This window comes from Gordonia metallireducens, assembly GCF_021245825.1.
Lineage (GTDB): Bacteria > Actinomycetota > Actinomycetes > Mycobacteriales > Mycobacteriaceae > Gordonia > Gordonia namibiensis.
Map to the genome: position 1 here is coordinate 56,265 of NZ_JAJQJP010000031.1, position 56,680 is coordinate 112,944.

General features: G+C 68.7%; 56 protein-coding genes (2 of these 56 only partly in view). 35 read left to right on the plus strand and 21 right to left on the minus strand.

The annotated features are described in order from the left end of the window. The 3 genes in view from urtC to urtE are tightly spaced (at most 5 nt apart) and all read left to right on the plus strand, a layout consistent with a single transcriptional unit that may run on beyond the window. Positions 1-1,090, plus strand: the 3' portion of a protein-coding gene (gene urtC / locus LQD00_RS12810) for an urea ABC transporter permease subunit UrtC (RefSeq protein WP_119032883.1). It extends 23 nt beyond the left edge of the window; only the last 1,090 of its 1,113 coding nucleotides appear in the window; its start codon lies off the left edge, out of view; it ends in the stop codon at positions 1,088-1,090. Then, positions 1,087-1,953 (plus strand): urea ABC transporter ATP-binding protein UrtD, encoded by an 867-nt coding sequence (gene urtD / locus LQD00_RS12815; protein ID WP_119032882.1) that lies wholly within the window; start codon positions 1,087-1,089, stop codon positions 1,951-1,953. The genes urtC and urtD overlap by 4 nt, the downstream gene beginning before the upstream one ends. A gap of 5 nt (positions 1,954-1,958) precedes the next feature. Continuing rightward, positions 1,959-2,651, plus strand: coding sequence for an urea ABC transporter ATP-binding subunit UrtE (urtE, locus tag LQD00_RS12820; protein WP_006865581.1), 693 nt, complete (start codon positions 1,959-1,961; stop codon positions 2,649-2,651). Between the two features lie 27 nt (positions 2,652-2,678). Here urtE and LQD00_RS12825 read toward each other — a convergent pair whose 3' ends face one another. Continuing rightward, on the minus strand, positions 2,679-3,881 hold the full coding sequence (locus LQD00_RS12825) for an RtcB family protein (protein ID WP_232717596.1): 1,203 nt from the start codon (positions 3,879-3,881) through the stop codon (positions 2,679-2,681). Between the two features lie 10 nt (positions 3,882-3,891). Next, positions 3,892-4,635 carry a guanylate cyclase gene (locus LQD00_RS12830; protein ID WP_119032880.1) on the minus strand — a complete coding sequence of 248 codons (744 nt, stop codon included), beginning with the start codon at positions 4,633-4,635 and terminating at the stop codon, positions 3,892-3,894. A gap of 64 nt (positions 4,636-4,699) precedes the next feature. Here LQD00_RS12830 and LQD00_RS12835 point away from each other — a divergent pair, with 64 nt between their 5' ends. After that, positions 4,700-4,879: a hypothetical protein gene (locus tag LQD00_RS12835; protein WP_119033820.1), complete on the plus strand. Its 180-nt coding sequence runs from the start codon at positions 4,700-4,702 to the stop codon at positions 4,877-4,879. 67 nt (positions 4,880-4,946) lie between these two features. Then, positions 4,947-5,369, plus strand: coding sequence for a hypothetical protein (locus LQD00_RS12840; protein ID WP_035751115.1), 423 nt, complete (start codon positions 4,947-4,949; stop codon positions 5,367-5,369). A gap of 124 nt (positions 5,370-5,493) precedes the next feature. Here the strand turns inward: LQD00_RS12840 and LQD00_RS12845 are convergent, their stop codons facing one another. Beyond that, positions 5,494-5,829: a transglycosylase family protein gene (locus tag LQD00_RS12845; protein ID WP_119033819.1), complete on the minus strand. Its 336-nt coding sequence runs from the start codon at positions 5,827-5,829 to the stop codon at positions 5,494-5,496. A 269-nt stretch (positions 5,830-6,098) separates the two neighbouring features. After that, the gene (locus tag LQD00_RS12850; protein ID WP_232717597.1) at positions 6,099-7,409 is read right to left on the minus strand and encodes a cytochrome P450; all 1,311 of its coding nucleotides are present in this window, start codon (positions 7,407-7,409) and stop codon (positions 6,099-6,101) included. Positions 7,410-7,499: 90 nt separating this feature from the next. Here LQD00_RS12850 and LQD00_RS12855 point away from each other — a divergent pair, with 90 nt between their 5' ends. Next, complete coding sequence (locus LQD00_RS12855) at positions 7,500-8,099, plus strand: TetR/AcrR family transcriptional regulator (protein ID WP_232717598.1); 600 nt, start codon at positions 7,500-7,502, stop codon at positions 8,097-8,099. 6 nt (positions 8,100-8,105) lie between these two features. On the opposite strand, the gene LQD00_RS12860 is transcribed toward LQD00_RS12855, so the two are convergent. Next, positions 8,106-9,191 carry an NADH:flavin oxidoreductase/NADH oxidase gene (locus tag LQD00_RS12860; protein ID WP_232717599.1) on the minus strand — a complete coding sequence of 362 codons (1,086 nt, stop codon included), beginning with the start codon at positions 9,189-9,191 and terminating at the stop codon, positions 8,106-8,108. A gap of 56 nt (positions 9,192-9,247) precedes the next feature. On the opposite strand from LQD00_RS12860, the gene LQD00_RS12865 reads away from it, so the two are divergent. Beyond that, positions 9,248-9,766 (plus strand): hypothetical protein, encoded by a 519-nt coding sequence (locus tag LQD00_RS12865; RefSeq protein ID WP_232717600.1) that lies wholly within the window; start codon positions 9,248-9,250, stop codon positions 9,764-9,766. A gap of 22 nt (positions 9,767-9,788) precedes the next feature. Then, positions 9,789-10,568 (plus strand): enoyl-CoA hydratase-related protein, encoded by a 780-nt coding sequence (locus LQD00_RS12870; RefSeq protein ID WP_232717601.1) that lies wholly within the window; start codon positions 9,789-9,791, stop codon positions 10,566-10,568. 82 nt (positions 10,569-10,650) lie between these two features. Here LQD00_RS12870 and LQD00_RS12875 read toward each other — a convergent pair whose 3' ends face one another. From LQD00_RS12875 to LQD00_RS12890, 4 genes are all read right to left on the minus strand, one after another. Beyond that, on the minus strand, positions 10,651-11,814 hold the full coding sequence (locus LQD00_RS12875) for an acyl-CoA dehydrogenase family protein (RefSeq protein ID WP_232717602.1): 1,164 nt from the start codon (positions 11,812-11,814) through the stop codon (positions 10,651-10,653). A gap of 20 nt (positions 11,815-11,834) precedes the next feature. Further along, complete coding sequence (locus LQD00_RS12880) at positions 11,835-13,067, minus strand: acyl-CoA dehydrogenase family protein (protein ID WP_232717603.1); 1,233 nt, start codon at positions 13,065-13,067, stop codon at positions 11,835-11,837. Positions 13,068-13,157: 90 nt separating this feature from the next. Beyond that, entirely contained in the window at positions 13,158-14,453 is a 1,296-nt protein-coding gene (locus LQD00_RS12885; protein ID WP_232717604.1) for an AI-2E family transporter, read from the minus strand. A 140-nt stretch (positions 14,454-14,593) separates the two neighbouring features. After that, on the minus strand, positions 14,594-16,993 hold the full coding sequence (locus LQD00_RS12890; protein WP_232717605.1) for an acetyl-CoA acetyltransferase: 2,400 nt from the start codon (positions 16,991-16,993) through the stop codon (positions 14,594-14,596). Between the two features lie 196 nt (positions 16,994-17,189). Between LQD00_RS12890 and LQD00_RS12895 the strand changes: the two genes are divergently transcribed. The 3 genes from LQD00_RS12895 (at position 17,190) to LQD00_RS12905 (ending at position 21,695) form a co-directional block, all read left to right on the plus strand. After that, a complete protein-coding gene (locus tag LQD00_RS12895; RefSeq protein ID WP_232717606.1) occupies positions 17,190-18,404 on the plus strand; it encodes an acyl-CoA dehydrogenase family protein in 1,215 nt (404 codons plus the stop codon). Between the two features lie 17 nt (positions 18,405-18,421). After that, the gene (locus tag LQD00_RS12900) at positions 18,422-19,717 is read left to right on the plus strand and encodes a WS/DGAT domain-containing protein (protein ID WP_232717607.1); all 1,296 of its coding nucleotides are present in this window, start codon (positions 18,422-18,424) and stop codon (positions 19,715-19,717) included. Positions 19,718-19,901: 184 nt separating this feature from the next. Beyond that, entirely contained in the window at positions 19,902-21,695 is a 1,794-nt protein-coding gene (locus LQD00_RS12905; RefSeq protein ID WP_232717608.1) for an HNH endonuclease signature motif containing protein, read from the plus strand. 95 nt (positions 21,696-21,790) lie between these two features. Here LQD00_RS12905 and LQD00_RS12910 read toward each other — a convergent pair whose 3' ends face one another. Further along, a complete protein-coding gene (locus LQD00_RS12910; RefSeq protein ID WP_232717609.1) occupies positions 21,791-22,714 on the minus strand; it encodes a hypothetical protein in 924 nt (307 codons plus the stop codon). A gap of 81 nt (positions 22,715-22,795) precedes the next feature. Beyond that, on the minus strand, positions 22,796-23,368 hold the full coding sequence (locus tag LQD00_RS12915) for an HhH-GPD-type base excision DNA repair protein (RefSeq protein ID WP_006865599.1): 573 nt from the start codon (positions 23,366-23,368) through the stop codon (positions 22,796-22,798). Between the two features lie 130 nt (positions 23,369-23,498). Between LQD00_RS12915 and LQD00_RS12920 the strand changes: the two genes are divergently transcribed. Then, on the plus strand, positions 23,499-23,951 hold the full coding sequence (locus LQD00_RS12920) for a hypothetical protein (protein WP_232717649.1): 453 nt from the start codon (positions 23,499-23,501) through the stop codon (positions 23,949-23,951). A 9-nt stretch (positions 23,952-23,960) separates the two neighbouring features. Here LQD00_RS12920 and LQD00_RS12925 read toward each other — a convergent pair whose 3' ends face one another. The 4 genes from LQD00_RS12925 to LQD00_RS12940 form a co-directional block, all read right to left on the minus strand. Further along, positions 23,961-24,665, minus strand: coding sequence for a lysoplasmalogenase (locus LQD00_RS12925; protein WP_232717610.1), 705 nt, complete (start codon positions 24,663-24,665; stop codon positions 23,961-23,963). A 7-nt stretch (positions 24,666-24,672) separates the two neighbouring features. Beyond that, positions 24,673-25,956, minus strand: coding sequence for an alpha/beta hydrolase family protein (locus tag LQD00_RS12930; RefSeq protein WP_232717611.1), 1,284 nt, complete (start codon positions 25,954-25,956; stop codon positions 24,673-24,675). Positions 25,957-26,030: 74 nt separating this feature from the next. Then, positions 26,031-26,933, minus strand: coding sequence for a hypothetical protein (locus LQD00_RS12935; protein ID WP_232717612.1), 903 nt, complete (start codon positions 26,931-26,933; stop codon positions 26,031-26,033). A 304-nt stretch (positions 26,934-27,237) separates the two neighbouring features. Then, complete coding sequence (locus LQD00_RS12940; RefSeq protein WP_232717613.1) at positions 27,238-28,071, minus strand: Rv1157c family protein; 834 nt, start codon at positions 28,069-28,071, stop codon at positions 27,238-27,240. 318 nt (positions 28,072-28,389) lie between these two features. Here LQD00_RS12940 and LQD00_RS12945 point away from each other — a divergent pair, with 318 nt between their 5' ends. The 4 genes from LQD00_RS12945 to LQD00_RS12960 are packed head-to-tail and all read left to right on the plus strand — an operon-like array spanning position 28,390 to position 33,085. Beyond that, positions 28,390-29,478 carry a thiamine ABC transporter substrate-binding protein gene (locus LQD00_RS12945; RefSeq protein ID WP_232717614.1) on the plus strand — a complete coding sequence of 363 codons (1,089 nt, stop codon included), beginning with the start codon at positions 28,390-28,392 and terminating at the stop codon, positions 29,476-29,478. A gap of 7 nt (positions 29,479-29,485) precedes the next feature. Then, entirely contained in the window at positions 29,486-31,147 is a 1,662-nt protein-coding gene (locus LQD00_RS12950; RefSeq protein WP_232717615.1) for an ABC transporter permease, read from the plus strand. Next, positions 31,144-32,202, plus strand: a complete 1,059-nt coding sequence (locus LQD00_RS12955) for an ABC transporter ATP-binding protein (protein WP_232717616.1) — start codon at positions 31,144-31,146, stop codon at positions 32,200-32,202. Before LQD00_RS12950 ends, LQD00_RS12955 begins: the two co-directional genes overlap by 4 nt. 13 nt (positions 32,203-32,215) lie before the next feature. Further along, positions 32,216-33,085, plus strand: a complete 870-nt coding sequence (locus LQD00_RS12960; RefSeq protein ID WP_119032858.1) for an EamA family transporter — start codon at positions 32,216-32,218, stop codon at positions 33,083-33,085. Positions 33,086-33,089: 4 nt separating this feature from the next. On the opposite strand, the gene LQD00_RS12965 is transcribed toward LQD00_RS12960, so the two are convergent. After that, on the minus strand, positions 33,090-33,266 hold the full coding sequence (locus LQD00_RS12965) for a hypothetical protein (protein WP_162904497.1): 177 nt from the start codon (positions 33,264-33,266) through the stop codon (positions 33,090-33,092). 207 nt (positions 33,267-33,473) lie between these two features. Here LQD00_RS12965 and typA point away from each other — a divergent pair, with 207 nt between their 5' ends. The 7 genes from typA (at position 33,474) to cofG (ending at position 42,719) form a co-directional block, all read left to right on the plus strand. Beyond that, a complete protein-coding gene (gene typA, locus LQD00_RS12970) occupies positions 33,474-35,384 on the plus strand; it encodes a translational GTPase TypA (protein WP_119032857.1) in 1,911 nt (636 codons plus the stop codon). 66 nt (positions 35,385-35,450) lie between these two features. Continuing rightward, positions 35,451-37,385, plus strand: a complete 1,935-nt coding sequence (locus tag LQD00_RS12975) for an ABC transporter family substrate-binding protein (protein ID WP_119032856.1) — start codon at positions 35,451-35,453, stop codon at positions 37,383-37,385. Continuing rightward, entirely contained in the window at positions 37,382-38,272 is an 891-nt protein-coding gene (gene mshB, locus LQD00_RS12980) for an N-acetyl-1-D-myo-inositol-2-amino-2-deoxy-alpha-D-glucopyranoside deacetylase (protein WP_232717617.1), read from the plus strand. Before LQD00_RS12975 ends, mshB begins: the two co-directional genes overlap by 4 nt. Before the next feature lie 4 nt (positions 38,273-38,276). Continuing rightward, complete coding sequence (locus tag LQD00_RS12985; protein ID WP_119032854.1) at positions 38,277-38,666, plus strand: facilitated glucose transporter; 390 nt, start codon at positions 38,277-38,279, stop codon at positions 38,664-38,666. 62 nt (positions 38,667-38,728) lie between these two features. Beyond that, positions 38,729-39,883 carry an FO synthase gene (locus LQD00_RS12990; protein WP_232717618.1) on the plus strand — a complete coding sequence of 385 codons (1,155 nt, stop codon included), beginning with the start codon at positions 38,729-38,731 and terminating at the stop codon, positions 39,881-39,883. Between the two features lie 95 nt (positions 39,884-39,978). Then, positions 39,979-41,415 carry a flavin-containing monooxygenase gene (locus LQD00_RS12995; RefSeq protein WP_406567021.1) on the plus strand — a complete coding sequence of 479 codons (1,437 nt, stop codon included), beginning with the start codon at positions 39,979-39,981 and terminating at the stop codon, positions 41,413-41,415. Beyond that, positions 41,412-42,719 (plus strand): 7,8-didemethyl-8-hydroxy-5-deazariboflavin synthase CofG, encoded by a 1,308-nt coding sequence (gene cofG, locus LQD00_RS13000; RefSeq protein ID WP_232717620.1) that lies wholly within the window; start codon positions 41,412-41,414, stop codon positions 42,717-42,719. The genes LQD00_RS12995 and cofG overlap by 4 nt, the downstream gene beginning before the upstream one ends. Before the next feature lie 239 nt (positions 42,720-42,958). Here cofG and LQD00_RS13005 read toward each other — a convergent pair whose 3' ends face one another. Next, positions 42,959-43,342, minus strand: coding sequence for a rhodanese-like domain-containing protein (locus tag LQD00_RS13005; protein ID WP_006865617.1), 384 nt, complete (start codon positions 43,340-43,342; stop codon positions 42,959-42,961). Then, positions 43,339-43,932, minus strand: a complete 594-nt coding sequence (locus LQD00_RS13010) for a cysteine dioxygenase (protein ID WP_232717621.1) — start codon at positions 43,930-43,932, stop codon at positions 43,339-43,341. Before LQD00_RS13010 ends, LQD00_RS13005 begins: the two co-directional genes overlap by 4 nt. A gap of 481 nt (positions 43,933-44,413) precedes the next feature. Between LQD00_RS13010 and fdxA the strand changes: the two genes are divergently transcribed. Both fdxA and dapC read left to right on the plus strand, forming a co-directional pair. Beyond that, positions 44,414-44,743: a ferredoxin gene (gene fdxA / locus LQD00_RS13015; protein ID WP_119032849.1), complete on the plus strand. Its 330-nt coding sequence runs from the start codon at positions 44,414-44,416 to the stop codon at positions 44,741-44,743. 58 nt (positions 44,744-44,801) lie between these two features. Continuing rightward, the gene (gene dapC, locus LQD00_RS13020; RefSeq protein WP_308195971.1) at positions 44,802-45,944 is read left to right on the plus strand and encodes a succinyldiaminopimelate transaminase; all 1,143 of its coding nucleotides are present in this window, start codon (positions 44,802-44,804) and stop codon (positions 45,942-45,944) included. Positions 45,945-45,956: 12 nt separating this feature from the next. Here the strand turns inward: dapC and LQD00_RS13025 are convergent, their stop codons facing one another. Both LQD00_RS13025 and dapD read right to left on the minus strand, forming a co-directional pair. Further along, positions 45,957-46,199 carry a DUF3072 domain-containing protein gene (locus LQD00_RS13025; RefSeq protein WP_232717622.1) on the minus strand — a complete coding sequence of 81 codons (243 nt, stop codon included), beginning with the start codon at positions 46,197-46,199 and terminating at the stop codon, positions 45,957-45,959. Positions 46,200-46,336: 137 nt separating this feature from the next. Continuing rightward, positions 46,337-47,302, minus strand: coding sequence for a 2,3,4,5-tetrahydropyridine-2,6-dicarboxylate N-succinyltransferase (gene dapD, locus LQD00_RS13030; RefSeq protein ID WP_119033813.1), 966 nt, complete (start codon positions 47,300-47,302; stop codon positions 46,337-46,339). Between the two features lie 214 nt (positions 47,303-47,516). Between dapD and LQD00_RS13035 the strand changes: the two genes are divergently transcribed. The 10 genes from LQD00_RS13035 (at position 47,517) to LQD00_RS13080 (ending at position 56,198) form a co-directional block, all read left to right on the plus strand. Continuing rightward, positions 47,517-48,035, plus strand: coding sequence for a DM13 domain-containing protein (locus LQD00_RS13035; RefSeq protein WP_232717651.1), 519 nt, complete (start codon positions 47,517-47,519; stop codon positions 48,033-48,035). A gap of 19 nt (positions 48,036-48,054) precedes the next feature. Further along, positions 48,055-49,152 (plus strand): succinyl-diaminopimelate desuccinylase, encoded by a 1,098-nt coding sequence (gene dapE / locus LQD00_RS13040; RefSeq protein ID WP_232717623.1) that lies wholly within the window; start codon positions 48,055-48,057, stop codon positions 49,150-49,152. A gap of 73 nt (positions 49,153-49,225) precedes the next feature. Beyond that, positions 49,226-50,050, plus strand: a complete 825-nt coding sequence (locus LQD00_RS13045) for an LOG family protein (RefSeq protein WP_232717624.1) — start codon at positions 49,226-49,228, stop codon at positions 50,048-50,050. Beyond that, positions 50,047-50,604 carry an LOG family protein gene (locus LQD00_RS13050; protein WP_232717625.1) on the plus strand — a complete coding sequence of 186 codons (558 nt, stop codon included), beginning with the start codon at positions 50,047-50,049 and terminating at the stop codon, positions 50,602-50,604. The genes LQD00_RS13045 and LQD00_RS13050 overlap by 4 nt, the downstream gene beginning before the upstream one ends. Positions 50,605-50,661: 57 nt before the next feature. After that, positions 50,662-52,491 (plus strand): long-chain-acyl-CoA synthetase, encoded by a 1,830-nt coding sequence (locus LQD00_RS13055; protein ID WP_232717626.1) that lies wholly within the window; start codon positions 50,662-50,664, stop codon positions 52,489-52,491. After that, positions 52,488-53,369, plus strand: a complete 882-nt coding sequence (gene folP / locus LQD00_RS13060; protein WP_232717627.1) for a dihydropteroate synthase — start codon at positions 52,488-52,490, stop codon at positions 53,367-53,369. The genes LQD00_RS13055 and folP overlap by 4 nt, the downstream gene beginning before the upstream one ends. After that, on the plus strand, positions 53,366-54,379 hold the full coding sequence (locus LQD00_RS13065) for a glucosyl-3-phosphoglycerate synthase (protein WP_232717628.1): 1,014 nt from the start codon (positions 53,366-53,368) through the stop codon (positions 54,377-54,379). Before folP ends, LQD00_RS13065 begins: the two co-directional genes overlap by 4 nt. Positions 54,380-54,537: 158 nt before the next feature. After that, on the plus strand, positions 54,538-54,984 hold the full coding sequence (locus LQD00_RS13070; RefSeq protein WP_232717629.1) for a DivIVA domain-containing protein: 447 nt from the start codon (positions 54,538-54,540) through the stop codon (positions 54,982-54,984). Between the two features lie 102 nt (positions 54,985-55,086). Beyond that, positions 55,087-55,254, plus strand: coding sequence for a DUF3117 domain-containing protein (locus LQD00_RS13075; protein WP_004019232.1), 168 nt, complete (start codon positions 55,087-55,089; stop codon positions 55,252-55,254). 41 nt (positions 55,255-55,295) lie between these two features. Then, positions 55,296-56,198 carry a putative RNA methyltransferase gene (locus tag LQD00_RS13080; RefSeq protein WP_232717630.1) on the plus strand — a complete coding sequence of 301 codons (903 nt, stop codon included), beginning with the start codon at positions 55,296-55,298 and terminating at the stop codon, positions 56,196-56,198. A gap of 23 nt (positions 56,199-56,221) precedes the next feature. On the opposite strand, the gene glgA is transcribed toward LQD00_RS13080, so the two are convergent. Continuing rightward, positions 56,222-56,680, minus strand: partial view of a glycogen synthase gene (gene glgA / locus LQD00_RS13085; protein WP_232717631.1) — the 3' portion only. Its footprint extends 708 nt past the window's final position; 459 of the gene's 1,167 nt are visible here — the last part of the coding sequence; its start codon lies beyond the right edge, outside the window; its stop codon occupies positions 56,222-56,224.

The window sequence follows — 56,680 nt, forward strand, 5'->3', positions numbered from 1 at the left end:
CTGGAAGACCTACGCGGGGTTCGCCGTCGCGGCGGTGCTGCTGTTCGGCGTTGCACCCGCCGTGCTCTCCGACTTCCGGCTCAACCTGCTCGGCAAGTTCCTGTGCTTCGGCATCGTCGCGGTCGGTATCGGCCTGGCCTGGGGCCGCGGCGGCATGCTGACCCTCGGTCAGGGTGTGTACTTCGGCCTCGGCGCCTACATCATGGCGATGCACCTGAAGATCGCCGACGCCGAGATCCGCGGCGACGACGTGCCGGACTTCATGCAGATCGCCGGTATCCGCGAACTCCCCGGGTACTGGAAACCGTTCGCCTCGCCGCTGGTGACGATCCTCGGAATCCTGTTCGTGCCCACCCTGATCGCGGTCCTGCTGGGCCTGGGTGTGTTCAAGCGGAAGGTCAAGGGCGCCTACTTCGCGATCCTGTCGCAGGCGCTCGCCGCCGCCTTCGCGATCCTGCTCATCGGCCAGCAGAGCACCGGCGGCAGCAACGGCCTCAACCGTTTCCGCAGCTTCTTCGGTCTCGCCCTGAACGACCCCGTGAACCGCCACCTGCTTTTCTACATCGCCTCCGCCACCCTGCTCGTCGTCGTCGCGATCACCCGGCAGCTGATGTACAGCCGCTACGGTGAGCTGCTCGTCGCCGTGCGCGATCAGGAGGAGCGTGTTCGCTTCCTGGGCTACGACCCCGCCAACGTCAAGGTCGTCGCCTACGCGATCGCCGCCCTGTTCGCGAGCATCGCCGGCGCCCTGTTCGTGCCCATCGTCGGCATCATCTCGCCCGCCGACGTCGGCATCGTGCCGTCCATCGCGTTCCTGATCGGTGTCGCGATCGGCGGTCGCACAACACTTCTCGGACCGGTACTCGGCGCCATCGCGGTCGCCTGGGCGCAGACCAGTCTGTCGGAGAACTTCCCCTCCGGATGGACCTATGCGCAGGGCATCCTGTTCATCGTCGTGGTCGGCTTCTTCCCGGCCGGCCTGGCCGGGATCGGCGCCGCGCTCAAGTGGCGCCGGAAGAGATCGGTCGATCCGTCGCCCACGGGTGACATCGACGAACATGCCGACAGCAAGGTAGGAGCCTCGTCATGAGCGGATCCGAGACGGTGGGCACGGTCGAACCGGTCGCCGGTGGCAACGCGGGGATGGACAGCGACTACCTCCAGGTGCGCGGTCTGTCCGTCGAGTTCGACGGTTTCAAGGCCGTCACCGACGTGGATCTCACGTTGCTGCAGGGTGATCTGCGGTTCCTCATCGGACCCAACGGCGCCGGTAAGACGACCATCATCGACGCGATCACCGGTCTGGTGAAGGCCACCGGGTCGATCCAGAAGTCGGGTGTGGAACTCGTCGGCAAGAAGGTGCACCAGATCGCGCGCCTCGGCGTCGGCCGAACGTTCCAGACTGCCAGCGTCTTCGAGGAACTGAGCGTGCTGCAGAACCTCGACATCGCCGCCGGCGCGGGCCGGTCGGTGTGGACCATGCTCCGACGTCGGCCCACCGAGATCCCCGAGGGGATCGCTGAGGCCCTCGAGACCATCGGCCTGCAGGATCTGCGCGACACCCCGGCCGGCGTCCTCGCGCACGGTCAGAAGCAGTGGCTGGAGATCGGCATGCTGCTGGTGCAGAACGCCTCGGTGTTGCTGCTCGACGAACCGGTTGCCGGTATGAGCCACGAGGAACGTGAGGAGACCGGAAACCTGTTGCGCCGGATCGGCGGTGAGCGGACCGTGGTCGTCGTCGAACACGACATGGACTTCATGCGGGCGTTCGCGACGTCGGTGACGGTCCTCGCCCGCGGTCGGGTGTTGGCCGAGGGCAGCGTCGCCGAGGTGCAGGCCAATCCGAAGGTCCAGGAGGTGTACCTCGGAACCGCCGCCGGCGGTGAGGAACTCGAGGAGATCGCCGCCGACTCCGACGACGCTTCTGTTGTCACGACCGAGAAGAAGGGCTGAGCCCGATGCTGAAACTCTCCGGGGTGCACGCCGGGTACGGCCGCACCGAGGTCATCCACGGCGTCGACATCGAGGTCCCGTCCGACGGTGTGGTCGCGGTGATGGGGCACAACGGCGCCGGCAAGACGACGCTGCTCCGGGCCGCCGTCGGTCTGGTGAAGACCACCAAGGGGTCCATCACCTTCGACGGTGTCGACATCACCAAGGCCCGCCCGAGCGCGCGGGTCAAGCACGGCATCGCCTATGTCCCGCAGGGCCAGCAGAGCTTCGGCCACCTCACCACCGCAGAGAACCTCCAGGTGGTGGCCGACGGACGCAAGCGCGGCAAGGAGCTCATCGCCGAGATGTTGGACATGTTCCCGGCGCTGAAGGAACTGCTGGGCCGGCGTGCGGGCCTGCTGTCGGGCGGGCAACGCCAACAGCTCGCGATAGCCCGAGCCCTCATCACCGAACCGCGGATGCTGATCCTCGACGAACCGACCGAGGGCATCCAGCCGTCGGTGGTCGCCGAGATCGAACAGACCATCACCACCCTCACCCAGCGGGGCGGACTCGGGGTGCTGCTCGTCGAACAACACATCGGCTTCGCTCTCGAAGCGGCACAACAGTATTACGTGCTCGAGAGCGGCCGGGTCACATCGTCGGGCGAGGGCGGGACGGCTGCCGAGGCCACCGTCCGTGAGGCGATGACCATCTGAGCGCGGGCCCCGCCGAAGGTCTCGCGGTCAGGTGCCCTTCACGTTGAGCAGCTGGGTCAGGACCGCCTCGACCTCGACCAGATCGCGGGCGTCGTCCATGATCTGGTCGATCGGCTTGTAGGCGGCGGGGATCTCGTCGATCCATTCTCGGCCGTGACGGTATTCGATGCCTTTCATCGCCTCGGCGAGGTCATCGAGCGTGAACAGCTTCTTCGCCTTGGTGCGTGAGAACCGCCGGCCTGCACCGTGCGGGGCGGAGAACAACCCCGGCTCGTTTCCACGTCCGCGCACCACATACGACCTCGTGCCCATCGACCCCGGGATCAGGCCGTACGTCCCGGCACTGGCGTCGATCGCACCCTTACGGGTGAGCCACACCGCCTTGTCGGCGATCTCCACGTTCTCGGTGTAGTTGTGGTGGCAGTTGATCCGGCGTACCTCGATCGACTCCGGGGTCCGGAAACCGTTGTCGCCCAGCCATACGTCGAACACGCTGATGAATCGGTCCATCATCTCGGCCCGGTTCTCGAAGGCGAACCGCTGCGCCCACCGCAACTCTCGGATGTAGTCGTCGAACTCCGCGGTGCCGGAGTCGAGGTAGGCGAGGTCGGGATGGGGGAGGCCGATGTGCTCACGACGGCACCGGTCCTGAGCGACCCGGATGTGCTTCTGCGCGATCTTGTTTCCGACGCCGCGGCTACCGGAGTGCAGGAACAGCCAGATGGTACCGGTGTCTCCGCTCCCGACCTGTTCGCACAACTCGATGAAATGGTTGCCGCCGCCCAACGAACCCAGCTGCTCACGCCACTTCGGTGAGTGGGACAGGTCGACGTCGTTGTCCGAGGCGGACTCCTCCAGCTCGGCGATCCTGGCCTGGGTGTGCGGGAACCGGACGGTCTCGTTGTAGTTGCCCGGGGACAGCGGGATCGTCGACTCCACGCGTCGCCGCAGGTCGGCTAGGTCGAAACCGTCCAGGTCGTTCCTGCCGATCGAGGTAGCGACGCCGATCATCCCGCAGCCGATGTCGACGCCGACCGCGGCCGGGATCACGGCGTCGACGGTCGGGATGACCGTCCCGACCGCAGACCCCTTGCCCGCGTGGGCGTCGGGCATCAGCGCCACGTGCGGATGGATGAACGGCAGCGACGAGATCTCGGCCGCCTGTCTCCGGGTCGTGTCGTCGAGGATCGAGGCGAAGTTGAGTACCTTCGGTGCGATCATCTCGGGCATGTCTGCTCCCTCAGCGAAGGTGGACCGCGATCTCCGGTCCCAGGGCGTGCGGTGCGTGGAGGGGGAGGCGGTCGCCGCTCCAGAACCGGCCCGGGTCGAACCAGTTGGAGTCCTTGGTGGTGTCGAGAATTCCCATGTCGCGGTAGGTGATCGCGACGACCTCGGCGCAGTAGGCCGCTTCGAGGCTCACCGGTTCCGGCGACGAGACCTTGTGCTGCCGTTGCTCACGGCGTTCCCGGACCTTGCGGTCGAGATAAGGGAGACCGCGAACCAGGTCGGCCGAGTTGGGTACGCGACCACGGAACCATCGACCGGCCAGGCGTGCGGTGGTCGGGAACGGGGTGCCGTCGAGGCGCGCGATCACCTTGAGTAGTTCGTCCTCCTGCGTCCGGCTGACCTCCGGACCGAGCTGACGAATCCAGCACGCCTGCTCATACCGGACCATCCACTGCTCGACGGCCTCACGCGCATCGTGGAGCTGGACCCCGCGGTGATTCGACCCGGTCCAGACGTCGGTCAGTTTGTCGCCGAGTTCGGCATGCCACAGCAGAGGCGGGAGATCGTCGATGCACACCGCCATCGCCACATGGTTCACCGGCGCATTCGTGAGTGTGCGGATGGCGCGGTCGGGCCCGGAATGTCCGCGGAACAGCCAGACATCGCCGGTGCGGGTGGCCTCGAGCGCGGTGGTCAACGAGACACCGCCGGACTCCCCGGCGAGATCGGCGCGCCGCGGTCTTCTCCTGGTGGGCATCCCCGAAGACTAGAGCGTGCGCTCGAAGACGGCCATCGGCCGCGGGGCGACCTATCCTGCCCCAATGAGGAATCTGTGGAAGTGGTTGGGACTCGCCGGTGCCGTCGGCGTGACGACCGGCGGTGTGCTGATCGCGCGGGACCAGCGTCAGCGCAAGGCCTATTCGGCCGACGACGTCCGCGAGCGACTACACCAGCGTCTGGCGGAGGCCGATACCGCTGGTGGCGGAGACGAACGATCCTGAGGACACTGGTGGGCAAGGTCGGCCCTGGTGGCCGGCCGGGCAAGCCGAACCACAGATAGGGAACACCATGACCGACAACAGCGGATTCGGCGGCGGACCGTTCAACTTCGGCCCCGAGGACTTCGACCGTTTCGCACGCGAGGCAGGCGAGGGGCTGCGCGACGTGTTCGGCAAGCTCTTCGAGGGCCAGGCGGCGCCGGGTGCGTTCTCCATGTTCTTCGACGAGGCGGCCCGGGGTCGCACGCGGACGCAGCCGCGGCCGGAGACGGCCGGGGAGACCGGATCGGGAGTCTGGGCCGTGTTCGTCGTCGACGAGGACGGTGGGGCCCGCGTCGAACAGGTCTACGCCACCGAACTCGACGCGCTCCGCGCCAACAAGAACAACACCGACCCGCGGCGAAAGGTGCGGTTCCTGCCGTACGGCATCGCCGTCAGCGCACTGGACGAAGCGCTCGACGGGGAGCCCGGCGAGGACGAGAAGTCCGACTGAACGGCTTCTTCGACAGACGGATGAGGCCGGTGAGTCCGAAGGGACTCACCGGCCTCATGCCGTGCGAAGCACTCATCGGTGCTCCGGTGATGCAGTCACAGCGCCTCGGACGCCGATGCCGCTATCAGAGGTTCGCGCCGCAGACCGGCCACGCACCGGGGCCCTGAGTCGCGAGGACGTTCTCCGCAACGCGGATCTGCTCTTCGCGCGAGGCGTTCGCCGGGTTACCGGAGCCGCCGTTGGCCTCCCAGGTGCTCTGCGAGAACTGGAGGCCGCCGTAGTAGCCGTTGCCGGTGTTGATGCTCCAGTCACCACCGCTCTCGCACTGGGCGACAGCGTCCCAGTTGCCCGAGTCGGCCGAGGCGGTGGCCGCCATCATGCCGAACGGGGCAGCGGTGAGGGCACCGACGAATGCGGCACGGGTGACGAGCTTGGTCATGTGGTTCTTGGTCATACGCATGGTCTTCCTCCTGATCACCACCCGGGGTTGGCAAGGTGGTTGATTTCGGACTTGGCCGACCATACGGCTTGATAACGGTCAGGTCACGTCAGGGTCGTGACCTGCAGAATCTCGGTAACGCATGGATAACGCTGTTAGCTTTGGGGTAAAAGCCCAGCGCATCGCGGCATTCCGCGAGTGGATGCGAAAGCGCGTGTTCGGGCGTGTTCGATGACGAAGGTCACACCTTCGGAGTGGTGTGGAACACTTGCTCGCGGGGTCTCGGGAGGCTAGTGGCGCCGTCGTACGGCGATGCGTCCGCCGCGTGCGGGTGCGTAGGCGACGCCCCGGGAGAACCAGCGCTCGGCGCGTGCGTCGGTGGGGATCAGCTCGAAGTCGCTCAGGATCGTCCGCAGCGCCACGTCCATCTCCATCGTCGCGAAGGCGGCGCCGATGCAGCGTCGTGTGCCGCCACCGAACGGTAGCCACGCCGGCGACGGCGCGGTGCCCAGGAAGCGGGTCGGATCGAACCGCTCGGGGTCGGTGAACTCGCGGCTGTCGTCGTGGAGCAGCGCGATGGAGACCATCACGTTGTATCCGCGCGGTATGCGCCAGGGGCCGAGTTCGAGCTGGTCGGCGACGACGTGGCGGGCGGCGAAGTCGATGACCGGGCGGCTGCGCTGGGTCTCGAGGATGGTCGCGTGCCGGTACTCGGTCCCGCCTTCGTCGACTTCGGCGACAAGGCGATGCATGACTTCGGGGTGACGACGCAGGCGCTCGAACGCCCAGGCGAGGGTCGTTCCGGTCGTCTCGTGCCCGGCGGCGAGCATGGTCATCAGCTCGTCGCCGATCTCGTCGTCGTTCATCGGGGTGCCGTCGTCGTAGCGGCTGCGCAGCATGAGGGCGAGGATGTCGTCGCGCTCCTCGAGTCGGGGGTCGTTGCGAGATCTGGTGATCAGATCGCCGAGGAGGGCCTTGCCCTCCACGCGCATGCGCTCGTACCGACGGTTGGGGTCGACCGCGCGCAGTACGCGAGGGAGGTTGGGAACGGTTGCCGCGCGGGAACCGACGGTGACCATCGGCGGGATGATGCGCCGCAGGTTCTCCAGATCCTCGCCGACTGCGCCGAACACCGCGCGCAGGATCACGTTGAGGGTGATCCGCATCATCGGCTCCATCGAGGCGAACTCGGTCTCGACGGGCCACGTCGAGGTCTCGGCCCGGACCTCTTCCTCCACGATCTGCTCGTAGGTCTTCATCCGCTTGCCGTGCAGCGGCGGGGTCAGCAGCTTGCGGCGCGCCCGGTGCTCCCGGCCCTCGAGGGAGAAGATCGAGCCGGCACCGAGGATGCGGCCCAGATTGGGCTGGACGTTGACGACCTTGTCCCCGGCGGTGAACAGCTCGCGTGCGAGCGTGGCGTCGGAGATCACCACCGCCTGCCCGAAGACCGGGAGGTGCACGGTGAAGGCGGACCCGTGCCGGTCGTGGAGATGGCCGAAGAAATGTCGTCGCGAGGCGATCGCGGCAAGTCCCTGCACCGCCGAGGGGAGCCGCGTGGCGGGCGGTAGATGCGAGTCACTGCGCAGGACGGATGTACTCATCGGCTCGAGGCCTCCCCAGGTCTGGTACGTCGGCGTACCAGTGACGGTACGCGGGGGTACCGGGGAGGGCAAGAGGCATATGCTCGCAGCGTGAACTCGGAGCTGTGGCCGGAAGGCGCCTCGTCGACGCGGGAGCGTCTGCTGGCGGCGATGCTCGACTGTGTCGCCGCGTCGGGATACCGCGAGACCACCGTGGCCGACGTCGTCCGCGTCGCGCAGACCTCGCGTCGCTCCTTCTATCAGGAGTTCACCGACAAGCAGGACTGTTTCTTCGCGCTGGTCCGCCGGACCACCCGGTTGACCATCGACGAGATCGCGCGCAGCGTCGATCCGCAGGCCGATCCGGAAGACCAGGTGCGGCAGGCTGTTTCGGCGTACGTGGCGGCCAGTGATCGCTACCCGGGGTTGGTGCTGAGCTGGATCCGGGAACTACCGGCGCTCGGGCGGCCCGCCGACGTCGTGAAGAACGAGGCGCTCGAGGAGTGGGTCGATCTGTTCGTGCGGCTGACCTCCAACCCGGCCCTGATCGCCGCGGGAGTGCCGCCGATCAGTCGGCAGCGGGCGATGTTCCTGTGGGGCGGGGTGCGTGAACTGACCGCCGAGGCCATGGAGACGGGCGCGCCGCTGTCTGAGATCGTCGAACCCGCTACAGCGGCGTGCCTCGCCCTGATCCTGGCCGGCGGCCGTTAGCGCAGATCAGCGCCAGGCGCCCCGCAGATACTGCGGCGGGTAGGGCGCCTCGTCGCGGGAGAGGCCCAGCTCGTGGGCAGCCCGTTGCGGCCACGACGGCTCGCGCAGGGCGACGCGTCCGAAGAGGACGGCGGTGATGTCGTCGTCGCCGGCGATCTTCTCGGCCTGATCGGGCTCGACGATGAGCCCGACCGCCGCGGTCGGGACACCGGAGTCCCGGTGGATGGAGCGGGCCAGGTCCACCTGGTAGCCGGGGCCGACAGGGATGTCGGCGAGCACGTTGCCACCGGACGAGACGTCGATCAGGTCGACGCCGCGGGCGGCGAGGATCTCGGCGAGACGGGCGGATTCGGCGACATCCCAGCCGCCGTCGCGCCACTCCGTACCGGAGAGCCTGATGAACAGCGGCTTCGACTCCGGCCACACCGCGCGCACGGCCTCGACGACCTCGAGCACGATGCGGGTGCGGCCTTCGAAGTCGCCGCCGTAGGCGTCGCTGCGGGTGTTGGAGAACGGCGACAGGAACTGGTGCAGCAGATACCCGTGCGCTGCGTGGATCTCGACCACGTCGAACCCTGCTTCGTCGGCGCGACGCGCCGCCTGGGCGAAGGCGTCGACGACCTCGGCGATCTGCTCGGTGGAGAGGGCGACCGGATCTGCGTAACCCTCGAACGGCACGTCGGACGGGCCGACGGTCGTCCAGCCCCCGTCTTCGACGGGGATGCTGCCGGAGCCGTCGGCGAACGGCGAGTACGTCGAGGCCTTACGGCCGGCGTGGGCGATCTGGGTGCCGATGGTCGCGCCCTGGGAGTGCACGAAGTCGACGATCCGCTTCCACGCCTGAGTCTGGTCGTCGTTCCACAGACCGGCGTCTTCCGGGCTGATCCGGCCCTCGGGGACCACGGCCGCGGCCTCGGTGAGGATCAGCCCGAAGCCGCCGGCGGCGCGGGCGCCGAGATGGGCGAGATGCCAATCGGTCGGGATGCCGTCGCCGGCGAAGGAACTGTACTGGCACATCGGCGCGAGCCAGATCCGGTTGGGGATCTCGACGTCGCGGAGCGTGATCGGTTCGAAGAGCGCTGTACTGGTCACGAATAGGGTCAACCGATACGGCGGCACGCTATTCCCCGGGCGGTAGGTTGAGACCCATGACGCAGACCCCGCGAGAAGCGCGCCGCATGTTCTTTCCGCTGTCGGTGACCGTGTTCGCCGCGGTGTGGATCGGGGTCGCGGTCCTCGGTTCCGACGAGATGGCCGGGCACATCGGCCTGGACGGTGAGGTCACGCGCTGGGACTCCAAGTGGGTGTTCCTGGGTTGGCTGGGAGTCGTCGGGTTGGTGCTCGTGGTCATCTTCGGTGGCGCCGAACGACTTCTGTCCCGCCTCCCCGCAAGTGCGGTCAACTTCCCGAGCCGCCGCCGCAAGGCGTACTGGATGGAACCGTCGAACCGCGACGAGTTCAATCGCCGGATGGGCGATGACCTGTCCTTGATGGGCGGCGCGACGTTGTTGATGATGGCCTGGCTGCTCGCGGCCTCGGCCATCATCGGGAGCAGTGACAGCGCATCGTGGACCCTGGCCATCCCGGTTGCGATCTATCTGGTGGCCGTGGTCGGTTACACCCTGTACATCAGCGTCGGGTCGCGGTACGCGATCCCCGGCGACTGACACCCGAGGAAGGAACCCGACGATGAGCGAGACGACAGACGCGGTGTCGGTGGAGGTCGACGCGCCGCTCGGGGTGATCACCCTGCGCGCCGCGCGGCGTCGAAACCCGTTGTCCACCATCACGATGAAGGCGGTCACGGCTGGACTCCGCGGGTTCGACGAGGACTCCGGTGTGCGCGTGATCGTGATCCGGGCGGAAGGTCCGGCCTTCTCCGCCGGCCACGACCTCGGCGAACTCGTCGACCGCACGCTCGAAGACGAACGCGCCGTCTTCGACACCTGCGCCGAGCTGATGCGAACCGTCCACGAGGTGCGTCAGCCGGTCATCGCAGAGGTCGCCGGCATGGCCTTCGCCGCCGGGTGCCAACTGGTCGCGACGTGCGATCTCGCGGTCGCGGGGCGCAGCGCGAAGTTCTCGACCCCGGGCGTCCGGATCGGCCTGTTCTGCTCGACGCCGATGGTCGCGCTGACACGGGCTGTCGGCCGCAAACGCGCCATGCACATGCTGCTGACCGGGGAGGCGATCGATGCCGAGACGGCCGCCGACTGGGGGTTGCTCAGCGGCGTCGTCGACGATGCCGAACTCGCCACGACGGTCCGGGATCTGGCGCTGCACATCGCCGGGTCGAGTGCCCGGACGGTGTCCATCGGCAAGCAGGCCTTCTACAAGCAGATCGAGCTCGACGAGGCGTCGGCGTACGTGGAGATGTCGGAGACGATGGCGACCAACGCGATGACCTGCGATGCGCAGGAGGGGATGTCGGCATTCCTGGAGAAGCGCGAACCGGTCTGGACCGAATAGCCGCGAAACCCACCACAATTGGCCAGGTCCACCACCCCGCAGGGTGGTGGACCTGGCGACGTGTGGTGGGTTTGCGGACGGGTCAGGCGTCGACTCGGGGCGATGTCTCCGCGGTCGCCTTGGCGAATCGCGCGAGATGGGCGTCGGCGGTGCCGAATTCGTACTCGATCGCGGTGAGACGCTTGAAGTAGTGGCCGATGGCCAGTTCCTCGGTCATGCCCATACCGCCGTGCAGCTGCACCGAGTTCTGCCCGATGAACCGTGCGGCCCGGCTGATCGTCGCCTTGGCGGCCGAGACGGCCGCGGCCCGCTCGGCGGGTTCGGCGTCGAGCGACAGGATCGCGTAATACTGCGCGGCCACCGACTGTTCGAGCTGCAGGTGCATGTCGACCATGCGGTGCTGCAGCACCTGGAAGCTGCCGATCGGGACGCCGAACTGCTCCCGCTGCTTGGCGTATTCGACGGTGTCGGTGAAGACCTTGCGCATCAACCCGACGGCCTCGGAGATCACGGCTGCGGTGGCGGTGTCCCAGGCTTTCTCGAGCAGGTCGATCGCACCGTCGCCGGCGATGAGCGCGTCGCCGGGCAACCGGACGTCGTCGAAAGTGATGTCGGCGGCCTGACGGTCGTCGATGGTGCGCAGCTTGTGGAGCTCGAGGCCCTCGGGTGCACCGTCGGCGAGGTCGATCAGGAACAGCGAGACCCCCGCGGGATCGTGCGGCTCACCCGAGGTGCGGGCGCTGACGATGAGGTAGTCGGCCAGCGGAGCGGTGGTGACAACCGCCTTGCTGCCGTTGAGTTTCCATCCTTCACCGTCGCGGTCGGCGCTGGTCTCGATCCGCGACAGGACCCCGCCCGAGCCGTCCTCGAGTGCGGCGAGCGCGCTGAGGGCCTCGCCCGCGGCGATGCGCTGTGCTGCCTCGAGGGCGGTGGCGTTTCCGGTGGAGTGCAGCAGTCCGGCACCGAGAACCACCGAGTCGACGAACGGTTCGACGACGAGGGCGTGTCCGAGTGCCTCGGTGACGACCATCAATTCCTCGGCACCGCCGCCGAATCCGCCGATCTCCTCGGGCAGGCAGGCGCCGACGACACCGAGGTCCTCGACGAAGGCCTTCCAGATGTTGGGCTGCCAACCCTCGCCGACTTTCGCGGCGTCGCGACTGACCTGCAGGTCGTAGCGTGCGTCGAGGAACTTGTTGAGTCCGTCGGACAGCAGCTGCTGTTCGGGGGTGAGTGTGAAGTCCATCAGTTTTCTCCTGTGACCCGTCAGAGACCCAGAGCCGCTTTGGCGAGGATGTTCCGTTGAATTTCGTTGCTGCCTGCGTAGATCGAGCCGGCGCGGTCGTTGAAGTAGTGCAGCGGTGCGACGGCCTGCCACGGCTCACCGCTGACGTAACCGTCGGTAGGCGGCGTGTACTGGAAGATCGGGCCGCCGGGGCGGGTCGCGTGCGGTTGGAAGACGCGGCCGTGCGGGCCCGCGGCCTCGAGGGACAGCGTTGTGATCTCTTGGCTCAGTTCGGTTCCCAGGATCTTCAGCATCGAGGCGATCGAACCGGGATCCTTCCCCGAGCTCATCGCGGCGAGCGCGCGGTATTCGAGGACCTCGAGGATCTTCGCGCGCACCTGGATGTCGGTGAGCTTCGCGGCGAAGGCCGGGTCTTCCGACAGCGGACCGCCGTTGGGGGCGGTCACCGTGGCGGCGTCCCGACCGAGCTGCTCGGCCATGACCTGCAGCGCCGGAGCGGCCGCACCGCCGCCCCGCTCGAACACGAGGAGGTACTTGGCGACGGTCCAACCGTCGTCGATCTTGCCGAGCACGTTCTTCTTGGGGACGCGCACGCCGTCGAAGAACACCTGCGCCTGGACCTGCTCGCCGGAGGCGAAGACGAGGTTCTGGACCTCGATGCCGGGGGAGTTCATGTCGATGAGTAGGAAGGTGATGCCCTGCTGCTTGCGCTCCTGGCGCGAGGTGCGCACCAGGCAGAAGATCCAGTTGGCCTCGGAGGCGTGGGTGGTCCAGATCTTGGAACCGGTGACCACCAGGTCGTCGCCGTCGTCGACCGCGGCCATCGACAGCGAGGCGAGGTCGGAGCCGGCCTCGGGTTCGGAGTAGCCCTGACAGAAGAAGACGCTGCCGTCGAGGATTCCGGGGAGGAAGAAGTTCTTCTGCTCCTCGGTGCCGAACGCCATGATCGCGTGCGAGACCATGCGGATGCCCATCGGCGACAGCGCCGGTGCGCCGGCCAGGATCGACTCGCGGCTGAAGATGTAGTGCTGGGACTGCGACCAGTCGCAACCGCCGTACTCCACCGGCCACGCCGGCGCGGCCCAACCGCGCTCGTGCAGGATGGCCTGCCATTTCATCGAGGCCTCGTGGTCGGAGTAGACCGACGTGCGCAGCGTGCCCGCCGCGCGCAGGTCGTCGGTCAGCTTCTCGTCGAGGAACGCCCGTACCTCGTCGCGGAACGCGGCGTCGGCCGGAGACCAGTTCATGTCCATGAGCGGTGCGCAACCTATCTGTAAACGGCTGTGGTCAGATCGGGGTCGAATGGCAATCTACCGAATGTTCGCTCCGGAGCGTAGTCCAGCTCACGAATCGGGCCGCGGTGTGACGCGCGATGCGTCGTCCGCGGGCGGTTCCGGCGTTGTCGCGGCGGGTGGGTTCTCGGGTTCCGGCCCGGCGCCCGACGAGGACAACAGGACGTCGGCCCAGCGGGTGGCGGGGTCGATGTCGATGAGGAGCGCCTTGGCGAGCAACGTCAGCGGAACCGCGAGGATCGCGCCCAGCGGCCCGATGGCCCAGGCCCAGAAGATCAGCGACAGGAACGTCAGTGTGGTCGACAGACCGACCGCGTCGCCGACGAACTTCGGTTGGATCACCGACTGGATGACCACGTTGATGACGCTGTAGACCGCGATGACGATGAGCATCGTCGTGACGCCGCCGTCGAGCAGCGCGAGGAGCGCGGGCGGGACGAGGCCGATGACGAACCCGATGTTCGGGATGTAGTTGGTGATGAACGACAGCAGACCCCACAGGATCGGCAGCGGGACCGACAGCAAGGCGAGAGCGATGCTGTCGAAGACGGCGACGATGAGGCCGAACACCGTCGACACCCACAGGTAGCTCCGTGTGCCCTGCGCGAAGGAGCCGAAGGCCGAGGCGATGTCGGGCCGTATACCTCGCAGATGGTTCATCCGGTCGTCGAATCCCACCGAGTCGGCGGCCATGAACAGCAGCAGGGCGAGTACGAGAACGAGGGCCGACGCGACGCTGAGGGTGCTGGACAGCAACTCGGTGACCACGTTGACGACCTTGCTGGTGTCGACATGGGAGATCATGTCGTGGACCTTGTCCTGGCTGACGCCATGGCTGGTCAGGAAGTCCTGGAAGTTCGTGATGATGGCGTCGAACTTGTCGTCGTAGTCCGGAAGGATCGACGCGAGTCGGGCGACGGAGAACACCAGCGATGCGAAGAGCCCGATCAGGATGCCGTAGACGAGCAGGACTGTCGTCAGGAACGCCGCCCAGCCGGGAAAACCCTTGGTGCGCAACCATCTCGGCACCGGTTGCACCGCGACGGTCAGCATCAGTGCCAGGAACGTCGGCGCGGCGAACGACGCCACCGCCTTGATGCCGGCGACCGCGACCACAAGCCCGGCGATCGTGAGCAGGACGATCGTGCCGCGCGGCAGCGTCCACGCGGGTGGGTCGGGGCGGTAGGTGGGGGTGAGGGTGTCCCGTCCATGCTTGTCCCGAGGACCACGCTCCCGGGTGTGGGTGGACGCCTTTCGAACGGGGCCGGCATCGCCACGGCCGGGACCGCTGCCGGCCGGCTCGTCGCGGTCAGGCTCGTCGTGCGCGGGCTGGTCGTGATCGGGCATGACAGCGCCTTTCTACCGGGACCCCCTGAGTGCGGCGGCTCGCTCCGGCGTGAGCCGGTGACAAGTCTTCAGCACTTCAGGGGGTTCCGTGGCGCTTTCGTGCGCTTGAGGCGATGCCCGACCTCGACCTGTTTACGGGGTCAGCGACCCTTCCACTCAGGCGTCCGCTTCATCACGAACGCCATGATGCCCTCGAGGGTGTCGCCGCTGACGATCAGCGAGTCCAGGACGTTGGCGCTCGCGCGGACGGCCTCGACGGTGTCGGTGATCGCGTCGGACTGCTCCATGGTCGCGATCGACGCACGGACCGAGGTCGGCGACGCGGCGAGGATCTCCTCGGCCACCTCGCGGGCGGTCTCGAGAACCTTTCCGGCGGGGGCGATCCGGCTGACGAGTCCGGCTGCGGCAGCCTCGGAGGCCGAGATCCGACGACCGGTCAGGATCATGTCGCGGGCCAGTGCCGGCGGCACCAGCCGCGGCAGACGGACCAGACCGCCTGCGGCAGCGGCCAATCCGACCTTCACCTCGGGCAGACCGAACGAGGCCTCCTCGTCGGCGACGATGATGTGACAGGCCATGGCGATCTCACAACCGCCGCCGAGGGCGAAGCCGTTGACCGCGGCGATGACCGGCTTGGGCAGGCTTTCGCGGGCGGTGAGACCGGCGAATCCGTTCTTGGGCACCGACAGTGCTGCCGGGCTGGCCGTTGCAGCGAGGTCGTTGCCCGAGGAGAAGGCCTTGTCGCCCTTGCCCGTCAGGATCGCGACCCACAGGTTGTCGTCGGCGAAGTAGGCGTCGAAGATCGAGTCCAGCTCGGCGTTGGCGGCCGGGTTCAGCGCGTTGCGCGCGTCGGGCCGGTTGATCGTCACCTCGAGCAGATGGCCGTCGCGACGGATCTCGACGTGCTCGTAGCTGTCGCGGAAAGCCGGTGCGACCGCGGGGTACTTGGCGTCCATCGCCGCCTCGGTCAGCTTCACGCGGTTGCCCTTGTCGAAGGACCGGACCACGATCTCGGTGCCCGTGGGGTCGTCGGAGTTCAGCAGCAGGTCGAAGAACTCGTCGTCGTCGGAGTCGAGGTTGGCGACGAACCGGGCGCCGAGGCGATCCGGAGCGGCGTCGTCGACGAGCCGACCGACCACGACGCCGGTCCGCTTGCCGCTCTTCGACGGGATGACCGTGTAGGTCTCGAGGATCGCCGGGCCGTCGGCGTCGCCGACCGTGGGAACGGTGGGCGCCGCGTCGAGCTGGGCCTGGACCTTGGCGCTGTGGTCGGCGCGCCACGGTGCCGGGGTCGTCGAATAGACGCCGGCGGCGTGTTTGCTGAGCACACCGCCGTTGGCGATGACGAGACCGAAGTCGCCAGGGGACTGCCGGACGCGCGAGACCACCTCGGCGATGGCGTGCAGCGTGTAGTTGTTGCCCGGACCGCCGAAGAACGGCAGGCCGCCGGTGACGGTGAGACCACGCGGGTCGTCGGGGGACAGGCCGAGCCCGTCGAGGATGTTGAACACCGCGATCGGGAAGCAGCTGTAGATGTCGATGACCGAGACGTCGTCGAGGCCGATCTCGGCGACCTCGAGCGCGTGCTTCACCGCGGCCGGGGCGGCAGGCGCGGCACCGAGGTTCGGGCGAAGCAGCGAGGTGCGTTCGACGGTCTCGGCGTGACCGTGCAGGAAGACCCACTTCGACGGATCGATGCCGGCGGCCTGCGCGGCGCGAACCGACATGATGACGACGGCGGCAGCCTGGTTGACCTGGTCGCGGGCGACGATGTAGCGCGTGAACGGATCGGCGACGATCCGGTTCCCCTCGGTCGGGGTCACCAGCTCGGCGGCGTCGCGCTCGGTCGGGGCAGCCGAATGCGGGTTGGCCGCCGCGACCTTCGTGAACGGGGCGAACAGCTCGCCCATCGCGGTGGCGTAGGCCTCGCGACCCAGGCCGGTGTTGTGGCGGCGGGCGTTCTCCAGCAGTGCGTACTGCGGGATCACCGAGGCGAGACCGTGACGCATCTCGGCGACGGTGATGATGCCTTTGAGCCCGAATCCGCGGTCCTCGAGCTGTCCGCCGACCTCCTCGGCGAAGCTCGGGCGCTCGGTGTCCGGCTTGGACTGGAGATGGCGCACGGTCGACATGACCTCGGCGCCGAAGATGATCGCGGCATCGGAGTGGCCCGCCGCGATGTCACCGGCGAGTTCGGTGAGCATCGTCTGCGGGGTCTGACCGCCGGTCACGGCCTGCACGGCGCGGCGAGGGTCGGCGCCGACGCGCTTGCCCACGGCGCGGGGCATGTTGTCCGGCCGGCCGAGCGGCGACGAGGACAGCGGGCTCGAGATCTCGAACGAGCGGATCGCGGCGATGGTGTCGATGGAATAGGCGAGGTCAGAGGCCCCGGCGTCGTCGAAGGCGGCGGTGACGGCCCGCGCCGCGAGGTCCGCTTCACCAAGCGCTTCATATCCGGGATCGGTCAGACGCTCGGAGGCCTGGCCGACGCCGACGACAACAGGGGTGTTCGGATCGAGATCAGCGATCGAGATTGGCATACGCACACAATGGCACAAAGGCGGGGCTGACGTCTCAAAGTGGTCCCGCATACGCCCATACCTGCGGGTTCGGTCATCAGTGTGGCGGCGAAGCCGGGGCTTGGGAACGTTGCATTCAACGCGGTTTCAATCGTGGTCCTCGGCTCGGGCGACGGCCACACTATCGGCCGACAGTCTGTACCGAAAGGACCATCTGATGACCGCAACCGTGCCCACGAGCACGTCGGCCGCCGGCACCACCGACGAACGGCTCGACGAGGTGTTCGCCCCGATCTTCGCCCGAATCGCCGAAGGTGCGGTGGCTCGCGAAGACGATCGCCGGCTCGCACACGACGAGGTGTCGTGGCTGCGCGAGGCCAAGTTCGGGGCCCTGCGCGTCCCGGTCGAGCTCGGCGGGTACGGCGCCTCGGTGCGCCAGGTGTTCCGGCTCCTCATCGACCTGGCCACCGCCGAGTCGAACCTCCCGCAGGCGCTGCGCGTGCACTGGTCGTTCGTCGAGGATCAGCTCACCGCGCTGCCCGATCCCGAGGCCGAGCGCTGGCTGCGCAAGGTCGCCGAGGGCACGCTCGTCGGCAACGCCATCACCGAACCCGGGGTCGGCGCCATCGACCGCTACCAGACCCGCCTCACGGCAGACGGAGACGCGTGGCGCCTGGACGGCACCAAGTACTACAGCACCGGCAGCCTGTACTCCGACCACATCCTGGTCGCCGCCGACCAGGACGGTGAGCGCGTCTCGGTGCTCGTCGACGCCGACGCCCAGGGCGTCACCCAGCATGACGACTGGGACGGCTTCGGCCAGCGCCTGACCGCCAGCGGCACCACCGAGTTCAGCGGCGTACAGGTGGCCGGTGACCGCATCCTCGGCGCGGGTTACGGCTCGGCGGGCCGGACCTACGCGACGTCCTACCTCCAGCTCGTGCAGCTTTCGGTGCTCGCGGGCATCGCGCAGCGCGCCACCGACGACGTGTCCGAGTGGGTCCGCGAGCGCAAGCGCACCTTCACCCACTCGACCGCAGACCTGCCCCGCCACGATCCGCTGGTGCAGCAGGTCATCGGCCGACTGACCGCGGCCGCCTACTCGGCGCGCACCATCGTCCTCGACATCGCCGATCAGCTCGACCGTCTCGCCGAGACCGGCTGGCAGGACGAGAAGCTGCTCGACAAGGTCGAATTCGACGTCGCCCGCGCTCAGGCGACGGTCATCCCGCTGGTGCTCGACGCGACCACTCAGTTGTTCGAGGTCGGCGGCGCGTCGATCACCTCCGAGCGGTTGCGCCTCGACCGCCACTGGCGCAACGCCCGGGTGATCTCGGTGCACAACCCGCTGATCTTCAAGCTGCAGGCCATCGGTGACCACGTCCTCAACGGCACCGATCTGCCCTATGCATGGAGTGCCGGCCAGAAGTAGGGGGCTACCCTGGCCGCATGCAGCGGATGGCGGCGGCGGACGCCGCGTCGTACTGGATGTCCGAACGCATCCCGAACGACCAGTTCCTGCTGTACTGCTTTGCCGCACCGTCGATCTCGATCGACGAGTGTGGCCGGCGACTGATGGCGCGGGCGAGGCACGTCGCCGATCTGTGCCTACGGGTCCACGACGTCCCGGCGACCGCTGACCGTCCGTACTGGGTCTCCGCCGAACCCACACCCGACCAGGTCCGCGTCGACACCACGACGCGGACCTGGTCGTCGTGTCTGGACGCAGTCGGTGAACTCGTCGTCGATCAGCTGGTGCCGTCCCGCGCGGCCTGGCGCCTGTATCTGTTCGGTCCGGTGACCGACCTCCCGAGAGGCAAGGGTGAGTCGGTCACGGGAGTCGTTGTCGTGCTGCAGATCTCGCACTCGCTCGGCGACGGACGACGCGCATCGCAGATCGCGCGAGATCTGTTCACCGCGCCGTATGACGATGAACGCCGGTTGGGGGCCTCCGGAGTGCCAGGGCCGGTGCGCGAGGTCGGGACCCTCGCCCTCGGCATGCTGCGATTTCCCGGTGAGTTCGTCTCGACGATCCGCCGCGGAGTGCAGGTCGCTCGGGTTGGGGGACAGGCGAACCCGTGCCCGCCGGGCTATTCGTTGACACCGCTGAACCACAATCCCGGATCGCGGAGGCTCCTACGGGTCATCGTGCTCGAACGCGAGCGTCTCACCGCAGCCGGGACTCCGGTCACCGTCGCCGTGCTGACCGCGATCTCGCAGGCGCTACCGCGATACCTCGGCGAGGACTGCACACGTCTCGGTGTGGAGCTGACCGTCGGACGATCGGAGAGGTCGCAGGCGCGTAACAACTTCCGCAATGTGGGGGTCGACCTGCACCTCGAAGTCGACGATCCTGGAGAACGGGCACGGCTCATCCGTGGCGAGATCGACGCCGCCCGCGCCGCGGACGCCGACCCTGCTCGGGTCGCGCAGCGGCGCGTATCGGAGGTCACCCCGGCGATTCTCACGCGGTGGGGCATCCGGGCCTTCGACCTCGACACCCGACCAAAGACGGTCACCGGTGTGACCGTCGTGTCCTCGGTGAACCGCGGTGCTGCCGACTTCGACCTCGACGGCGGCGAGGTCCTGTTCGCCACGGGCTTTCCCGCTCTGTCGCCGGTCCAGGGGCTGACCCACGGGGTGCACGGCATCGGTGACCGCGTCGCGGTGTCGGTGACGACCAGTCCGGAGATCATGCCCGACGTCGACCGGTATGTGCAGTTGTTGCGGGCGGCTCTCGCGTAACGGTTTCCTTCCCGCGGGCGGGTCTCCATTCCGCGGGCGGGTCTCCTTCCCGCGGGCGCTGGCCGCCAAGCGGGAAGGAAATGGTCACGCGGGAATGTCTACTACCGAAAGTCGTTGACGCACTGCCGTATCTGGCGATCCCGTGGCGAACAGAATTGTCGGTGGCGACTCGTATGTTGTTGTCATGGCTTTCGAGTTCGGCACCATCGACCCCGCGGGGGAGCACCCCGACGCGGGTGTCGACGTCGCTGGGTTCGATGTGTTCGGGCCACTGGCCGGACTGTCTCCCGAGGCGTTGATCAGCACGGCCATGTATTCGGCGACGATGAACGCGGCCAACACCTGCCGCATGCTGATGGCCGCCAGCCTGTTGCATGAGCAACGGGAAGAGGACTATCTGCTGCGGCGCAGCGAATCTCATTCGGGTCAAACAGGGTCGATCGACGAACTGATCGCGATGACCGCCGAGGTGGCGGCGGGTCGTGACCCGTACGAAGAGTTCGGTCCCAACGGGTTCGAACAGGCCGCCGCCGAGTTCGGTGCTGCGATGAACATGACTCCGGCCGAAGCGCGCGCGGCGATCCGTGCCGGTGACGCGATGCGGTATCGGTTGCCGTTGACCGGCACCGCGCTCGCGTGCGGGCGCATCGACCTCGACCGGTTCCAGATCGCGGAGAAGCGCACCGATTTCGTCGACGACGCCACGATGCCGGCTGTGGACGCGGCGCTGGCCGAGGTGATCCTGGCCCGTGACCCGATGTCGACGGCTCGGTTCACCGCGCTCGTCGACAAGGTCGTCCACACACATGCTCCGGAAGCGGTGAAGCGCCGGAACGAGCATGCCGCGCGTGATCGTGGGGTGACGCTTCGTCCGGACCGGCATCAGTCCGGCCGATCTCGGATCACCGGGCACTTGCCGCACACCGATGCCGCCGCCCTCAACGCGCAACTGTCGGCGATGGCCACCGGTGTGCACACCCGTGACCCGCGCACGATGGCCCAACGCCGTGCCGATGCGCTGGTCGCGCTCGCCCACGGCAAACGAGCCCTGGAGTGCCGGTGTCGGGACTGTGCACCCGAACCTCTCGCGCATGACCTCGACACCGATGCGGCAGTCGACACCGATGCGGCAGTCGACACCGATGCGGCAGTCGACACCGACGCGACAACCGACACCACCACCGGTGACATGCCGGTGGCCGGGGCCGCCGATGAATCCCGCAGCGGCCCAGCGGTCGTCGAACCTGACGTGTCTGACGCTGCTGCAACCGAATCCGAGACCACCGGCGCAGCGACCGAGCCGGCCGAGGAATGCACCTGCGACTGCTCCACGTGCCGTGCTCCGCGCCCGACTTATCACATCGTCGCGAACCAGACGACCCTGCAGGGTCTTGACAACGACCCCGGCATGCTCGACGGCCATGGCCTCATCGACGCCGGCACCATGCGCCGACTGTGCGGCGACGCCATCCACACCTTCATCACGACAGGCGTCCGCTCCGAACCCTCCGGAGCCGACGCCCGAGCAGCGGCGTCAGCCAGCACGTACGTGCCGAGCAAGAAGTTGCAGGCGCTGGTCCGCGCCGGTGAGTTGTGCTGCACCTTTCCCGGCTGCAACCAGCCGGTGTGGACCGTCGACCTCGACCACACGCACCCGTTCGATCACACCAACCCCGCCCGCGGCGGGAAGACCTTTCAGGGCAACCTGAAACCGTTGTGCCGCTTCCACCACCGCATCAAAACCTTCGGAGCGTGGCGGGATTCGCAAGACGAGTACATGTCGATCTGGTTCGAAGCGCCCACCGGCCATGTGTACCTGGGGAATCCGTACACCGGACGGGACCTGTTCGCGTCGTTGATAACCCAGCCACCGGACCATCCGGCCCGGAAGCGACTCGGCGACGAGCGAGCCGCCCGCACCGACACCCACCGTCAACGACAAGACGACTGGGACCGACAGAACCCGCCGCCGTTCTGACACAACCGGCGAGTGGGTGGGTGAGGCTCGCTTCGATACGCCTCGTCGCACGCTCCTCGGCTACTCAACGAGCAGTGGGTAGGTGGGCTCAGCCCTCAGCCCTTCGGGTACCCGTTGGTGTCCGCCGGGGCGGCGTCGCCGTTGCCGTTGCCGCCGGAACCCTTGGGGCCGCGGGTGAGCCGCTTGGGCAGGCGCTCGGCGAGTCCGCCGAGGGGAGCCACCGTCTGGTTCAGCAGGTCCACTGTCTCGGCGAGCTCGTGCACCGTGTCCTGCATGGCGATCAGGTTCGGTGCGAGCTGACCGATCACCTCGGTCAGCTCGGTGATGCGGTCCAGCGGTCCGCCCGGTGCGATGGCGCGTTCGACGGCGCCGCCTTCGCCGACCAGTTGATCGAGGAGGCCGGCTTCCGCGGCGAAGCGGTCCAGGATGCCGCCGGGAACGGTGACCTTCTCCAGCATGCCGTCGGGTGCGGTCAGTTTGTCGACGATGCCGCCCTCGGAGGTCAGGCGTTCGAGGATGCCTTCGTTCTCGGTGAACTGATCAACGACCCCGCCCGGTCGGGTGAGGCGGTCGAGAGGTCCGTCCTTGGCGGTCAGACGCATCAGGATCCCGCGTTCGTCGGCCATCTGGTCGAGGAGTCCGCCCTTGGCGGTGAGCTTCTCCAGCGGACCGTCGGGTGCGGTCAGCCGGTCCACGACCCCGCCCGGGTTGAGGAGGCGTTCCATCGGCCCGCCCGCGGCCAGGATGCGTCCGAACGGTCGGTCCGGACCCAGCAACTCGGACAGTTGGTTGAGGAGTTCGAGGGGGGTACGCGCCGCGCCGAGCTCGTCCTCGACCCCGAACGCCCTGGTGATCTCGTGCTGAACGCTGCCCGCGGTGATGCGGGCGATCGTCACCGCGGACTCAGCTGCGGCGAGGACCACGCCGGTCACGGTGAACCCCAGCCGGAGCGGCATCTGGACGAGCGCACGAGTCGGGTCGGCCCCGGAAGGCGCGCTTCGGTCGGGAAGAGACTCCATGGTTCCAGACACTAGGCCACCGGCTTCTGATGGTGGGTCAAGGTCGGGTGATTCGTGGTCAAGTGACCAACGTCGAGACGCTTACTCCTTCGCGGCCTTCGCTGCCGCCTTGGCCGCCTTCTTGAAGTCGCGGACCTTCTGCAGCGAGTCGGGATCGACGACGTCGGCGACCGAGCGGTATCCCTGTTTGCTGTAGTCGCCGGCGACCTTGGTCCAGCCGGACGGCTTCACGTCGAGCTGCTTGGCGACGAGGGCGACGAAGATCTTCGCCTTCTGCTCACCGAACCCGGGCAGGTCGCGAAGACGCTTCATCAGGTCGGCGCCGCTGCTCGCCTCCGTCCAGATGCGGGAGGCGTCCCCGCCGTACTCCTCGGCGACGACCTTCGCGAGCGCTTGCACGCGCCCGGCCATCGACCGGCCGTAACGGTGGATGGCCGGGGGAGTGGAGCACAGGTCGGCGAAGGCCTCGGGGTCGGCGTCGGCGATCTCGACCGGGTCCATCGTGCCGAAGCGGTCGCGGATCTTGGCCGGTCCGGCGAAGGCACGTTCCATCGGGAACTGCTGATCCAGCAACATCCCGACGAGCAGGGCGAACGAATCGGTCGAGAGCAGTTCGTCGGCCGCGGGTTCCTGGGCGATCTGGATCTTCGGCATGGAATCGATTCTGGCAGACGCGGTGCGCGCGCCGCTCTAGACTGCCCCCATGATCAGCGGGGAGAGCATGACGGGGCGAGCAGGATCACGCGGCGCGTTCCGGACGGGGGTCGGAGTGGTCGTCGCGGCGGTGGTGGCAACGCTCATCGGCGTGGTCGGGCCGGGGAGTGCGAACGCGATCCCCGACTACACCGAACCGAATTACGTGACGACCCTGAACTGCACCTCGGCGAACCCGTGGCCGGCGGGGCCGGTGAAGATCCGCGTCGACGTGTTCAACGACATCCGGTTCCCGGCCGACGGCCTACCCGGGCCCGCGATCGCGCTCATCGGCACCGATCGTGCGAAACCCGTTGCGTTGGAATACACCTACGACGTCACGGTGTCGTGGCGAAACCTGCGGACCGGACGCACCGGCACCGTGTTCGTGCCGGGGCGCGGATTCACCGTCAAGTGGCAGGTCGACATCCATCCCGGTCGTGGGCCGGTTGCCTTCACGATCAAGCAGAAGCTCGGCGCCCTGGCATTCGTCCCGATGGTCAACCCGCAGTACTCGTCGTGCAGCGGGCGGGCGACTGCCTGACCGCGACGATCAGCGTCGACGCAGGCGTTCGGTGAGTCCGCCGACGAGCAGGTACTGCGCGGCGAAGTAGCTGGCGAGCACCCACGCCTCGCCCGCCATCCGGATGCGCGGGTCGGTGACGAGATGGCGGCGGTTGATGATCGCCAGATCCGACAGCAGGAACGTCAGTCCGCCGATCCGCAACCGCGGCTGCGGATCGGACATGGCGCTCGCGGTCGCCGACATCGTCGCCAGGGTGTTGCCGTAGGTGCCCAGGACGGGCAGCAGCGCCGGCCGGTGGCGGGCCAGCACCGCGGCCGACTCGGCGAGCACCCCGACGCGGGGGAGTAGCTGCTTCGCCGACGGGCGGGCACCCGCACGCCACATCGTCGCGATGTAGCTCAACTGGGCACCGGCGAACAACGACGCACCGAGACGCAGATAGCGATCCTTGGCGGCTGGCTCGGTCTCGAACTCCTCGAGCAGCATCAACCGGTCGCCGGCCATCGAGAACGCCAGTGCACCCGCCAACCCGGCGTTGTCGAGGGCGTCGCGCTCGGGCGCCCCGGCGACCGCCTGTGCCACCAGCAGCAGCATCGGCAGCGGCTTGGTGAGGCCCGCCGCCCGCCGGTGCCCGAGAGCGCCGGTGACGGTCGCCGCCGCCGTCGTCGCCGCGTAGGCGAGGTCGAAGGCACGTTGCCCGGACAGGCGACGTTCGGGAAGGCGGCGACCCATCACCGACTCACTTCAGGACTTTGGCGATGAAGGCGCGGATGTCGTTGTCGGACAACTTCGCCGACTGCGCAGCGTCGAGGGTGAGGTAGGTCCGTGCCTGCACCTTGCGGTCGGCACGCGCCTCGTTGAGGTACTTCAGCGACAGCGGCACGACGACCGACGTGTCCTGGAGCGACTGGGTCATGATCACCGGCTTGACGAAGCCACGGCTCGGCAGGTCGGTGGCCTCGGTGAGCAGATTCGTCAGCTCCGTGTTGCCCGACACCGGCTTGGCGAACAGGGAGCCGATGGCGAGGCCGTCGACGTTCTTACGGAACTCGGTGATGCATTCGTTGGCGGCCTTGGCCATCCACTTCTTGCCGGTGTCGGTGAGCAGCGAGTCGACGTCGAGCTTCGGGTTCACGTTGCGGATCGCGCTGAGCGTATACAGCGCGTCGGCGGCGAGACCGGACGGGATGCTCGCCGACGACGGTCCGAGATTGGCGAGGAGCGCGCCGAACTCGGCCGGGATCGACGTCGCCGCCGCACCCTTGAAGTCCAGCGAGTTGCGCGCCTGCAGCTTCGGCGCCAGGCGGGCCAGCGTGATCGCCGCCGCGGCACCCTGACCCTCGCCGACGACCGCCCACGAACGGGACAGGTTGTCGGTGACGTCGCGTGCGGCGCTGACCGCGTCGACGATGTTGCGGGCGGTGGCCTCGAGGTCGTAGTACTGCGGGGTTCCCGGCGTGCCGACGCCCGCGTAGTCGGTGGAGACGACGGCGTAACCGCGGCCGAGCCACCGGCTCAGTTCGGTGGTGTCGTCCTTGGTCGGACGCTCCGACGGAGCGCACTTGTCGGCGATGCCGCGCGAGCCGTGCGCCCAGGCGACGACCGGCCAGCCGCCGGCGGGTGCCCGGCCGGACGGGACCATCAGCACGCCCGACGACAGATGTGCCTTGCCGTCGGCGCCGGTGCTCCAGTAGGTGAAGTCGTTGCCGGAGGCGGACCCGGCCACCATGCGGCCTCGGGGCAGGTCACGGTTGGCGTAGACGGCACCCGGCGCCTGGCCGGGGCCACGGGCGTCGATCGTGCCCGCGTTGTCGTCGGCGGGTGCCCCCGTGTCCTCATCAGTGGCGTCGGTGGTGGCGCCGGGCGAGGGGGTGCTGGTCGACGGGGTGGTCGTGGTCGGTTCCGCGGCGGCCTCGGCCGCGAGGCCGAACGAGGTCAGGCCCATGGTGAGGGCTGCGGCGACCGCGACCGTGCGGGCGATGGAGGCACTCCGACGGGTTGAAGAGATGCCGTGCGTATTCATGTGTCGTCTATTCGTTCGGTGTGACGGGGGTGGGAAGGTCAACGGCGAGAGGAGGTCTCGCCGTTGGCCGGGGATCAGGCGTCGACGATGCCGACGGCCGGGAGGAACCAGCAGTTCTGGGAGCCGTTCTGCGCGGTGCCGAAGACGGCGGACAGGATGGTGCCCTTGCCGGTCTTCACCGGGGCGAGACGCACGCCCGAGAGCAGGGGCAGGGCGGTGAGGGTGGCGCCGTTCTTGAGCGGCTCGAGGTCGGCGAAGCCGCCCTGCAGCGTGCTGGTGTTGAACCACGCGACCTGCATTTTGCCGCCCTTGCCGGCGTTCGTGGAGGCCGGCACGAACGCGTAGGCGGTCTCGCCGTTCTCCACCACGTTCATCTTGTCGGGGATGCCGGCGATCGGCAGCATGTCGAGGAGCGGCTTGAGCTCGGCGATCGGATCGGTCTTCAGCGGCCACGGGCCCGCGACCGCTCCGGCGCCCGCGGTGACCAGACCGAGCGGGTTGTCCGGGGTGGGGGTCGTGCAGAAGGGGGCGACGGACGGGGTCAGCGTCTGGATGCCCAGGCTCTTCAGCAGCGCCAGCGGATCGGTGGAGGCCACCGGCTGAGGCGTGGCCGCAGCGGGAGCGGCGGCCGGCTGGGGCTGCGACGCGTCGAAGGGCAGCGCACCGGCGCGTCCGACGACGTCCTGCACCGACAGCTGCCCGGAGCTGCCCATGACCGCCTGAGCGGCCTTGAGGGCCATCTGGTCGACGCCCGCGGACTTCAGCAGACGGACCGCGCCGGCCAATTCGGCGTCGAACGGGATCGAATATGCGCTCAGCATGTTCGGCGGGAGAAGGGGGAGCGAGGGCGCGGCCGAGGCCGGGGCGGTGGAGGTGACCGCTGCTGCGGCCATCGCCACGCCCACCAGGCCCACGCCGCAGCGCCGGATTCCGCGCCGACCGATCAGGGGACGTGTGAACCGAGACGTGATGGACATGGCACTCCTTCAAACAGCCGAACACCCCGCCACGTGTGGCGGGTGTGACAGATGGGACTTGAGTTAAAAGAGACCATGTGTGAGACGAGTGCGGCAAGTCGCGAGTCCGACCTGTGACATGCGCGCGATCGGCAAGATACCGACATCCCCGACGACCTGGTGTTTTGCTCCCGCGTGATCTGAGACGGGCGCCACAGCCGCTTCGCCGGGTTGCGCGTCGTCAAGTGTCGTGACCATGGGGATCGGCATGAAAACAACGACACCCCGGCGACGTGCCGGGGTGTCGTGGGACGGAGTCGAAAGGTCAGATGACGGCGAGGCCGATCACCGGGACGATCGTGCAGGACACGACCTGCTCCTTGGTCTTGGTGGTCACGTTTCCGTGGATCGCGGAGATGACGCGGCCCTTGCCGGTCCGGGCGATGCCGGTGAAGGTGCCGGGACCGTCCTTGACGTTGATCTTCGGGTTCCGCTTCAGCGTGGTGGTTCCGGTGCGTCCGGTGTCGACGTTGAGCCAGCTCACGATCAGCGGATTGGCCTTGTTGTCGATGGCGGGGCCGGTGCCCAGTGCGGTGTAGACATAGCCGCCCTCGCCGCGCTTGGGGCCGGGCGCCGGTGCTTCCTGCGGGCCTGCGGTGACCAGGGCGCGGCCGAGCGAACCGCCGCCGGGGATGCAGCCGAGACCGAAGGTCGGGTACAGGAATTCCTGGATCTTCGGCGCCTTCGGGCCCTTCGGGATCTCCGGATCGCCGGGCTTGGCCTCGGCGGCCAGCTGGCGGGCCGCGGCCTTGCGTCCGGGCTCGCCGAGGAAGTCGGCGACCGACCGCCAGACCTTGGAGACCTCGGCAGGCATTCCCGGCGTGTTGGCGAACGCCTCGGCCTGCTGGAGGAGCTGGGCGTTGACCTTGCCGTCGGGGCCGGGGGTGGCCACCGAGCCGATGATCGCCGGGGCAAACGCACCGAGCGAGTCCAGCACGCGCTGGTCGACCTTGGGAGCGGGCGCGGCGCCGGCGACGGCCGGAAGTGCGAGGCCGGCTGCGGCGACGAGGGCCGAGGCGCTGAGGAACAGGCGGTTGCGCCGGGTCCGGTGCGGGCGAGAGGTGGTCGAACGCAACCTCGACGGCCGTGTGAAACGCACTGGTGGTGTCCTATCGGTCGTGGCGCTGCGTCGGCTGGAAGAGCAAGCCTCGTGCGCCTCGTGGTCGTGTGGATCCTGGTCGTGTGAATCGCCCGGGGCTTGAGGGCGTTCGTCGATCTTCCCACCCCGGACGTCGCGGGTCATTCTAAGCCCCTCGATGTCTTCTGTGTCCAGGCAGTCCGGCCGGTTGCAGCTGTGACGTATGTGGTTATTGATGCAATTGTTACACGAGTGATTCTCGTGGGCACTGAATCGTGCGTCTCGTCGCCACCTGGTTGGATATGGGGTGAACAGACAGCCAGTCGCGAGGAGTCGGATGTGAGCCACCTGCCGGGCGTGGACGAACTGCAGGCCGAGAGTGCCGGGCGTCGTCGAGGATGGTCGGGAATCGTCTCCCGGGCCGTCGCGCTCACTGTCGGCCTGGGGATGGTTTTCACGACCGCGGTGGCCTGTGCCGACGAGTCGACGACGGGCGGCCAGGTCACCCTGTTGACCCATGAGTCCTTCGAGCTGCCCGAGTCGGTCATCGACGGGTTCCGCCGGCAGACCGGGCTCACCCTCAAGATCGTGCGCTCCGGCGATGCCGGTCAGCTGGCGTCGACCGTGTCGCTGACCCCCGGCGCGCCCAAGGGCGATGCGGTCTACGGCATCGACAACACCTTCGCGTCCCGGCCGATCGAAGCGGGAGCCCTGGAGTCCTATGAGTCTCCGCTCGCCGCCGACGGGGCCGACGAGTACGCGGTCCCCGGTGCGGCCGACAAGCTGACCGCAGTCGACCGCGGCGACGTCTGCCTCAACATCGACGACGCCTGGTACGAATCGCGCTCGCTGACCCCGCCGGCGAGCTTCCGCGACCTGGCGAAGCCGGAGTACGCGTCGCAGACCGTGCTGACCGACCCCGCGACCTCCTCACCGGGTACGGCCTTCGTGCTGACGACGGTCGGCGCCCTCGGCGACGGCTGGCAGGACTACTGGAAGCAGGTCGTCGGCGGTGGCGCGACCATCGTGTCCGGCTGGGAGGTCGCCTACAACCAGTTGTTCAGCGCCGGAGAAGGGAAGGGTGACAAGCCGATCGTGCTGTCGTACGCGTCCTCACCCGCCGCGACCCCCGACACCAGCGCCCTCCTCGACAGCTGTTTCCCGCAGGTCGAGTACATCGGCGTCCTCAAGGGCACCCGCAACTCGACCGGTGCACGCAAGCTTGTCGACTACATGTTGAGCCCGGAGGTGCAGTCCGCTCTGCCGGAGTCGATGTACGTGTACCCGGTGCAGCGCGACGTCGAACTGCCCGAGGGGTGGCCGGCCCGCGCGGAGGTGCCGGCGTGGATGTCCGCGCTGCCGCCGGCCACGATCGCGGAGAACCGCGAGAGCTGGCTCGACCAGTGGCGTGACGCTGTCGGCAGGTGACCGTCCGGTGAGCCGGGCCGGGGCGCGGCCCGCGGGACGGACGGCGACGGTCGCCGGTCGGGTGGCGCTGCGTCTGATCCCGGCTCTGTTCATCGCTGTTCTCTTCGCGTGGCCGGTGCTCGCGCTCGTCCGCCGCGGGGTGAACCTGGCCGCGGCGTCGGGGGAGCGACTCGGTGAACTCCTCACCCGGACGGACGCACTCACGCTCCTGGGGGTCACCCTCGGGCAGGCGGCGGCGTCGACCCTGCTGGCGCTCCTCGTGGCCGCGCCGATCGCCTGGCTGTACGCCCATGTCGGCGGACGGGCCTCGGTCCTCCTCGCCGTCGTGGTGACGGTGCCGTTCGTGTTACCGACGGTGGTCGTCGGCGTCGCCTTCCGGTCGCTGCTGACCGGCCCACTGTCCTTCCTGCACATCCAATCCGGTCTCGGTGCGGTGCTGGCCGCGCACGTGTTCATCAACGTCGCCGTCGTCGTCCGCGTGGTCGGCGCGGCATGGCGGAACCTCGACCCCCGGTTGCTCGAGGCGGCGCGCACCCTGGGCGCCGGGCGGCTGCGTGCGACGCTGACGGTGGTGATCCCTCGACTGCTGCCCGCCATCGCCGGTGCCGCCGCACTGATCTTCTTGTTCTGTTCCACCAGCTTCGGCGTCGTGATCATCCTCGGTGCGGGGGAGTTGCGCACCCTCGAGACCGAGATATACACCCAGGCAATCGGCTACTTCCGTATCCCCGAGGCGGTGGTGCTGTCGATGGTGCAGATCGTCGTCGTGTTCGCGGCGCTGATGCTCACCCGCGTGTTCGCCGACCCCGCCGGGACGGGTTCGGCCCGTGGCGGTGTCGAACGGCGTCGGCGTGATGCGGCATTCGTGCACGGGCGGTTCGTGCGCCCGGCGATGTGGCTGGTGAGCGTGTGGACGGTGGTGCTGCTCGTCGGGCCGGTCGTTGTTCTGATCGCGCGGTCGGTGCGGCCGACGGTCGGCGGGGAATGGACGCTCGCCGGGTATCGCGCCCTGGCCGAACCGGTCAACGGGGTCACGCCGCTGGAGAGTCTCGAGTACTCGCTGGTGTCGGCGGCGTTCGCGACCGTCATCGCGCTGGTGGTGGGCGTGCTCGCCGCCGTCGCGCTCCATCGCTCCCGCGGGGTGGTCGGCGCGATCGCCTCGGCCATCTCCCTGGTTCCGCTCGGGATCAGTGCTGTCACATTGGGATTCGGATACCTGATCGTGCTGGCGTCGATGCCCTATGCCATCGCGGCGTCGCCGGCGATCATCCCGTGCGTGCAGGCGCTGATCGCCATCCCGATGGTCATCCGCATCATGCTCCCCGCGCTGGAATCGGTACCGGTCCGGCTGCGGCAGGCCGCCGCGACGCTGGGCGCCCGGCCCGCCCGCGTGTTCGCGACCGTCGACCTGCCGATCGTCGGCCGTTCGATGGGTGCGGCCGCCGGTTTCGCCTTCGTGATGGCGCTCGGCGAGTTCGGGGCCAGTAGCTTCCTGGCCCGTGCCGACACGACGACCCTGCCGGTGCTGATCGGTTCTGCGCTCAACCGGCCGGGCGCCGCCAACCTCGCGACCGCGATGGCCGCGTCCGTGGTGCTGGTCGCCGCGACGACCCTCGCCGTGCTGGTGGTCGAGGCGTTCCGTCCCCGATCGGAGGTGCCGCTGCTGTGAACGGAGAAGGCCCCGCGACGAGGTCCCATGCCCTCCTCGAGATCTCCGACCTCGCCGTCGCCTACGGCGGGCACACCGTGATCGACGGATTGTCCTGGCAGGTCGGGGGATCGGGGTCGCTGGTGACCGCCGTCCTCGGGCCGTCAGGGTGCGGAAAGTCGACGCTGCTCCGCGCCGTCGCCGGGCTGGAGCAGCCGACCCGCGGGGTCGTGCGCTTCGACGGTCAGGACCTCGCCGGGGTGGAGGTACACCGACGCGACTTCGGGGTGGTCTTCCAGGACGGACAGCTTTTCGGCGGACGCAGCGTGGCGTCGAACATCGGCTACGGACTGCGGATGCGGCGCTGGTCGCGTCGCCGGATCGCCGATCGCGTGACCGAGCTGCTCGACGTCGTCGGTCTCCCCGGCTTCGAGAAGCGTTCCGTCGACACCCTTTCCGGAGGGCAGGCGCAACGAGTCGCACTGGCGCGTGCCCTCGCTCCGCATCCGCGGCTGCTCCTGCTCGACGAACCCCTGGCCGCACTCGACCGGCGTCTGAGAGACGAACTGGCGGTGGAGATCTCGGAGATCGTGCGCGCGGCGGGCGTGCCGACCGTCGTCGTCACCCACGATCACGCCGAGGCCGCGACCATGGCCGACGAGATCGCGGTGATGCGCGACGGCGCGATGGTGCAGGTCGCCACGCCCTCCCACCTGTGGCGGCGCCCGGTGGACGAGTGGACGGCGCAGTTCCTCGGCGTCACCACCGTCGTCGACGCGCAGTTGCGCGCCGGGATCGCCGACACCGTGCTCGGCGAGATCGTCCTCGACCTGCCCGACGGTTCGCGTCGGCTCGGCCTCCGCCCGGAGTCGGTGGAGGTCATGGGTCCGGCAGGGGCAGACGATACGGGCACGGGTACCGCGACGGTCGTGCTCGTCGCCGAACTCCCGGCCGGCCCACGCGTCCGGATCGAGACCGCGGTCGGCGAGATCGACGCCGTGGCAGATGAATCCGTCGCCATCGGCGACCGGGTACGCATCCTGTTGGTTCCCGAGCGGGTCGCGGTCATCGGATGACGACGGCCGCCCGATGACGGGCACCGCGCGAGAAGACGTCCTGCTCCCGCCGGGGCTGATGGTGCTCGGCGCGACGTCGATGTATCTCGGTGCGGCGGTCGCCGTTGGCCTCTTCGACGACGTCGCCCCGTCGGCGGTGGCGTGGTTGCGCATCGCCGGAGCCGCACTGGTGCTGCTGATCTGGGTGCGGCCACCGCGGTCGGCGTGGCAGTGGTCGCGCCTGCGGTTGGCCGGATGCTTCGGCCTGATCACCGCGGGGATGAACATCAGCTTCTACGAGGCACTGGCACATCTGCCGATGGGTACGACGGTGGCGCTGGAGTTCCTCGGCCCGATCACGGTGGCGGCCTTGGGTTCCCGCACCCGGCGCGACATCGCGGCACTCGTCCTCGCCGGGCTCGGCGTCGTCCTCATCGCCGACGTCCGGTGGTCGGGCACCGGTGTGGGGGTGCTGCTCGCGCTGGCCGCCGCCACGTGCTGGGCCGGCTACATCGTGCTGGGAAAGCGGGTCGCGGCGCGCGGTGCGGGAGTCGAGGACCTCGCCACGGGTTTCGTCATCGCCGCCCTCGTCACCTCGCCGCTGGCGTGGTGGGTGGCCGCAGCGGTACGCGAGGGGGTCTCGCCGGCCGCACTGATCGGCCAGGGGCTGGTGCTGGGCGTGGCGTCGACCGCGATCCCGTACGCCCTCGATCAGGTCGTGCTGCGCCGCGTCGGCCGCGCGCGGTTCGCGATCCTGCTCGCGCTGCTCCCGGTGACGGCCGCGGTGATCGGGCTGATCGTGCTCGGGCAGGTTCCCCGGCCGCTGGAGGCCGTCGGGATCGCGGCGGTCGCGCTGGCGGTGGCGGTGCGGTCGGTCGATGAGGACGAGATCCCGCCGAGCTGAACGCTCAGGCGGCGCGCGCCTTCTTCAGCGCCTTGTTGAGTTCTTTCTTGCTCATGTCCGAGGTGTCGAGTTTGCGCATCCGGTGGATCACCACGGGACACCGCACGCACCGTTTGGTGCTCTTGCAGCACTTCTTCTTGGGCTTCAGAGAGCCCACCTTGGCTGCGTCGACCTTGCCCATGCGGCGAGGTTAGCAGACCCTAATAACGGGTGTTCGGGCGCCTGTGATCGCAGTCTCACCGCATAAACAGATACTCTGTAGCGTTGAATCCCTAGGTGATCCGCACTTGTCGCCGGTCAGAGCTGTTCGGCCGCGAGCGTCGGAGATGTTCGGCTCGCGCCGAGTGCCGGCCGCCGAGGCGGTCCCCATCAACACGAAAGAGAGCCTGTGAGCGCTGCCCCCACCTTCCGTAACGTCGCGATCGTCGCGCACGTCGATCACGGAAAGACCACCCTCGTCGACGCCATGTTGCGCCAGTCCGGCGTCTTCGCAGAGCGCGCCGAGGTCGTCGACCGGGTGATGGACTCCGGAGACCTCGAACGTGAGAAGGGCATCACCATTCTCGCCAAGAACACCGCGGTGCACCGGCGTCAGCCGGACGGCACCGAGGTGGTCATCAACGTCATCGACACCCCCGGCCACGCCGACTTCGGTGGTGAGGTCGAGCGCGGCCTGTCGATGGTCGACGGCGTCGTCCTGCTCGTGGACGCCTCCGAGGGCCCCCTGCCGCAGACCCGCTTCGTGCTGCGCAAGGCGCTCGCCGCCGAGCTGCCGGTGATCGTGGTCGTCAACAAGACCGACCGTCCCGACGCCCGCATCCAGGAAGTCGTCGACGAGACGCAGGACCTCCTGCTCGACCTCGCGTCGGACCTGGACGAGGAGGCCGCCAAGGCTGCCGAGCTCGTCCTCGAACTCCCGGTGCTCTACGCATCCGGCCGCGCCGGCGTGTGCTCCACCGAGCAGCCCGCCGACGGTCAGGTCCCGGACGCCGAGAACCTCGACGCCTTCTTCGACGTCCTGCTCGAGCACGTCCCGGCGCCCAAGGGCGATCCGGAGGCCCCGCTGCAGGCCCACGTCACCAACCTCGACGCCTCGGCCTTCCTCGGTCGACTGGCGCTCGTGCGTATCCACAACGGCACCCTCCGCAAGGGGCAGCAGGTGTCCTGGTGCCGCGAGGTCGACGGTGAGCCCGTCGTCGAGCGCGCCAAGATCACCGAGCTGCTCGCCACCGTCGGCGTCGACCGCGCCCCGGCCGAGTCCGCATCGGCCGGTGACATCGTGGCTGTCGCCGGTATGCCGGAGATCATGATCGGCGACACCCTCGCCGACCTCGAGAACCCGCAGCCGCTGCCGCGTATCACCGTCGACGAGCCGGCGATCTCGGTCACCATCGGCACCAACTCCTCGCCGCTGGCCGGTCGCGTGTCCGGTCACAAGTTGACCGCCCGCATGGTCAAGCAGCGCCTGGACACCGAACTGATCGGCAACGTGTCGCTGCGCGTGCTCGACATCGGCCGTCCGGACGCCTGGGAGGTCCAGGGACGTGGCGAGCTGGCCCTGGCCATCCTCGTCGAGCAGATGCGCCGTGAGGGCTTCGAGCTGACCGTCGGCAAGCCGCAGGTGGTCACCCGCAAGGTCGACGGCAAGGTGCAGGAGCCCTACGAGCACCTCACCATCGACGTCCCCGAGGAGTACCTCGGTGCGGTCACCCAGCTGCTGGCCGCCCGCAAGGGCCGCATGGAGCAGATGAACAACCACGGCACCGGCTGGGTTCGTATGGAGTTCATCGTGCCCTCGCGCGGTCTGATCGGTTTCCGTACCGACTTCCTCACCGAGACCCGCGGTACCGGCATCGCCAACGCCGTCTTCCAGGGTTACGACGGCTGGGCCGGCGAGATCCGCGCCCGCCACACCGGCTCGCTCGTGAGCGACCGTTCCGGCACCGTCACCCCGTTCGCGATGATCCAGCTCGCCGACCGCGGAACCTTCTTCGTCAACCCGGGCGACGACAGCTACGAGGGCCATGTCGTGGGCATCAACCCGCGCCAGGAGGACCTCGACATCAACGTCACCCGCGAGAAGAAGCTGACCAACATGCGTCAGTCCTCGGCCGACGTGATGGAGACGCTGGCCAAGCCGATGCAGCTCGATCTCGAGGGCGCCATGGAGTTCTGTGCCGCCGACGAGTGTGTCGAGGTCACCCCCGAGGTCGTCCGAGTGCGTAAGGTTCACCTCGATTCGTCGACGCGTGCCCGTGAGCGCTCGCGGGCCAAGTCCCGGGACGCTGCGGTCAGCTGACCGCCGAGCCGGTCTCCCGCGCGAGCGGGGGACCGGCACTCGTCTGATCGACCGAGAAGCATCGTCATGGGGGTATCCGAGGTGAAACGCGCGAGGCCACAGGGTCGCGACGCCACGAACCGGGCCCGGAGCCGTGTGCTCGGGTTGCTCTCGTGCGGCGCCGCCCTGCTCATCGCCCTGACGGCGTGCACGGCGGATCCGCCACCGCCCGTCCGGGACACCGGTCCGCCGCCGACACCGACCGAGTACCCCGTCGAGAAGACGGTCTTCGTGGCCACCGACTCGGTCGGCAACGGGTTCAACCCGCACATCGCGGCCGATCAGAACCCGGTCACCACCGCGGTCGCCGCGATGACGCTGCCGAGCGCCTTCTCGCCCGTGCAGACACCCGCCGGACCCGTCTGGGAGCTCCAGCGTCACTTCGTCACCTCCGCCGAGGTCACATCGCGGCAGCCGTTCACGGTCACCTACCGGATCCACACCGACGCCCAGTGGTCCGACGGTCTTCCGGTCACCGGCGACGACTTCAGCTACCTGTGGCAGCAGATGTCACGTCAGCCCAACGTGGTGGCCCCGGCCGGCTACCGCCTCATCGACTCCGTGCAGTCCCGCGAAGGCGGCAAGCTGGTCGAGGTGCGGTTCGAGCGGCCGTATCCGGCCTGGCGTGAGCTGTTCACCGGTCTGCTGCCGAGTCACGTCCTCAAGGGCGCCCCGGCCGGCTTCCAGACCGGCATGGACACGGGCAAACCGGTGTCGGCCGGCCCGTACGCGATCGTCGGGATCGACAAGACCCGTGACGAGGTGCGGCTGGCCCGCAACGACCGCTACTGGGTGACGCCGCCGCGACTGGACCAGGTCGTGCTCCGCCGCGCAGGCAGCAACGCCCAGATGCTCGACTCGGTCCGCTCCGGCGACTCCGAGATCGTCGCCCTCGGCGCCTCACCGGCAACCGCCGCCGAACTGGCGGCCCTGCCCGGCTTGGAGACCGAACGCAGCCTCACCTCGCGGTCGTTGGGGATCAGCGTCAACGCCCGCACCGACGCGATGAGCTCGGTCGAGGTGCGTCGCGCGATCCTCGGTCTCGTCGACCCGCGGCTGACCACGTTCGCCGGTGCGGGGGACTGGATCGTCGAGCCGTACGCGAACACCGTCTTCGCGCCGTCCGACCCCGGCTACACGCCCGTCTCGCGGCCGCGTCCCGATCGTGCCGCGGTCGACGCACTCCTCGCCGACGCCGGATACCGCCGGGCGGACCCGGAGACGGCCGGAGAGACCTCTCCGGTCCCCGAACCGTCCACGGGCGCACCGGCCTCGGGAACGCCCTCTGCGTCGGGCTCGTCCACGCCGTCGACCCCGGCGGCGACGCCGACCCCCGGTGCGGTGGAGGTCGCGAAGCTGCCCGAGGGTGTCCTGCCGTTCCAGAAGGAGGGCCAGGATCTTCTCGTGCGCGTGGGCGCCGTCGCCGGTGACCCGCGCTCCACGTCGGCCGCGTCGAGTGTCGTCGACCAGCTCCGCGGCGCCGGAATCCGTGCGCAGGTGGTGACGATGCCGAACAGCGAGCTGTACGGCTCGGCGCTGACCCAGAAGCGCGTCGACCTCGTGGTCGGCTGGACCGGACTCGGTGTGCCGCCCGCCGCGTCGCTGGCGTCGCAGGTCGACTGCAACCAGCCCAAGCCGAGCACCGAGCCGTCGCCCGCCACGCCGCCGACGCCGACCAGCATCGCGCCGAGCGGTGGGGATGTCGGCGACAGCTACGCCAGCAACATCTCCGGTCTCTGCGATCCCACACTGATCGAACTCGCGCGCGACGCGATGTCCGAGGAGGACCCGATCTCGACGCTCAACGAGGCGGAGCCGCTGCTGGCCGCGCAGGCTATCTACATGCCGCTGTACCAGGATTCGATGGTCGTCGGTGTCACGCCCGAGGTGCGCGACGTGCCGCTCACCGGTCCGATCCAGGAGTCGATCTTCGGGACCGCGGTCAATTGGGAACTCTCGTGACCGACGCTTCTTCCACCGCAGACCGGCGGCTGCTGCTCGTCCACGCCCATCCCGACGACGAGACGATCATGACCGGCGGGACCATCGCCCGCTACCTCGCCGAAGGCGTCGACGTGCGCGTCGTGACCTTCACCCTCGGTGAGGAGGGCGAGGTCATCGGTGACGAGTACGCACAGCTCGTCGCCGACGGCGGCGCCGACCAACTCGGCGGGTACCGCATCGCCGAGCTGACCCGAGCCCTCGCGGCACTGAGCCCGGCGGACGGGCCGACCCTGACGCCGCGCTTTCTCGGTGGGGCCGGCCGCTGGCGCGATTCCGGGATGGCCGGCGCACCGTCGGCGAATCACCCGCGCGCTCTCGTGCAGGCACCGTTCGACGAGCCGGTCGGCGTGCTGCTCGATCTGCTCCGCGACTTCGCCCCGCAGGTCGTCGTCAGCTACGACGCGTCGGGCACGTACGGCCACCCCGACCACAAACTCGTCCATGAGGTCACCGCAGCCGCGGTTGCGCGTGCCCGGGAGGCCGGGGCGGGACCGGCGAAGCTGTACGAGTCGGTCACCGAGCGCAGCGCCCTGGAGAACGGGCTGGCGGCCGCACGGGCCGTGCCCGACGGGTGGCGCATGCCGCATCCGGGCGAACTCCCGAGCTACCCCGACGATCAGATCACCACCGAGATCGACGTGCGGGAGTACTACCCGAACAAGGTCGCCGGACTCGCCGCGCACGCCACGCAGGTGACCGTCGCGCCCTCGGGGACCGAGTACGCGCTGTCGAACAACATCCTGCAGCCGATCGTCGACCACGAGCACTTCATCCTCACCGATCACGATCCGCGTCCGGCTCTCGACGGCAACCGGGAGACGGACCTCTTCACCGGGATCGGATAGCGCGATGCCCGCGCTCGATCCGCACGTCCGTGACCGACTCCTCCTGGCGCTGCTGACCCTCGACGGTTTCGTGGTGGGCCTGCTCAGCGTGGCGTTCGCCTACCAGCGGTTCGGCGGGGTGGCGTTGCCCGTCGCGGCCCTGATCGGCGGTCTTCTCAATGCGGTGCTGCTGTGGCTGGCGGCCGGGTACACCTCGTCGCCGCTGCGCTATGCGCCGCTCGGCGCCTGGGGGCTCGTCGTCGTCATCGCCGGCGGGTTCCCGGGACCGGGTGGCGACGTCATCCTGAGCACGTCGGGAAACTACCTGGTCCAGACCCTTCTCCTCCTCGCGTTGGGCGTCGGCCCGGCGGCCTTGCTCGGCTGGACCCACCGGCTCCCCGAGGCCGACGACTGACTTTCCCTGCCGCCGTTCCCTCGGGACGAAGGGCGATACCGAACGAGCGTTAGAGTGTGGTCATGGTTCTGCGCGCGTGGGCCGAAGACATCACGGCCCCGATCGAGCGCGTCACAGCGGCCCTGAGCCGTCTCCGTGACGACCCGACAGCCCTCGGCCCCGATGCCCTCGACGACGAGGGCTGGGTCGCGCTGCTGGGCGCCTCCGGTACCGGCCTGGAAGAACTGTGCGAACTCGCCGACACCGTCCGGGCCCGGGTCACCGACCCCGGCACCCTGACCTTCGTCGTCAACCGCAATCTGGACACCGGGGTCGCCGCCCGCCTCATCTCGGATGCACGTCGTGCCGGCGAACCCGCGCTCGCCGATCTGGTCGGGGAGGCCGTGGAACTCGGCGCCACCGAGATCTGCATGCAGGGGCCGTTGCCCGCCGACCGGCCGGCCACCGACTACGTCCGTCTCGTCGAAGAGATCACCGGTGCGGCAGACGGTCTGCACCTCCACGCGTATCGCGCCGCGGAGATCGCCGACGGCGCGAGCCGGACCGGGGTGCCGATCGCCGAACATCTCGGTCGCCTGCGCGCCGCGGGCCTCGGTTCGATCCCCGGAACCGCCGCCCAGATCCTCGACGACACCGTCCGCGGATACCTGTCGCCGACGGGCTCGGCACCCGCCCGCGACTGGATCGAGGTCATCGAGGCCGCGCACGGCGCCGGCCTCTTCTCGACGGCCACCATCGTCTACGGGCATGTCGAGACCCCGCAGCAGCAGGTCGCGCATCTGCGCACGCTGCTCGGGATCCAGCGCCGCACGGGCGGATTCACCGAGCTGATCCTCATGCCGATGGTCGCCACCAACACGCCGCCACACCTGACCGCCGCCGCGACGTCGACCGCCTCGCAGCGGGAGACCCGCGCGCTGCACGCCGTCGCCCGGCTGATGTCCGTCGGTCTCATCGACCACGTCCAGGTGGCCTGGACCAAGCTGGACCCCGACACCGTGGATCTGCTGTTGCGCGGCGGCGCCGACGACATCGGCGGCCTGCTGCTCGACGGCCGGCTCATGCCGGATGCCGGTCCGGAGGTGGGCCGCGTCCTCGACGTCGACACCCTCGTCGCCATCGCCGAACGCGCCGGTCGCGCACCGCGTCAGCGCACCACCCGCTACGCCGAGCCCGAAGCCGATCGGCTGATCCCGATCCCGCAGGTACGTTCGTGACGGTGACGACGACGCAGGGGGGTGAGCGGGTGGACATCGACACGGTGCCCGACGTCGATGTCGCCATCATCGGTGCCGGCTTCGCCGGCCTCGGGATGGCCACGCAGCTCGCCCGTCGCGGCCGCGAATCCTTCGTCGTCCTCGAACGTGCCGACGCGGTCGGCGGCACCTGGCGCGACAACGTCTACCCCGGCATCGCCTGCGACATCCCCGCGCACCTGTACTCGTTCTCGTTCCGCCCGCCGGCCGACTGGGCGTCGAGGTACCCGAGCGGCCACGAGATCCGCGACTACCTCGAGCAGACCGTCGCCGACGAGGGTCTCGCCGAGCACATCCTGCTGAATTGTGAACTGCGGCAGGCCGCCTGGGATGAAGCCGCGGCCCGCTGGACGATCACCGCCGGGACCGCGGACGGGGCCGGCCGGACGTTCCGCGCGCGCAGTCTCGTCCTCGCCGTCGGCCGGCTGTCGGAGGCGAAGATCCCCGACATCGAGGGTCTCGGCGAATTCCCCGGTCAGGTCGTCCACACGGCCGCCTGGCACGACGACGTGGCCGTCGCCGGTGCCCGGATCGGTGTCGTGGGAACCGGCGCCTCGGCCGTGCAGCTCATCCCGCACCTGGCCGACGCCGCCGAGGAGCTCGTCGTGTTCTGTCGGACCGCGCCCTATGTGGTGCCGCGCGAGGACCGCCGGTACACGGCCGACGAACGCGCCGCGCTGCTCGATCCCGAGGTCGCCGGCGAGGTTCGCCACCGGCTTCTCACCGAGGCCGACGGGGCGTTCCGCCAGCGGCTCGGCCTCCATCCCGACATCGACGAGATCCGGGCTCGTGCCCGCAACCATCTCCACGAACAGGTCGACGATCCGGAGCTGCGTGACCTCCTGACCCCGGATTACGAGATCGGCTGCAAGAGAATCCTTCTCAGCGACGATTTCTATCCGGCACTGCAGCGGACGAACGTGGTGTTCGAGCCGAGCGCGCTGGAGTCGATCACCGAGTCGAAGGCCACCGCGCGCAGCGGACGCACCTTCGATCTCGACGTGCTCGTCATGGCAACAGGATTCGAGTCCGCCCGTCCGCCGGCCGCGAGCCGGGTCGTCGGCCGTGCAGGACTGCGTCTGTCGGAGCACTGGTCGTCGGGCATGACCTCGTACGCGTCGACCGTCGTCAGCGGCTTCCCCAACATGTTCGTCCTCGACGGGCCGAACGCCGCGCTCGGCCACAATTCGGCGATCTACATGATCGAGACGCAACTCGACTACGTGCTCGGTGCGCTGGAGTTCATGGGCGACACCGAGATCCGGGCGCTGGAGGTCTCCGCGGAGGCCGAGGCCGCCTACACCCGCGAGATCGACGAACGCAGTGCGTCGACGGTGTGGCTGACCGGTTGCGACAGTTGGTATGTCGACCCGGAGAGCGGCCGGCTGACGCTGCTGTGGCCGGGGACGGCGGCGTCGTTCCGAGAACGCAACGGCACCTTCGATCCCGCGCCCTATCTGACCATCACCGATTCTCCGGAGGGGGAACGATGACCGACCTCAGCATCCCCACCGTGCGCACCGGCCAGGCGGAAGACTCCGCCGCGGAACGTCCTTCGCGTGAGGCGATCGATGCCGCCCTGGCCGCCGCCGAGGCCCGTGAGCCGATCGACATCGACCAGGCCGTCACGTTGCTCTCCTGTGCGGGTGACGATCTCGTGCGTCTGCAGTCCATCGCCGGCGAGATCCGCGACGAGGGATTGGCCGCGGTCGGTCGCTCCCGGCAGGTCACCTACTCGCGCAAGGTGTTCATCCCGCTGACCCGCCTGTGCCGCGATCGGTGCCACTACTGCACCTTCGTGACCGTGCCCGGCAAACTCGCCCGCGCCGGCGAAGGGTTGTACCTCGAACTGGACGAGGTCGTCGACCTCGCCCGCCGCGGAGCCGAACTCGGTTGCAAGGAGGCCTTGTTCACGCTCGGCGACCGCCCCGAGGACCGGTGGCCGGAGGCCCGCGAATGGCTGGCCGCGCGTGGCTATTCGTCGACCCTCGACTACGTCCGTGCGGCCGCCGTGGCCGTGCTGACCGAGACCGGCCTGCTGCCGCACCTGAATCCCGGGGTGATGAGCCTCGAGGAGCTGCTGCACCTGCGGCCGGTGGCCCCGTCGATGGGCATGATGCTCGAGACCACGTCGCGTCGGCTCTTCACCGAGAAGGGGCAACCGCACTACGGCAGCCCGGACAAGGACCCCCTGGTCCGGATGCAGGTTCTGCGCGACGCCGGTGCCGCGCGCGTCCCGTTCACGACCGGCATCCTCGTCGGGATCGGCGAATCGCTGTACGAGCGAGCCGAATCCCTGCTCGCCATAGCGGAGGTGCAGGCCGCCGGCGGTCACATCCAGGAGGTGATCGTGCAGAACTTCCGGGCCAAGCCCGACACCGCGATGCGATCCACCCCCGACGCGGAGATGAGCGAGTTCCTGGCGGCGGTCGCCGTCGCGCGGATCGTGCTCGGACCCCACATGCGCGTCCAGGCACCGCCGAACCTGGTGTCGCCGGCCGAATGCGCCGCACTGATCGCGTCCGGCATCGACGACTGGGGCGGGGTGTCGCCGCTGACCCCCGACCACGTGAACCCCGAACGCCCCTGGCCCAACCTGGATGCACTCGCCGCCCGGACCGCCGAGTCGGATTTCGTTCTCACCGAACGCATCACGGCCCAGCCGACGTACGTGCTCGACGCCGAGGACTGGATCGACCCGGCCCTCACGCACCACGTCGCCGCGCTGGCCGACCCGGAGACCGGACTCGCCGTCGACACCCGCCCCGCGCCGCGGCCCTGGCCGGCCGTCGCCTGACCTCGATACGTCCCTCGGCTATCGCCTCGGGTCACTCGGCCGGCAGGAGAGTGGCGCCGCGCCCTGCTGCTGGTTGAGCGGGGCGAGGGGGGCCGTTTGTCCTGCTGGTTGAGTAGGTGACGAGCGGGGCGAGGTGTGCCGTTTGTCCTGCTGGTTGAGTAGGTGACGAGCGGGGCGAGGTGTGCCGTTTGTCCTGCTGGTTGAGTAGGTGACGAGCGCAGCGAGGAGCCGTATCGAAATCAGCGCAACACAGCCGCGAGCGCCTCGTACCCGCCGATCACATCGGTCGCGCGATGGAGTCCGAGGTCCTGCAATGCCGCCGCGGCGAGACTCGACGTGTAGCCCTGCTGGCACAGGATGATCCAGCGCACGTCGTGGTCGACGGCCTCGGGAATCCGGGCGTCGCTGGCGGGATCGCATCGCCACTCGAGGACGTTGCGCTCGATGACGAGCGCCAGGTCCGTCTCGCCCTCTTGCGCGCGCTGGGCGGCCGGTCGGATGTCGACGAGGATCGCCCCGGCCTCGAGTTCGGCGGGGACCGACGCGGCGTCGACGCGCTGCAGTCGTGAGCGTGCCTCGGCGAGCACGTCGTCGATGGTGCGCGGAGTCGGCTTGTCGCTCATTCGGGTTCGTCGGTCAGGACCGTGCGGGTACGACGCAGGTGGCCGGCGTCGGCCACCTCGTAGTAGGACATCGCGGTGAGCGGCGGGGAGTAGGCGTGGACGCTGAGCGTCGGCCCGGCCACCTGGATCGTCGGGTTCTTCACGACGTCGTGGACCCACCCGAGAGGGAAGGCGGCCTGGTCGCCGGCGTCGAGGACACGCACGGCCAGATCGTCCCCCGTCCAGTGGTACTCCCGCAAGGAGCCCGAGAGGACGGTCAGCGCGCCGAGCGAGCCGGCGTGGTCATGTAGTTCGGTGGCCTCGCCGGCCGTCCAGCTTATGAGCCAGACGTCGAGGTCGTCGTCGGCGTAGAGGCGCGTCGACCAACGGCGCGAGGTGTCCCATTCGGTGGGGAGCAGGGCGTCGTGCCGGCCGTCGAGGACATCGGCGACACCCTGGTCGGTGATGCGCAGCAGGTCGGCGGGACGCAGATGCGTCGGCAGGTGGGTCCGCGGGCGCGGTGTGTCGGCGACCGCCCGGGTCCGGGTCAGGGGAGTGACGTTCTGCGAGCGGAGAGAGGCCGACGTGGTGCGGGCAAGGGTCGAGGTCATGACGGAATCCTTGAAGGGGAGTGAATGTGCGGGTCGGGAGCCGGTGATCAGCGACAGCACATACACATGACCCGCGACGCCGGCTCGAGCCCCGACACAGCCCACAGGCTGGTGCGAGGGCGGCCCACAGCGACCGGATTCACGACGAACATGCCGCCGAGGATGCCTCGTCACTCACCGTTTGTCGAGAATTGACGGCACGCTGAGCGAAAGTCGGGCTTCACATCGTCGTATCTCTGTCGGTATGGCCGGCGCCTGCTAGGGGTCCAGGCCGCCGTTGATGTGATTCTCGGCACAACAGGGCATTCTGCGTGCTCTGTAGCCGGGGGTGATTTCGTCGTGGGTACCACCGGGGCGGATACTCTGGGTTGCGGTTCGACCAGCCCTCGGACCGCAACCGGCGCCGACGCCGGAGAGTCGTTCGACGCCGAACTGCTCATCCGCCTCGCGCCGACAACGATCTTCCCTAGCGAAGGAGTGAGTGGTGACCTACATCATCGCGGAGCCTTGCGTCGATGTCCTGGACAAGGCTTGCGTGGAGGAATGCCCCGTCGACTGCATCTACGAGGGTGGACGCATGCTCTACATCCAGCCGGATGAGTGCGTCGACTGTGGTGCGTGCGAGCCGGTGTGCCCGGTCGAGGCGATCTTCTACGAGGACGATGTCCCGGATGAGTGGGAACCCTACGTCAGCGCCAACGCCGACTTCTTCGACGATCTCGGCTCGCCCGGCGGCGCGAGCAAGGTCGGCAAGACCGACGCAGACCCGGCCTTCATCAAGGGCCTGCCGCCCATGAACGAAGACGACTGACGCCCGACGGCTCCCCGTTCTTCGAAGAAGCCCCCGGACGGATAGGACTGGCCCCGCAGTGAGCATCCCCACCTCTCGCGCAGCAGCGCCGCTGCGTGTGTCGGCGACGCGCGTGAGCGGTCGGCTGCCCGATTTCCCGTGGGACACCCTCGCGGGTGCCAAGGCCACGGCGCAGTCCCATCCCGACGGCATCGTCGACCTGTCGGTCGGCACGCCGGTCGACCCGGTGCCGGAGCTCATCCGGAACGCGCTGGCCGACGCGTCCGGATTCCCGGGGTACCCGACGACCATCGGCACCACCGAACTGCGTGAGGCCGCTGCCGAGTCGCTCACCCGGCGCCACGGCGTGACGAACCTCGATCAGTCGGGCATCCTGCCGGTCATCGGCACCAAGGAGGCGATCGCCGGCCTCGCGTCGACCTTCGGCCTCGGCCCGGGCGACGACGTGGTGATCCCCGAGGTCGCCTACCCGACCTATGAGGTCAGTGCACTGCTGGCCGGTGCTCGCGCGATCCGGGCCGACTCGACCGTCGCTCTCGGCCCGATGAACCCGGCGCTGATGTTCATCAACTCTCCGTCGAACCCGACCGGCAAGGTCCTCGGCGTCGACCACCTGCGCAAGGTGGTGGGCTGGGCGCGCGAACGCGGGACCGTCGTGGTGTCCGACGAGTGCTACCTCGGGCTGAGCTGGGAGGGCGAGCCGCTCTCGATCCTCGACCCCCGCGTCTGCGACGGTGACCACACCGGTCTGCTCGCGGTGCACTCGCTGTCGAAGATCTCCAACCTCGCGTCGTACCGGGCCGGTTTCTTCGCCGGCGACGCCGAACTCATCGCCGAACTGCTCGCGGTCCGCAAGCATGCCGGCTTCATGCTGCCCTTCCCGATCCAGGGGGCGATGACCGCCGCACTCCGCGACGACGCCCACGTCGACGAGCAGCGGGAGCGCTACGCAGCCCGGCGTCGGACATTGCTCGCCGCGATCGAGGCGGCCGGTTTCCGCGTCGACCACTCCGAGGCCGGCCTGTACCTCTGGGCCACCCGCGACGAGCCGTGTCGCGACACCGTCGCCTGGCTCGCCGAGCGCGGAATCCTCTGCGCCCCCGGCGATTTCTATGGTCCGGCCGGGGAGAAGCACGTCCGCATGGCGCTCACCGCCACCGACGAACGCATCGCCGCCGTGGCCGCGCGCCTGGCCGGCTAGGCGTCTCGGCGGTCAGCCCCGCCCGCTCTTGCTCTGCAACCGCTCGATCTCTTCCGACGCCTGGGCCTTGGTGAGGTCGGCGGAGATGGTCTCGCCCGCCTCGCGGGCCAAGGTGTCGAGATAACTGCGCTGTGCGCCGGTCATCGGCTCGTCGCCGGTCACCCAGTCGTCGGGATCCTTCTCGGTGCTGTTGCCGGCCCCGGCGCCGAGGACGTCTTCGCCGCCCGGCGTCGAACTGCTGTTCGATGTACTCATGGCTCCACAGTACGAGTCATCCGGTGATCCGGCCACCTGCCCGCGCGTGACCCGCGGCGGAAACCCTCCACAAATGGCCGAACCCAGCACCTTGTCGGTGCTGGGTTCGGCCAAAAGGGGTGGGTCTGCAGTCGACCTCAGTTGTGCTTGTGCAGCGCCTCGTTGAGTGCGATGCCGTCGCCCTTCCACGGCACGACCTCGACCGCACCGGTCAGGCTGTTGCGACGGAACAGCAGGTTCGACTGGCCCGCCAGGTCGCGTGCCTTGACCTGGGTGCCGTCCGGGCCGGTCACCTTGGTGCCGGCGGTGACGTACAGGCCGGCCTCGATGACGCAGTCGTCGCCGAGCGGGATGCCGCAGCCGGCGTTCGCGCCCAGCAGGCAACGCTTGCCGAGGGAGATGATCTCCTTGCCACCGCCGGAGAGCGTGCCCATGGTCGACGCGCCGCCGCCGATGTCGGAACCGTCGCCGACGACGACGCCCGCCGAGATGCGACCCTCGACCATCGACGCCCCGAGGGTGCCGGCGTTGAAGTTCACGAAGCCCTCGTGCATCACGGTGGTGCCGGCGGCCAGGTGGGCGCCGAGACGGATCCGGTCGGCGTCACCGATGCGGACGCCGCCGGGGACGACGTAGTCGACCATGCGGGGGAACTTGTCGATCGAGTACACGGTCACCGGGCCGCGGGCGCGCAGCTTGGCGCGCACCGATTCGAAGTTCTCGATCGCGCACGGGCCGTGGTTGGTCCAGGCGACGTTGGCGAGCAGCCCGAACATGCCCTCGAGGTTCGCGCCGTGCGGCTCGATGAGGCGGTGGGAGAGCAGGTGGAGTCGGAGATAGACGTCGTAGGCGTCGACCGGGGCGACCGACAGGTCGGCGATGCCGGTGCGGACCGCGATGGTCTTGACGCCGCGGGCCTCGTCGACACCGACCAGTTCGCGCAGTTCCGCCGGCGTCGACTCCTCGTCGAGGACGACGGTCTCGGCGGTCTCGACACCGTCGAGCTCGGGTGCGGGGAACCAGACGTCGAGCACGACTCCCGGAGTCGACCCCCCGTCGATCACGGTTGCGATGCCAGTTGCGTGTGCGCCAGTAGTTGTCACGAGACCCGAGTCTAGGTGATCGACCGCGGTGTACGACGCCGTGCCTCCTGCCGCCCTCCGCCGGTCACGCTCCGGGGCCGACGGGTGCCCGTCCGTCATCCGAACGGCGCAAAGTCCTGGTGGGAGCGTGTTCGGCACTCGTATCGTCGCAGCCATGACCGGCCACGACCGACCTTCGACCTCCGCCCCGCGGCGTCGGCGGCGCCTGCCCTGGGTGCTCGGCGGCGTGGGCCTGCTGGTCGTGGTCGCTGTCGCGGTCGCCGCGGTGATCTTCCAGCCGTGGCTGATCTTCGTCGACACCGAGGTCGACGACGAGATCCCGGTCGCGGTGACGCCGTCGACGTCCCGGGACGGTCGACCGCCGGCCGCGCCCGCCGTGCTGTCCGAGGGGCGGATGATCAGTCACGAACATCCGACCTCGGGGACCGTGACGATCATCGAGAAGCCGGATGGGTCAAGGGTTCTCGCGATCGAGAACCTCGACACCACCACCGGGCCCGACGTCCACGTGTGGCTGTCGCAGGCCGAGGTGGTCGAGGGCTTCAGCGGCTGGCGCACCGCCGCCGGTCCGCCCCACGTCGACCTCGGGATGATCAAAGGCAACAAGGGCAACCAGGTCTACGAGATCCCCGCCGACGTCGACCTCGCCGCCTATCCCGCGGTGTTCCTGTGGTGCGTGAAGTTCAGCGTCTCGTTCGGCGCAGCGGAACTGATCGCACCGCCCACCGACTGACCCCGCTACGGTTGATCGCGTGAGCACCGCACTTGACCTCGCCGCCGATCCCGTCGAACTGACCGCCGCCCTCGTCGACATCGAGAGCGAGTCGCGCAACGAGTCGGCCATCGCCGACGCGGTGGAAGCTGCACTGCGGGAGCAGACGACGGGCTTCGAGATCCTCCGGCACGGCAATCGGGTGCTCGCCCGTACCAACCGGGGGAAGGAGCAGCGCGTCATCCTGGCAGGACACCTCGACACCGTGCCCGTCGCCGGCAACCTGCCCTCGCGACGCGAGACGCATCCCGAGGAGGGCGACGTCCTGCACGGCTGCGGCGCCGTCGACATGAAATCGGGCGACGCGGTGTTCCTGCATCTTGCCGCGACACTCGAGGATCCGGCCCACGACCTGACGCTGATCTTCTACGACTGCGAGGAGATCGCCGCCGAGTTCAACGGCCTCAACGACATCGAGCGGGAACTGCCGGAGTGGCTCGCCGGTGACGTCGCGATCCTCGGCGAACCCACCGCCGGTCTCATCGAGGCGGGTTGTCAAGGGACGCTGCGGGTTAGGCTCGCGACGTCGGGAACGCGATCGCACTCGGCCCGCTCGTGGATGGGCGACAACGCGATCCACAAGCTCGGGGGAGTGCTGACCACCCTGGCCGCCTACGAGGCGCGCCGCGTCGACATCGACGGGTGCGAGTACCGCGAGGGACTCTCGGCGGTCGGGCTCGCCGGAGGTGTCGCGGGCAACGTCATCCCCGACGCCGCGCACGTCGACGTGAACTTTCGATTCGCCCCGGACCGGTCCGTCGAGCAGGCCCTCGATCATGTCCGCGAGGTCTTCGCGGCCGACCTCGCCGACGGCACGGTCACCCTCGAGGTCACCGACGCCGCGGCCGGCGCGCTGCCCGGCCTGGCACATCCGGCGGCAGCCGCTCTCGTCGAGGCCGCGCAGGGACGCTTCCGCGCGAAATACGGGTGGACCGACGTCTCGCGGTTCTCGGCCCTCGGCATCCCGGCGGTGAACCTCGGCCCCGGCGACCCCAATCTCGCGCATCGCCGCGACGAGCGGGTCCCGGTCGAGCAGATCCGCACGGTCACCGAACTGCTGCGCGCCTACCTGTCCTGAGTCGGTCCGACCCTGTCCTGAGTCGGTTCAGCGCGGTCGGGGAGGGGCGTCACACGCTGCTAGCGTGACCTGCATGTCGACGAATCCGGAACCTCCTGCGCACGATCCCGCCGCAGACGACGTCTACTACGTCGGGCCGGTCCGAATCCGGCCGGAACAGCGGGGCAAGACGACCGACCGGCGTCTGCTCGAGTGGGTCGACCCGCGTGACCCGGAGAGCCGTGCCGAACGCACCATGCGCGACTCGTGGCGCGTGCTGCGCATCCAGTCGGAGTTCGTCGCCGGGTTCGACGCCATGAGCGGCGTCGCCGAGGCGGTGACCGTGTTCGGGTCCGCGCGTCTGAAGCCGGACTCGCCGGAATATGCCCTCGGGGTGAGGGTGGGTCGAGCGCTCGGTGAGGCCGGCTATGCGGTCATCACCGGCGGCGGACCCGGCGCGATGCAGGCGGCGAACCAGGGCGCGCACGAGGCCGGCGCCCAGTCGATCGGCCTGAACATCGAGCTGCCCTTCGAGCAGGGCCTCAACCCGTGGGTCGACCTCGGCATGAACTTCCGCTACTTCTTCGTCCGCAAGACGATGTTCGTGAAGTACGCGCAGGCCTTCGTCTGCCTGCCCGGCGGTATGGGCACGCTCGACGAGCTGTTCGAGGCGCTCACCCTGGTGCAGACCAAGAAGGTGGTGCGATTCCCGATCGTGCTGGTGGGCAGCGACTTCTGGGGCGGACTTCTCGACTGGATGCGCGACGTGCTCGCCGCGCGCGGCATGATCTCGCCCGATGACCTCGACCTGCTGACCGTCGTCGACGACCCCGACGACGTCGTCGCAGCGATCGAGGCGGCCGCCCCGACGCAGCCCGGCGTGAACCCGCCTGGAGTCGATGGCACGATTGCCCGGTGAGTGCCGTCTGTGTCTACTGTGCGTCCGGTCCCGTCGAACAACGCTTCCTCGATCTCGCCACCGAGGTGGGGGCGGCGCTCGCAGGCGCGGGCCACACCGTCGTCTCCGGCGGTGGCAACGTCTCGATGATGGGTGCGCTGGTCACGTCGGCGCGCGCGGCGGGCGGCCACACCATCGGCATCATCCCGAAGTCGCTGATCGAGCGCGAGGTCGCCGACCTCGGGTCCGACGAACTGGTCATCACCGAGACCATGCGTGAACGCAAGCGCCTCATGGACGAGCGCGCCGACGGTTTCATCACGCTCCCCGGGGGTATCGGAACCCTGGAGGAGTTGTTCGAGACCTGGACGGGCGGGTACCTGGGCATGCACGAGAAGCCGGTGGTCATGCTCGATCCGTTCGATTTCTACGCGCCGCTCCTCGGCTGGCTGCGAGAGTTGTCGACGAGCGGATTCGTCTCCCAGCGATCGTTGGATCGACTGCTGGTCACGGCCTCCGTCGACGAGGCGATCGAGTTGGCGACACAGCGGTGGGAACTTCCTACCGGCCGGTAAGGTAGCGCGGTGAGTGCGCGGGGCACTCAACGACGCCCAGCGGAGAGCGGAGGCCACATGTCCCCAGAGACCCAGCCCAAGGACGTCCAGTCGGACTCGACGACGAACGGTTCGAACCAGGACACGGTGAAGACGGTCGGAGTGGGGGATCTTTTGCGCGGCGTGGTGAAGATGGCGCCACACGCGACCGGGATGATCAAGCACGCGCCTGGACTCATCCGCCGCCCGCCGGAGGCGAAGAAGACGATCGGCTCGGTCTTCCAGAAGCTGGCACACGCTCATCCGGACCGTCCGTTTGTCCGGTTCGAGGGCCGCACGACCACCTACGGTGAGGCCAATCGCCGTGTGAACCGTTATGCCGCAGTCCTTTCCGAGGCCGGCGTCGGCAAGGGTGACGTCGTCGCCCTGCTCTCCAAGAACAACACCACCGATCTGCTGCTGATGCTGGCGACGGTGAAGCTCGGCGCGATCGCCGGGATGCTGAACTACAACCAGCGCGGGGACGTCCTCGAGCACTCGGTGAAGCTGCTCGGGGCCGAGGTCCTCGTCCACGATCCGGACTGTGCCGAGGCCTTCGAGTCGATCCCGGAATCGGCGTTGCCCCAGCACGTCTATGACTTCGCCGAGTTCGACGCCGCCGCCGAGGACAAGCCGGACACCGATCCGGAGATCACCGCGCAGCTGCCGGCCTCGACGAAGGCCTTCTACATCTTCACCTCGGGTACCACCGGCATGCCCAAGGCCAGCGTGATGAGCCACAACCGGTGGCTGGCCAGCTATTCCGGAATCGGCGGTCTCGCGGTCCGCCTGCGCCACAGCGACACCATGTACGTGCCGCTGCCGCTCTACCACAACAACGCACTGTCGGTCTCGCTGTCGTCGGTGCTGGCGTCGGGCGCATGTTTCGCGATCGGCAAGTCGTTCTCGGCGTCGAAGTTCTGGGACGACGTGATCCTCAACCGCGCCACGGCCTTCTGCTACATCGGCGAACTGTGCCGCTACCTGCTGGCGCAGCCGGAGAAGCCCACCGACCGGCAGCATTCGGTCCACACCGTCGTGGGTAACGGGATGCGCCCCGACATCTGGGACGAATTCCGCGAGCGGTTCGGCGTGGACCGCGTCGTCGAGTTCTACGGCGCCAGCGAGCTCAACCTCGCCTTCGTCAACGCCTTCACCGTCGACAAGACGGCTGGCTTCTGCCCGCTGCCGTACAAGATCGTCGAGTACGACGAGGAGGGCAACCCGAAGCGCAACTCCGAGGGCCGGCTGACCGAGGTCGGCAAGGGCGGCACGGGTCTGTTGCTCGCGCAGATCTCCAATCGGGTGCCGGTCGACGGCTACACCGACGAGGAGGAGACCGAGAAGAAGATCGTCCGCGATGCCTTCAAGAAGGGCGACGCGTACTTCAACTCGGGTGACCTCGTCCGCGATCAGGGCTTCGCGCACATCTCCTTCGTCGACCGTCTCGGCGACACCTTCCGCTGGAAGGGCGAGAACGTGGCCACCACCGAGGTCGAGGGTGCGGTCGATTCCTACGACGCGGTGGCCCAGTCGGTGGCCTACGGCGTCGAGGTGCCCGGCACCGACGGCCGCGCCGGGATGGTGGCGATCAAGCTGCGCGACGGTGCCGACCTCGAGCCGAAGCGGCTCGCCGAACACCTCAACAAGGCGCTGCCGTCCTACGCGGTGCCGCTGTTCGTGCGGATCGTGGACGACTTCGAGCAGACCTCGACGTTCAAGAACCGTAAAGTCGAACTCCGTAAGGAAGGTTATGCCGACGTCGAGGCCGATTCGGTCTACGTTCTGGTCGGCAAGGAGAAGGGCTACGTGGAGTTCTACGAGGATTACCCCGACGACGTGGCGGCAGCCAAGGTCCCCAAGGGATGACCGTTTCGCCGACCCTGTGTGGTCGTCCGGTGGCTACCGACCGCGCGCTGGTCATGGCGATCGTCAACCGCACTCCTGATTCCTTCTACGACCGTGGCGCCAGCTTCGACGACACCGCCGCACAGCGTCGCGTCGACCAGGTGGTCGCCGAAGGTGCCGACATCATCGATGTCGGCGGGGTGAAGGCAGGGCCCGGCGAAGAGGTCGACGCGACCACGGAGGCGGCTCGCGTGGTGCCGATGATCTCGTGGATCCGCGACCGCCACCCGGATGTGCTGATCAGCGTCGACACCTGGCGCAGCGAGGTCGCCGACCAGGCGTGCGCGGCGGGCGCCGATCTCATCAACGACACATGGGCCGGATTCGACCCCGAGGTGGTCGCAGTGGCGGCCGAACGCGGCGCGGGGATCGTGTGTTCGCACACCGGCGGCGCCGTCGTCCGGACCCGCCCGCACCGGGTCTCCTACGGCGATTCGGTCGACGCGGTGGTGGCCGATGTGCTCGCCGAGGTGACCCGGGCAGCGGAACGGGCCCTGGCAGCAGGCGTACATCGAGACGCGATCGTTATCGACCCGACGCACGATTTCGGCAAGAACACTCACCACGGGCTCGCTCTGTTACGCCGTGTGAAAGATCTTGTTAATACAGGCTGGCCGGTGCTGATGGCGCTCAGCAACAAAGATTTTGTGGGGGAGACTCTGGGTACAGACCTGGAGCAACGGTTGGAGGGAACTCTCGCCGCGACCGCTCTGGCCGCCGCCCAAGGCGCCCGGATCTTTCGCGTACACGAGGTCGCCGCCACCCGTCGTGTGGTCGACATGGTCGCTGCCATTGCGGGAACGAGACCGCCCGCCCGAACAGTCAGGGGACTTGCATGACCAAGCAGAAGCGACGTAACCCCATCAGTCGCGACAAGGCCGCCGTGTGGCCGACGCCGGCCGAGGCGCTCGGTACCAAGCGGCAGTGGTCGGCGACGCACACCTGGGAACAGCCGGATTGGACCATCGACGAACTCGTCGCCGCCAAGGACGGCCGCACCGTCTCGGTGGTGCTCCCAGCGCTGAACGAGGAGGAGACCGTCGCCGACGTGATCGCCTCGATCATGCCGCTGTACGGCACGCTCGTCGACGAACTGATCGTCCTGGACTCGGGCTCCACCGATGCCACCGCCGAGCGTGCACTCGCCGCCGGCGCGCAGGTCATCAGCCGCGAAGAGGCGGTACCCGAACTCGAACCCGTCAAGGGCAAGGGTGAGGTGCTGTGGCGTTCGATCGCCGCGACCACCGGCGACATCATCGCCTTCGTCGACTCCGACCTCATCGACCCCGACCCGATGTTCGTGCCGAAGATGCTCGGCCCGCTCCTGGTGAACCCGGAGATCCATCTGGTGAAGGGCTACTACCGCCGCCCGCTGCGGACCGGCGGCACCCAGGACGCCAACGGCGGCGGTCGCGTCACCGAACTCGTCGCCCGCCCGTTGCTGGCCTCTCAGAAGCCCGACCTCACCGCGGTCCTGCAGCCGCTCGGCGGTGAGTACGCCGGCACCCGCGAGATGCTGTCGTCGGTGCCGTTCGCGCCCGGCTACGGCGTGGAGATCGGTCTCCTCATCGACACCTACGACCGGTACGGTCTCGCCGGTATCGGCCAGGTCAATCTCGGCGTGCGCACCCACCGCAACCGTCCGCTCATCGAACTCGGCGTCATGAGCCGGCAGATCGTCGGCACGCTCATGCGGCGATGCGGCATCGAGGACTCCGGTGTCGGACTCACCCAGTTCACCGCCGAGTCCGACGGCTCGTTCACCCCGCACACCACCGAGGTCTACCTCGAGGACCGTCCGCCGATGAACAGCCTTCGCTCCGTCGACGCCAAGGTGATGGCCTCATAACGGCTGCGTGAGCAACCGACCACTTCTCGACTCCGGCGACACCGTGACACGCCCTTGGCGTGGCGCAGTGTCGCCGGTGTCGTGTGCGGTCGAATCGCCCGACGGGGCGGCCAGGTGCCGCGGCGGCCGCCCGACGCCGGTCTGTCAGGATGGGACGTATGCAGACCCTGCTGCTGTACCTGCTGATCATGGCGCTCGTCGCCGGGGCAGTGTTCGCCATCGTCTGGTTCGTCTTCGGGCGCGGGGAGGAACTGCCCCCGGTCGAACCCGACACCACACTCACCCGTCTGCCGACGGTCGGGATCAGCGGCGACGACGTCCGGGCGCTGCGCTTCATGCAGACGTTCCGGGGCTACAAGCAGTCCGAGGTCGACTGGGCGCTGGCGCGTCTCGCGCGCGAGGTCGACGACCTCCGAACGGTCATCGCGCGCCTCCGTGAGCGCGAGTCCGGGACACATGTGACCCCCGCCACGACAGGCGTTCCCGACGCTGCCGCAGGGGATGCCGACAACCCCGAGAACGCCCGGGATCAGGCGGTTTACGACGATCCGGACCCCAAACCCGCCACGCGCGAAGCAGGTCCGTCAATCACCTTCGACAGGTGATCGGAACACGTCGGAACAGTGCTTGTGTCGCGCACTCGCATTCGATTGAGACGACGACACGTATCATGTTCAAAGCAGGGACACTGTGAAGGGAGCTTGAGAATGGCGGCAATGAAGCCACGTACTGGGGACGGCCCCCTCGAAGCGGCCAAGGAAGGGCGTGGAATCGTTGTCCGGATTCCGATCGAGGGCGGAGGTCGCCTCGTCGTCGAGTTGACCGCCGACGAAGCCGCCGCACTGGGTGAGGAACTCCGCGGGGTCACCGGCTGAACGGAGATCTCGCCGACGTCGTCGAGCTGCTTCGATGCCCGGTGTGTGCCGGGCCTTTCGAGACCGCGCCGCCCGGGACCGGGCACGACGAGACTTCCCCGGCAGCAGCCGGGTCCAGGCCGTCGCCGCGTGGAGGATCACTCCGCTGCGGTGACGGTCATTCCTTCGACATCGCCAAACAGGGTTATGTCTCACTGCTCGACGGACGTTCGGGCTCGCTGCGTGCCGACACCGCGGCCATGGTCGCGGCCCGCGCACGTGTCCACGAAGCCGGCTTCTTCATCCCGGTTCTGGACGCGGTGGCCGAACGGACACGCGAATTCGGTGCCGGTGTCGACAAACCCGTCGTCCTGGACGCGGGAGCCGGTGGGGGCCACTACCTTCGCGCCGCGGTGAGTGCCCTCGCCGACGCATCGCCCTCGATCGAGGCACGCGGCATCGGTATCGACCTCTCCAAGTTCTGTGCGCGGGCGATCTCGCGCGGCACTCCGAGCCACGCGGCGGTCGTCGCCGACATCTGGCGCGGCCTACCGATCGCCGATGACGCTGCCACCGTTGCGCTCTCGGTGTTCGCGCCGCGCAATGCCGCAGAGTTCGCGCGGATACTGCAGCCCGGCGGAGGCCTCGTGGTCGTCAGCCCGGCCGCAGACCATCTCGCCGAGATCATCGAGCCGATGCAGATGCTGAGCGTCGACTCCGGCAAATCCGAACGGCTGCAGGCCACTTTCGCCGACGGTTTCGAGGTCGTCGACTCGTCGCCGGTCCGTTCCGTTCTCCAACTCGACGCACAGACCGTCGGTGACCTCGTCGCGATGGGCCCGTCGGCCTTCCACGCCGAGGACGCCGACATCCGCTCACGTGCCGCGGAATTCGTCGGCGACGGCAGGGTCGAGGTGACGCTGTCGGTCGTCGTCACGACCTGCCGGCCGGTCGCCGGGAACTGACCACCTGCTGCGCAGGTGGTGCGTCAGCGCAGGACGGAGCGGTACACCCCGAGCGTCTGTTCGGCGATCGTCGCCCAGGAGAACTCGGCCTCGGCGCGCTCGCGACCGGCCGCCCCCATTGCCGTCGCCATCACCGGATCGGCCACGACGGCATTCACCGTCAGAGCCAGATCGTGTTCGAAGGTCTGCGGATCGACGGGGTCATAGGGCACCAGACGACCGGTGACGTGATCGCGCACCACCTCGGGGATCCCGCCGACCTCCGAGGCCACGACCGCGGTTCCGCACGCCATGGCCTCCAGGTTCACGATGCCCAACGGTTCGTACACCGAGGGGCACACGAAGACCGATGCCGCGGTGAGGATCTCGCGGATACGGGGGAGCGGCAGCATCTCCCGGACCCAGTGCACACCGGGTCGGGACGCGGACAGCTTGCCGACCGCCGCCTCGATCTCCGCGCCGATCTCCGGGGTGTCGGGCGC

Bases quoted from the DNA above. Each gene is read 5' to 3' on its own strand.
- urtD (WP_119032882.1), top strand. From the start codon at position 1,087: ATGAGCGGATCCGAGACGGTGGGCACGGTCGAACCGGTCGCCGGTGGC.
- urtE (WP_006865581.1), top strand. From the start codon at position 1,959: ATGCTGAAACTCTCCGGGGTGCACGCCGGGTACGGCCGCACCGAGGTC.
- LQD00_RS12825 (WP_232717596.1), bottom strand. From the start codon at position 3,881: ATGCCCGAGATGATCGCACCGAAGGTACTCAACTTCGCCTCGATCCTC.
- LQD00_RS12830 (WP_119032880.1), bottom strand. From the start codon at position 4,635: ATGCCCACCAGGAGAAGACCGCGGCGCGCCGATCTCGCCGGGGAGTCC.
- LQD00_RS12835 (WP_119033820.1), top strand. From the start codon at position 4,700: ATGAGGAATCTGTGGAAGTGGTTGGGACTCGCCGGTGCCGTCGGCGTG.
- LQD00_RS12840 (WP_035751115.1), top strand. From the start codon at position 4,947: ATGACCGACAACAGCGGATTCGGCGGCGGACCGTTCAACTTCGGCCCC.
- LQD00_RS12845 (WP_119033819.1), bottom strand. From the start codon at position 5,829: ATGCGTATGACCAAGAACCACATGACCAAGCTCGTCACCCGTGCCGCA.
- LQD00_RS12850 (WP_232717597.1), bottom strand. From the start codon at position 7,409: ATGAGTACATCCGTCCTGCGCAGTGACTCGCATCTACCGCCCGCCACG.
- LQD00_RS12865 (WP_232717600.1), top strand. From the start codon at position 9,248: ATGACGCAGACCCCGCGAGAAGCGCGCCGCATGTTCTTTCCGCTGTCG.
- LQD00_RS12870 (WP_232717601.1), top strand. From the start codon at position 9,789: ATGAGCGAGACGACAGACGCGGTGTCGGTGGAGGTCGACGCGCCGCTC.
- LQD00_RS12875 (WP_232717602.1), bottom strand. From the start codon at position 11,814: ATGGACTTCACACTCACCCCCGAACAGCAGCTGCTGTCCGACGGACTC.
- LQD00_RS12880 (WP_232717603.1), bottom strand. From the start codon at position 13,067: ATGGACATGAACTGGTCTCCGGCCGACGCCGCGTTCCGCGACGAGGTA.
- LQD00_RS12885 (WP_232717604.1), bottom strand. From the start codon at position 14,453: ATGCCCGATCACGACCAGCCCGCGCACGACGAGCCTGACCGCGACGAG.
- LQD00_RS12890 (WP_232717605.1), bottom strand. From the start codon at position 16,993: ATGCCAATCTCGATCGCTGATCTCGATCCGAACACCCCTGTTGTCGTC.
- LQD00_RS12895 (WP_232717606.1), top strand. From the start codon at position 17,190: ATGACCGCAACCGTGCCCACGAGCACGTCGGCCGCCGGCACCACCGAC.
- LQD00_RS12900 (WP_232717607.1), top strand. From the start codon at position 18,422: ATGCAGCGGATGGCGGCGGCGGACGCCGCGTCGTACTGGATGTCCGAA.
- LQD00_RS12905 (WP_232717608.1), top strand. From the start codon at position 19,902: ATGGCTTTCGAGTTCGGCACCATCGACCCCGCGGGGGAGCACCCCGAC.
- LQD00_RS12910 (WP_232717609.1), bottom strand. From the start codon at position 22,714: ATGGAGTCTCTTCCCGACCGAAGCGCGCCTTCCGGGGCCGACCCGACT.
- LQD00_RS12915 (WP_006865599.1), bottom strand. From the start codon at position 23,368: ATGCCGAAGATCCAGATCGCCCAGGAACCCGCGGCCGACGAACTGCTC.
- LQD00_RS12925 (WP_232717610.1), bottom strand. From the start codon at position 24,665: ATGGGTCGCCGCCTTCCCGAACGTCGCCTGTCCGGGCAACGTGCCTTC.
- LQD00_RS12930 (WP_232717611.1), bottom strand. From the start codon at position 25,956: ATGAATACGCACGGCATCTCTTCAACCCGTCGGAGTGCCTCCATCGCC.
- LQD00_RS12935 (WP_232717612.1), bottom strand. From the start codon at position 26,933: ATGTCCATCACGTCTCGGTTCACACGTCCCCTGATCGGTCGGCGCGGA.
- LQD00_RS12960 (WP_119032858.1), top strand. From the start codon at position 32,216: ATGACGGGCACCGCGCGAGAAGACGTCCTGCTCCCGCCGGGGCTGATG.
- LQD00_RS12965 (WP_162904497.1), bottom strand. From the start codon at position 33,266: ATGGGCAAGGTCGACGCAGCCAAGGTGGGCTCTCTGAAGCCCAAGAAG.
- LQD00_RS12975 (WP_119032856.1), top strand. From the start codon at position 35,451: ATGGGGGTATCCGAGGTGAAACGCGCGAGGCCACAGGGTCGCGACGCC.
- LQD00_RS12985 (WP_119032854.1), top strand. From the start codon at position 38,277: ATGCCCGCGCTCGATCCGCACGTCCGTGACCGACTCCTCCTGGCGCTG.
- LQD00_RS12990 (WP_232717618.1), top strand. From the start codon at position 38,729: ATGGTTCTGCGCGCGTGGGCCGAAGACATCACGGCCCCGATCGAGCGC.
- LQD00_RS12995 (WP_406567021.1), top strand. From the start codon at position 39,979: ATGGCCACGCAGCTCGCCCGTCGCGGCCGCGAATCCTTCGTCGTCCTC.
- cofG (WP_232717620.1), top strand. From the start codon at position 41,412: ATGACCGACCTCAGCATCCCCACCGTGCGCACCGGCCAGGCGGAAGAC.
- LQD00_RS13005 (WP_006865617.1), bottom strand. From the start codon at position 43,342: ATGAGCGACAAGCCGACTCCGCGCACCATCGACGACGTGCTCGCCGAG.
- LQD00_RS13010 (WP_232717621.1), bottom strand. From the start codon at position 43,932: ATGACCTCGACCCTTGCCCGCACCACGTCGGCCTCTCTCCGCTCGCAG.
- LQD00_RS13025 (WP_232717622.1), bottom strand. From the start codon at position 46,199: ATGAGTACATCGAACAGCAGTTCGACGCCGGGCGGCGAAGACGTCCTC.
- LQD00_RS13045 (WP_232717624.1), top strand. From the start codon at position 49,226: ATGTCGACGAATCCGGAACCTCCTGCGCACGATCCCGCCGCAGACGAC.
- LQD00_RS13055 (WP_232717626.1), top strand. From the start codon at position 50,662: ATGTCCCCAGAGACCCAGCCCAAGGACGTCCAGTCGGACTCGACGACG.
- folP (WP_232717627.1), top strand. From the start codon at position 52,488: ATGACCGTTTCGCCGACCCTGTGTGGTCGTCCGGTGGCTACCGACCGC.
- LQD00_RS13065 (WP_232717628.1), top strand. From the start codon at position 53,366: ATGACCAAGCAGAAGCGACGTAACCCCATCAGTCGCGACAAGGCCGCC.
- LQD00_RS13070 (WP_232717629.1), top strand. From the start codon at position 54,538: ATGCAGACCCTGCTGCTGTACCTGCTGATCATGGCGCTCGTCGCCGGG.
- LQD00_RS13075 (WP_004019232.1), top strand. From the start codon at position 55,087: ATGGCGGCAATGAAGCCACGTACTGGGGACGGCCCCCTCGAAGCGGCC.